Origin of the sequence: Bradyrhizobium sp. CCBAU 45389 (assembly GCF_028128625.1) — a bacterium.
GTDB lineage: Bacteria > Pseudomonadota > Alphaproteobacteria > Rhizobiales > Xanthobacteraceae > Bradyrhizobium > Bradyrhizobium liaoningense_B.
Genome location: NZ_LBIY01000090.1, coordinates 171947 through 229617, shown reverse-complemented (window position 1 = coordinate 229617; position 57671 = coordinate 171947). Strand labels below are relative to the sequence as shown.

48 protein-coding genes, 1 tRNA gene and 3 pseudogenes (1 of these 52 cut by a window edge) are annotated in these 57671 nt (G+C 59.3%); 31 read left to right on the top strand and 21 right to left on the bottom strand.

All coding sequences use genetic code 11. From position 1 onward, the window contains the following. The 4 genes from XH79_RS21115 to XH79_RS21100 all read right to left on the bottom strand — a co-directional run. Window positions 1-193, bottom strand: the 5' portion of a protein-coding gene (locus tag XH79_RS21115) for a hypothetical protein (protein WP_018648760.1). 74 nt of this gene lie to the left of the window's left edge; only the first 193 of its 267 coding nucleotides appear in the window; it begins with the start codon at window positions 191-193; its stop codon lies beyond the left edge, outside the window. 206 nt (window positions 194-399) lie between these two features. Beyond that, window positions 400-777, bottom strand: coding sequence for a TIGR02301 family protein (locus XH79_RS21110; protein ID WP_271582810.1), 378 nt, complete (start codon window positions 775-777; stop codon window positions 400-402). A gap of 45 nt (window positions 778-822) precedes the next feature. Continuing rightward, complete coding sequence (locus XH79_RS21105; RefSeq protein ID WP_271582784.1) at window positions 823-1257, bottom strand: NUDIX hydrolase; 435 nt, start codon at window positions 1255-1257, stop codon at window positions 823-825. Window positions 1258-1261: 4 nt separating this feature from the next. After that, window positions 1262-1762: a hypothetical protein gene (locus XH79_RS21100; protein WP_212347888.1), complete on the bottom strand. Its 501-nt coding sequence runs from the start codon at window positions 1760-1762 to the stop codon at window positions 1262-1264. Window positions 1763-1825: 63 nt separating this feature from the next. Between XH79_RS21100 and XH79_RS21095 the strand changes: the two genes are divergently transcribed. After that, on the top strand, window positions 1826-2587 hold the full coding sequence (locus XH79_RS21095; RefSeq protein WP_271582783.1) for an SOS response-associated peptidase: 762 nt from the start codon (window positions 1826-1828) through the stop codon (window positions 2585-2587). Window positions 2588-2697: 110 nt separating this feature from the next. Here XH79_RS21095 and XH79_RS21090 read toward each other — a convergent pair whose 3' ends face one another. The 6 genes from XH79_RS21090 to XH79_RS21065 form a co-directional block, all read right to left on the bottom strand. Then, on the bottom strand, window positions 2698-3891 hold the full coding sequence (locus tag XH79_RS21090) for a CaiB/BaiF CoA transferase family protein (RefSeq protein WP_271582782.1): 1194 nt from the start codon (window positions 3889-3891) through the stop codon (window positions 2698-2700). A gap of 35 nt (window positions 3892-3926) precedes the next feature. Continuing rightward, a complete protein-coding gene (locus XH79_RS21085) occupies window positions 3927-4856 on the bottom strand; it encodes a glycine/sarcosine/betaine reductase selenoprotein B family protein (protein ID WP_271582781.1) in 930 nt (309 codons plus the stop codon). A 155-nt stretch (window positions 4857-5011) separates the two neighbouring features. Further along, window positions 5012-5593, bottom strand: a complete 582-nt coding sequence (locus XH79_RS21080) for an NUDIX domain-containing protein (protein WP_271582780.1) — start codon at window positions 5591-5593, stop codon at window positions 5012-5014. A gap of 9 nt (window positions 5594-5602) precedes the next feature. Then, entirely contained in the window at window positions 5603-6037 is a 435-nt protein-coding gene (locus XH79_RS21075) for a GNAT family acetyltransferase (protein WP_271582779.1), read from the bottom strand. Window positions 6038-6045: 8 nt separating this feature from the next. Further along, entirely contained in the window at window positions 6046-7473 is a 1428-nt protein-coding gene (locus XH79_RS21070; protein ID WP_271582809.1) for an FAD-binding oxidoreductase, read from the bottom strand. A gap of 23 nt (window positions 7474-7496) precedes the next feature. Beyond that, the gene (locus tag XH79_RS21065) at window positions 7497-8486 is read right to left on the bottom strand and encodes an L-threonylcarbamoyladenylate synthase (RefSeq protein ID WP_271582778.1); all 990 of its coding nucleotides are present in this window, start codon (window positions 8484-8486) and stop codon (window positions 7497-7499) included. Window positions 8487-8554: 68 nt separating this feature from the next. Here XH79_RS21065 and XH79_RS21060 point away from each other — a divergent pair. Beyond that, window positions 8555-8631, top strand: a tRNA-Pro gene (locus XH79_RS21060). A gap of 73 nt (window positions 8632-8704) precedes the next feature. Then, entirely contained in the window at window positions 8705-8932 is a 228-nt protein-coding gene (locus XH79_RS21055; protein WP_271526577.1) for a hypothetical protein, read from the top strand. Between the two features lie 8 nt (window positions 8933-8940). Here XH79_RS21055 and XH79_RS21050 read toward each other — a convergent pair whose 3' ends face one another. Together XH79_RS21050 and XH79_RS21045 are read right to left on the bottom strand one after the other, a co-directional pair. Next, window positions 8941-10197 (bottom strand): hypothetical protein, encoded by a 1257-nt coding sequence (locus XH79_RS21050; protein ID WP_271582777.1) that lies wholly within the window; start codon window positions 10195-10197, stop codon window positions 8941-8943. Between the two features lie 879 nt (window positions 10198-11076). After that, on the bottom strand, window positions 11077-11517 hold the full coding sequence (locus XH79_RS21045) for an Lrp/AsnC family transcriptional regulator (RefSeq protein ID WP_271526575.1): 441 nt from the start codon (window positions 11515-11517) through the stop codon (window positions 11077-11079). Between the two features lie 1590 nt (window positions 11518-13107). Here XH79_RS21045 and XH79_RS21040 point away from each other — a divergent pair. From XH79_RS21040 to XH79_RS21015, 6 genes and pseudogenes are all read left to right on the top strand, one after another. Beyond that, window positions 13108-13380, top strand: coding sequence for a hypothetical protein (locus XH79_RS21040; RefSeq protein ID WP_271582776.1), 273 nt, complete (start codon window positions 13108-13110; stop codon window positions 13378-13380). A 358-nt stretch (window positions 13381-13738) separates the two neighbouring features. Next, window positions 13739-13912 (top strand): annotated as a pseudogene (locus tag XH79_RS21035) (3-methyl-2-oxobutanoate hydroxymethyltransferase); the annotation flags it as partial. A 33-nt stretch (window positions 13913-13945) separates the two neighbouring features. After that, a pseudogene (locus XH79_RS21030) lies at window positions 13946-14622 on the top strand (4-phosphopantoate--beta-alanine ligase). A gap of 583 nt (window positions 14623-15205) precedes the next feature. Next, window positions 15206-18310: an efflux RND transporter permease subunit gene (locus XH79_RS21025; protein ID WP_271526574.1), complete on the top strand. Its 3105-nt coding sequence runs from the start codon at window positions 15206-15208 to the stop codon at window positions 18308-18310. A 688-nt stretch (window positions 18311-18998) separates the two neighbouring features. Continuing rightward, on the top strand, window positions 18999-19505 hold the full coding sequence (locus tag XH79_RS21020; protein WP_271526573.1) for a hypothetical protein: 507 nt from the start codon (window positions 18999-19001) through the stop codon (window positions 19503-19505). A 995-nt stretch (window positions 19506-20500) separates the two neighbouring features. Next, complete coding sequence (locus tag XH79_RS21015; RefSeq protein ID WP_333921028.1) at window positions 20501-21622, top strand: MFS transporter; 1122 nt, start codon at window positions 20501-20503, stop codon at window positions 21620-21622. 273 nt (window positions 21623-21895) lie between these two features. Here XH79_RS21015 and XH79_RS21010 read toward each other — a convergent pair whose 3' ends face one another. Both XH79_RS21010 and gmd read right to left on the bottom strand, forming a co-directional pair. After that, a complete protein-coding gene (locus tag XH79_RS21010) occupies window positions 21896-22873 on the bottom strand; it encodes a GDP-L-fucose synthase family protein (protein WP_208757030.1) in 978 nt (325 codons plus the stop codon). After that, window positions 22854-23939, bottom strand: a complete 1086-nt coding sequence (gene gmd / locus XH79_RS21005) for a GDP-mannose 4,6-dehydratase (RefSeq protein ID WP_271526572.1) — start codon at window positions 23937-23939, stop codon at window positions 22854-22856. Before gmd ends, XH79_RS21010 begins: the two co-directional genes overlap by 20 nt. Window positions 23940-24980: 1041 nt before the next feature. Here gmd and glmS point away from each other — a divergent pair. Then, entirely contained in the window at window positions 24981-26807 is a 1827-nt protein-coding gene (gene glmS, locus XH79_RS21000; RefSeq protein WP_271526947.1) for a glutamine--fructose-6-phosphate transaminase (isomerizing), read from the top strand. Window positions 26808-26856: 49 nt separating this feature from the next. Here the strand turns inward: glmS and XH79_RS20995 are convergent, their stop codons facing one another. After that, the gene (locus tag XH79_RS20995) at window positions 26857-27015 is read right to left on the bottom strand and encodes a hypothetical protein (RefSeq protein WP_271526571.1); all 159 of its coding nucleotides are present in this window, start codon (window positions 27013-27015) and stop codon (window positions 26857-26859) included. A gap of 194 nt (window positions 27016-27209) precedes the next feature. On the opposite strand from XH79_RS20995, the gene XH79_RS43330 reads away from it, so the two are divergent. After that, the gene (locus tag XH79_RS43330) at window positions 27210-27386 is read left to right on the top strand and encodes a beta-L-arabinofuranosidase domain-containing protein (RefSeq protein WP_442868888.1); all 177 of its coding nucleotides are present in this window, start codon (window positions 27210-27212) and stop codon (window positions 27384-27386) included. A 308-nt stretch (window positions 27387-27694) separates the two neighbouring features. Here the strand turns inward: XH79_RS43330 and XH79_RS20990 are convergent, their stop codons facing one another. The 4 genes from XH79_RS20990 to dctA form a co-directional block, all read right to left on the bottom strand. Next, complete coding sequence (locus tag XH79_RS20990) at window positions 27695-28081, bottom strand: response regulator transcription factor (protein WP_271526570.1); 387 nt, start codon at window positions 28079-28081, stop codon at window positions 27695-27697. 86 nt (window positions 28082-28167) lie between these two features. After that, window positions 28168-28851 (bottom strand): response regulator transcription factor, encoded by a 684-nt coding sequence (locus XH79_RS20985; protein ID WP_271526569.1) that lies wholly within the window; start codon window positions 28849-28851, stop codon window positions 28168-28170. After that, window positions 28848-31520 carry a PAS domain S-box protein gene (locus XH79_RS20980; protein WP_271526568.1) on the bottom strand — a complete coding sequence of 891 codons (2673 nt, stop codon included), beginning with the start codon at window positions 31518-31520 and terminating at the stop codon, window positions 28848-28850. Before XH79_RS20980 ends, XH79_RS20985 begins: the two co-directional genes overlap by 4 nt. 946 nt (window positions 31521-32466) lie before the next feature. Further along, window positions 32467-33789 (bottom strand): C4-dicarboxylate transporter DctA, encoded by a 1323-nt coding sequence (dctA, locus tag XH79_RS20975; protein ID WP_271526567.1) that lies wholly within the window; start codon window positions 33787-33789, stop codon window positions 32467-32469. Between the two features lie 1005 nt (window positions 33790-34794). Here dctA and XH79_RS20970 point away from each other — a divergent pair. Next, window positions 34795-35577 (top strand): molybdate ABC transporter permease subunit, encoded by a 783-nt coding sequence (locus tag XH79_RS20970; protein WP_442869964.1) that lies wholly within the window; start codon window positions 34795-34797, stop codon window positions 35575-35577. 72 nt (window positions 35578-35649) lie between these two features. After that, a complete protein-coding gene (locus XH79_RS20965; protein WP_271526566.1) occupies window positions 35650-36912 on the top strand; it encodes a serine hydrolase domain-containing protein in 1263 nt (420 codons plus the stop codon). Window positions 36913-37451: 539 nt separating this feature from the next. Here XH79_RS20965 and XH79_RS20960 read toward each other — a convergent pair. Beyond that, window positions 37452-37721: a hypothetical protein gene (locus XH79_RS20960; protein WP_271526565.1), complete on the bottom strand. Its 270-nt coding sequence runs from the start codon at window positions 37719-37721 to the stop codon at window positions 37452-37454. Between the two features lie 10 nt (window positions 37722-37731). On the opposite strand from XH79_RS20960, the gene XH79_RS20955 reads away from it, so the two are divergent. The 13 genes from XH79_RS20955 (at window position 37732) to hypE (ending at window position 50859) form a co-directional block, all read left to right on the top strand. Further along, a complete protein-coding gene (locus tag XH79_RS20955) occupies window positions 37732-38832 on the top strand; it encodes a hydrogenase small subunit (RefSeq protein ID WP_271526564.1) in 1101 nt (366 codons plus the stop codon). A 13-nt stretch (window positions 38833-38845) separates the two neighbouring features. Beyond that, entirely contained in the window at window positions 38846-40636 is a 1791-nt protein-coding gene (locus tag XH79_RS20950; protein WP_271526563.1) for a nickel-dependent hydrogenase large subunit, read from the top strand. Between the two features lie 4 nt (window positions 40637-40640). Beyond that, entirely contained in the window at window positions 40641-41333 is a 693-nt protein-coding gene (gene cybH, locus XH79_RS20945) for a Ni/Fe-hydrogenase, b-type cytochrome subunit (protein ID WP_271526562.1), read from the top strand. Between the two features lie 34 nt (window positions 41334-41367). Beyond that, a complete protein-coding gene (locus XH79_RS20940; RefSeq protein WP_271526561.1) occupies window positions 41368-41967 on the top strand; it encodes a HyaD/HybD family hydrogenase maturation endopeptidase in 600 nt (199 codons plus the stop codon). A 2-nt stretch (window positions 41968-41969) separates the two neighbouring features. Next, on the top strand, window positions 41970-42260 hold the full coding sequence (locus XH79_RS20935) for a HypC/HybG/HupF family hydrogenase formation chaperone (RefSeq protein ID WP_128947980.1): 291 nt from the start codon (window positions 41970-41972) through the stop codon (window positions 42258-42260). Window positions 42261-42868: 608 nt separating this feature from the next. Next, window positions 42869-43726: a hydrogenase expression/formation protein gene (locus XH79_RS20930; RefSeq protein ID WP_442868894.1), complete on the top strand. Its 858-nt coding sequence runs from the start codon at window positions 42869-42871 to the stop codon at window positions 43724-43726. Window positions 43727-43817: 91 nt separating this feature from the next. Further along, window positions 43818-44912, top strand: a complete 1095-nt coding sequence (locus tag XH79_RS20925) for a hypothetical protein (protein WP_271526559.1) — start codon at window positions 43818-43820, stop codon at window positions 44910-44912. Then, the gene (gene hypA / locus XH79_RS20920; protein ID WP_271526558.1) at window positions 44905-45246 is read left to right on the top strand and encodes a hydrogenase maturation nickel metallochaperone HypA; all 342 of its coding nucleotides are present in this window, start codon (window positions 44905-44907) and stop codon (window positions 45244-45246) included. The genes XH79_RS20925 and hypA overlap by 8 nt, the downstream gene beginning before the upstream one ends. After that, the gene (hypB, locus tag XH79_RS20915; protein WP_271526557.1) at window positions 45246-46187 is read left to right on the top strand and encodes a hydrogenase nickel incorporation protein HypB; all 942 of its coding nucleotides are present in this window, start codon (window positions 45246-45248) and stop codon (window positions 46185-46187) included. Before hypA ends, hypB begins: the two co-directional genes overlap by 1 nt. Beyond that, window positions 46184-48439 carry a carbamoyltransferase HypF gene (gene hypF, locus XH79_RS20910; RefSeq protein WP_271526556.1) on the top strand — a complete coding sequence of 752 codons (2256 nt, stop codon included), beginning with the start codon at window positions 46184-46186 and terminating at the stop codon, window positions 48437-48439. Before hypB ends, hypF begins: the two co-directional genes overlap by 4 nt. A gap of 1 nt (window position 48440) precedes the next feature. Beyond that, entirely contained in the window at window positions 48441-48677 is a 237-nt protein-coding gene (locus tag XH79_RS20905; protein ID WP_128947974.1) for a HypC/HybG/HupF family hydrogenase formation chaperone, read from the top strand. Then, window positions 48674-49816 (top strand): hydrogenase formation protein HypD, encoded by a 1143-nt coding sequence (hypD, locus tag XH79_RS20900; protein WP_271526555.1) that lies wholly within the window; start codon window positions 48674-48676, stop codon window positions 49814-49816. The genes XH79_RS20905 and hypD overlap by 4 nt, the downstream gene beginning before the upstream one ends. Beyond that, complete coding sequence (gene hypE / locus XH79_RS20895) at window positions 49813-50859, top strand: hydrogenase expression/formation protein HypE (RefSeq protein WP_271526554.1); 1047 nt, start codon at window positions 49813-49815, stop codon at window positions 50857-50859. The genes hypD and hypE overlap by 4 nt, the downstream gene beginning before the upstream one ends. A 69-nt stretch (window positions 50860-50928) precedes the next feature. Here hypE and XH79_RS20890 read toward each other — a convergent pair whose 3' ends face one another. Continuing rightward, window positions 50929-51165, bottom strand: a complete 237-nt coding sequence (locus XH79_RS20890) for a hypothetical protein (RefSeq protein ID WP_271526553.1) — start codon at window positions 51163-51165, stop codon at window positions 50929-50931. A 70-nt stretch (window positions 51166-51235) separates the two neighbouring features. Here XH79_RS20890 and ald point away from each other — a divergent pair, with 70 nt between their 5' ends. The 5 genes and pseudogenes from ald (at window position 51236) to nifK (ending at window position 57595) form a co-directional block, all read left to right on the top strand. Further along, window positions 51236-52348 carry an alanine dehydrogenase gene (ald, locus tag XH79_RS20885; RefSeq protein ID WP_271526552.1) on the top strand — a complete coding sequence of 371 codons (1113 nt, stop codon included), beginning with the start codon at window positions 51236-51238 and terminating at the stop codon, window positions 52346-52348. 398 nt (window positions 52349-52746) lie between these two features. After that, window positions 52747-53052 (top strand): 4Fe-4S binding protein, encoded by a 306-nt coding sequence (locus XH79_RS20880; RefSeq protein ID WP_271526551.1) that lies wholly within the window; start codon window positions 52747-52749, stop codon window positions 53050-53052. A gap of 309 nt (window positions 53053-53361) precedes the next feature. Then, window positions 53362-54069: pseudogene (locus XH79_RS43325) on the top strand (aminotransferase class V-fold PLP-dependent enzyme); the annotation flags it as partial. 400 nt (window positions 54070-54469) lie between these two features. Beyond that, a complete protein-coding gene (gene nifD, locus XH79_RS20870) occupies window positions 54470-55972 on the top strand; it encodes a nitrogenase molybdenum-iron protein alpha chain (RefSeq protein ID WP_271526550.1) in 1503 nt (500 codons plus the stop codon). Between the two features lie 66 nt (window positions 55973-56038). Next, a complete protein-coding gene (gene nifK, locus XH79_RS20865) occupies window positions 56039-57595 on the top strand; it encodes a nitrogenase molybdenum-iron protein subunit beta (protein WP_271526549.1) in 1557 nt (518 codons plus the stop codon). Window positions 57596-57671 lie beyond the last annotated feature (76 nt).

Genomic DNA, 57671 nt, shown 5'->3' with positions numbered 1-57671 from the left:
CCGCATCCTCGCCATAGGTGCCGACGAGTTCGGCGAATGCGGCGAACAGGCTCGCCTGCGCCAGGCAATCACCATCGACGCCGTCATGGCGCGCCTCGGCCCAGGCCTCGTTGAGATAGCTCAGGGCTGCCTGCTTCTGCTCGTGATCGGGCAGCGGCGCACGGTCGGGGGCGTATGAAATCGGCTGGCTCATGAAACTCGATCAGGGCTGGGGCGCGTCCACGGCGATGCGCTGCACGAGAGGTGTAGCACGGGTGTTAATGCCCGCTAGGCTACATCTTTAGGAACGGTTAACGGCTGTGAACAAACTCGATGACAGGGTTCCGGGCGGGCCGTTACGTCGATCCTCCCTCGTCATTCCGGGGCGCGCGCAGCGCGAGCCCGGAATGACGAGGGAAGCTAGTTCGCGTAGCGCGCCGTCAGATCGCGCGAGATCTTCGAGCCTTCCTCGATATAGCGGCGGATCGCCACCGTCGCGGCCGGCGTGCAGCTCCGGTAGGTCTGCTGGAAGCCGTTATAGCCGCGGTTGAAGCCGGCGATCATGCGGGTGCGGCGCTCTCCGGACGGGGTTTCGGCATCGATCAGCGCCTGCATCTCGCTGCGCCATTTGTTGCCTTCGTTGGATCCGCAGATGCCGCGCAGATAATGCAGCCCGCCGAGGATCTCGGCCAGCCGCTGCAGTTCGCCGTCAAACGGCGCCGCCACGTCCTGGGCCCGGGCGGGGCCGCAGGCGCAGGCGACAATCAGGGCAAAAATGGCCAGAAATCGCGTCGACATCGGCGGCTGTATGCCCCCTCGGGACGGCGGGCGCAAGGCGGGCCGTCAGGCCCGGATCAGCCGGTGGGCGGACAGGATGACCTCCTCGAGCCCCCCGGTCAGCTTGAGGTCGCCGAGGCTCGCCAGGGCGTCCGGGGCGATCCAGCGGTAATCGTCCAGCTCGTCGTTCAGGACCGGCTCCCGGGCGGCCCAGCGGGCGGCAAAGGACATGATCAGATAGTGGCCGGCGCCGGGCGCGGCCGGCAGCACCTCGCGCCAGCCGGCGAGGCTGACGATCTCGATGTCGAGCCCCGTCTCCTCGTCGACCTCGCGCTTGAGCGCCTGGTGCAGCGATTCGCCGAACTCGACCCGGCCGCCGGGCAGCGAATAGAACCCTTTGGCCGGCGAGCGGGCGCGGCGGGTCAGCAGCACCTTGTCGTTGCGGAAAATTGCGGCGCTGACCGCGATCTGGGGATGGCTGGGCTGGACGACCGCGGACATGGCGCTAGTTCGCCATGATGGTGTCGACGTCGGCCTCGGCGCCGCCATTGATGATGCCGCCGCAGGCCGCGATCAGCGGCTTGACCCAGAGCGTGGCCTGCTCGGCGAGGCGAACGCGGGTGGTGTCCTTCTCGACCTCGCGCATGGCCGATCCGACCGCGGTCAGGATCGAGGTCATGGTGTCCGTGATGTGGTCGAACTGGGCGCGCACGTTCGGATCGGCCTTCTCATAGGCCTCGATGGCGAGATCCCGCGCCTTGAAGTTCGACGCCGTGAAATGCTCGGCATAGGACAGCGGCGTCCAGGTCAGGAAGTCTTCGGCGCATTCCGGCATATCGGGGACCATTTCGAGCAGCATCACGGCTTCATTGAAATGGTTGAGATAGTCAGTGGCAAGCCCAGTCCGCGGGTTGATGTTGGCCACGCGCAGCCGTTCGGCCCAGGCCGCAGCCTCGGGGCCCGTCTGTGCTTGCGTCCGCGCGGGTTGGGAGGCCATTGAGCTCATCTGCCGCAGTGTTAACGTTCGGGGTTAAAAGGACCTGAACGGACCCTATATAGACGCCCAAGGATGTGTGGACGCTTCGTCATAACTTCGGCCCCCGCGGCTTTGCGGCAACTGTTCGGCTATGTCGAGCAGCCGAATTTCCCGCCCCGGTACAATGTCGCCCCGACGCAACCGATTCCGGTCGTGCTGATCGAGAACGGCACGCGCCATTTTCGCCTGATGCGCTGGGGCCTGTTGCCGAGCTGGGTCAAGGACCCCCGCGGATTTACCTTGCTGATCAACGCCCGCTCGGAGACGGTGCTGGAGAAGCCCGCCTTCAAGAAAGCTATACGCCGTCGGCGCGGCCTGATCCCGGCCGACGGCTATTACGAGTGGAAGTCGGAAGGCGGCCGCAAGCAGCCCTTCTTCATCCACCGTGCCGATGGCGAGCCGCTCGGCTTTGCCGCGGTGTTCGAGACCTGGGTCGGACCGAACGGCGAGGAGCTCGACACGGTCGCGATCGTCACCGCGGCGGCGGGCGAGGACCTCGCCGCGCTGCATGACCGCGTGCCCGTCACCATCAGCTCGCGCGATTTCGAGCGCTGGCTCGATCATCGCGGCGACGAGGTCGATGCGATCCTGCCGCTGATGAGGCCCCCGCGCATCGGCGAGTTCGCCTGGCATCCCGTCTCCACTCGCGTCAACCGCGTCGCCAATGACGACGAGCAACTGCTCTTGCCGATCAGTGCGGAGGAGATGGAGGCGGAGGCAGAGGCGGCGAAGCCGAAGAGGGTGCGGAAGGTTGCGGCTAGCCCGGCGGATGACGGGCAGGGATCGTTATTCTAGGCGCGCTTCCGTAGGGTGGGCAAAGGCGCAACGCGCCGTGCCCACGATCTCTCTCCGTAACGCGCAAGGGTGGGCACGCTTCGCTTTGCCCACCCTACGGCGGCGGAGTCTTAAACGATCTCCCTCGCCCTCAGCGCCGTAATCTCCTCCGCATCGAACCCCAACTCGCCAAGCACCGCATCCGTATCCGCCCCCAGCTCCGGCGCCATGCGATCCAGCCTGCCGCCGCCATGGGCCAGCTTGAACCCGCTGCCGGCAAAGCGCAGTCGGCCATAGGGCGTGTCGAGCTCCTGGATCGCGCCGCGGGCCTTCACTTGCGGATGGTCGATGACCTCCTCGACCTTCCAGATGCTGGCACAGGGGGCGCCGGCGTCTTCCAAAATCGTCTCCCATTCGCGCGCGGGCCGTTTCGCCAGCGCCGCCTCGATGATGGCGCGCAGCGCCGGCTCGTTCTCGTTGCGCGAAAACCAGTCGGCAAAGCGCGGATCGCTCAGCGTGTCCTCGCGGCCGAGCGTGGACATCAGCGCGCGGTACTGCTTCTCGTTGTTGACGGCGAGCAGGATGTGACCGTCGCCGCATTTGAACAGGTTCGCGGTGGTCCTGCGGCTCACCGCCTGGTTGCCCGAGAGCTGCTGACGATGGCCGGCGACCGACCAGTCCGCTATCTGGCCCGAGAGGAACGCCATCGTGGCCTCCAGCATGGAGACGTCGATGAGCTGTCCCTTGCCGGTGCGGTCGCGCTGGTACAGCGCGCTCGACACGCCGAATGCGGCGGTGGCGCCCGAGAGCACGTCGCACACCGCAAAGCCGGCGCGCGTCGGCCCGGTCTCGGGATGGCCGGTGATCGCCATGATGCCTGACAGCGCCTGCATCTTGCCGTCATAGCCGGGCCGCAGGCGGTCCGGGCCGGTCTGGCCGAAGCCTGATACCGCGCAATAGATCAGCTTTGGATTGATCGCGGACAGCGCCTCATAGCCGATGCCGAGCTTGTCCATCACGCCCGGACGGAAGTTTTCCATGACGACGTCGACCGTCTCGGCGAGCTTCTTCACGATCGCGATCGCATCTGGCTTCTGCAGGTCGAGCGTCAGGCTGCGCTTGTTGCCGTTGATGGCCTGGAATGCCGGCGCCAGCCCGCGCTCGGCCCATTCGCGGGAGAGCGGCGTGCGGCGCATGTCCTCGCCCTCGCGCCGCTCGACCTTGATGACGTCGGCACCGAGCAGCGCGAGCTGGTAGCTCGCATAGGGGCCGGCCAGCACTTGCGTGAAGTCCAGGACCTTCACGCCCTCGAACGGTCGCGTCACGTCTCTCTCCCGATGATTATTGTTATTGGAGGACGTCAGGCGGCGCGGTTGCCGCGCGCGATCTCCTTCTGCTTGTCGAATTCGGCGCGGCGGCGCGCCAGCTCTTCGGCTGAGAGCTGCGCGACGTTGTTGTAGTCGAGCTTCCAGGAGGCGTCCTCGCTCCAGCGCAGCGGCGATTGCATCGTGGTCTGCGGGCCGCTCGCGGTCTCCAGCAGCCTCAAGGCCAGCTCCAGCGTCTGCGCCTGCGAGGCGACGTCGTGCGGCTTGCCGGCGGAATTGCCGAGCGGGAAGTCGCTGAATAAAAACCGCGGCACGGCGGCGTGCTCGATGATGTCCTTGGCGCAGCCCATGATCACGGTCGGAATGCCGTTCCGCTCGAGGTGCCGCGCCACCAGCGCGGTGGTCTGGTGGCAGACCGGGCAGTTCGGCACCAGCATGGCGACATCGACCTTGTCTGCCAGGCAGCGCGTCAGAATCTCCGGTGCGTCGGTATCGATGGTGACGCGGTGGCTGCGATTGGTCGGCGCGCCGAAGAAGCGCGGGGCCACCTCGCCGATGCGTCCGGCTGCCGACGCCTTCAACAGCTGCGGCAGCGGAAACCAGGTGCCGCTGTCGGTCGCCGAGGTGTGCTTGCGGTCGTAGCCGATGTGGGAGATGCGCAGGTCGTGCTCTTGCGACGTGTCGCCGTCATAGACCTGGTAGAATTTCGCGCTGCCGTTATAGGCCGCGCCCGGCCCCTGGTCGCCCTTGGTGGGATCGAAGGGTGCAGCGGTGGTGATGATGGTGACACGCGAGTTTGCCAGCGGCTTCTTCAGCGGCTGGAACGGTACCTCGGTGTAATGCGCCCAGCGATACGGCGTGGTGTAGCCGATCGCCGCGTAATAATCGCGCGTGCGCTGCATGTAGGGGACGGGGGAGTCATAGTCGGCCGCAAAGCCGAATTCGTCGTCGCGCGGAGCGGACATGGGCGCGTCTCCTGGTTCTTGGTTGGCGACAGACTAGAGCTAGTTTCGGGGTTGCTCAACGGGGAGAGCGGCGACGCGGGACAGAATTGCAGAATGAGGATGATGCGGCGCCGACGGTGCCTCTTACCCTCGCCCTCCAGGGGAGGGTAAGCGCGTCACCTGAAAATATGCAGCGCCACGTATTGGAGCAGCATGATCGCCTTGGCGTCGATGATGCGGCCGTCGGCGATCATCGCAAGTGCCTCGTCAATCCCGAGCTCCAGCACCTCGATGTCCTCGCCCTCGTGTTCCAGGCCGCCGCCGTCGCTCACCCGCATCTCCGGCTCGTATTCGGCGACGAAGAAATGCAGCTTCTCGGTGACGGCGCCGGGGCTCATGAAGGCCTCGAACACCTTGTGGACGTGATGCAGGCGATAGCCGGTTTCCTCCTCCGCCTCGGCGCGGATGCGCTCCTCTGGCGAAGCATTGTCCAGCACGCCGGCGGCGGCCTCGATCAGGAGATCGTCGTAGCCGCGGATGAAGGCCGGCAGGCGGAATTGGCGCACCAGGATCACGGTGCGGCTGGCAAGGTTGTAGGGCAGCACGGCGGCGGCGTTGTCGCGCTCATAGGTCTCGCGGTGCTGCGTCTGCCACGCACCATCCGCGCGCCGGTACTCGAACGTCGTGGTCTTGAGCGGCGTCCAGTTGTCCGAGAGCACGCGGACCTCCTTGATGCGGACGCGGTCGGAAATGGTCATGGCTGGATCTCAGTTGCTTGGCATGGACTCGCGGCCGTCGAGCCACTTCTGGAACATCACCGAGGTGGACAGCTCGAAACCCAGCGAGCCATAGAACGCATTGGCTGGCGCGTTCTCGCGCCGGACCAGGAGCTGGAGCTTCGAAATTCCGGCCGCGCGCAGCCAGTCCTCCGCCGCCGCCATGATGATGCGGCCATAGCCGCGCTTCCGGCTGTCAGGATCGACCGCGACGTAATAGACCCAGCCGCGGTGGCCGTCATGGCCGACCATGACGGACGCGACGACCGCGCTGCCATCGCGGCCGACCAGCACGGTGGAGTTCTCCCGCCGCCGCGCCAGCGCGATGTCGGCATGCGGGTCGTTCCAGGGACGCGTCAGGCCGCAGCGCTGCCACAGCGCGACGACCTTCTCGACATCGGCATCCTTGATTGCATCGATGGTCATAGACACGCTCACAGCACCTTCCCCGGATTCATGATGCCGAGCGGATCGAGCATCGCCTTGATCGACCGCATCAGCTCGATCGCGGTCTTGTCCTTCACCTCGGGCAGCTCGTCGCGCTTGAGCACGCCGATGCCGTGCTCGGCCGAGATCGAGCCGCCCATGCGCAGCACGATCTCGAACACCACGGCGTTCATCTCGTGCCAGCGCGCCAGGTAATCCGCGGTGTTGGCGCCGATCGGCTGGCTGATATTGTAGTGCAGATTGCCGTCGCCGAGATGGCCGAACGGCACCGGCCGCGCGCCCGGGATCAGCTTCACCACCGCGGCGTTGGCTTCCTCGATGAAGGCGGGCACTGCAGCGACCGGCACGGAGATGTCGTGCTTGATCGAGCCGCCCTCCGGCTTCTGCGCCGCCGACATTTCCTCGCGCAGCTTCCAGAAATTGTTGCGCTGGGCGAGGCTGGCCGCGATCACGGCGTCGTCGACGATTTCTTCTTCCATGGCACGGGTCAGGATCGTCTCCAGCGGCGTGCGGGCGTCGTCGCCGGGCGATGACAATTCCATCAGCACGTACCAGGGATGCTTTTCGGCCAACGGATCGCGCACGTCGATGCCGTGGCGGACCGAGAAATCGACCGCCATCTCCGACAGCAATTCAAAACTCGTCAGCGCGTTGGCGGCTTCGCCCTGCGCGACCGTCAGCAGCTTCAAGGCGGCCGCGGGCGACTTCAGCCCGACATAGGCGGTCTCGACCGCCCGCGGCTTCGGAAACAGTTTGAGCGTGGCCGCCGTGATGATGCCGAGCGTGCCTTCCGCGCCGATGAAGAGGTTGTGCAGATTGTAGCCGGTGTTGTCCTTCTTCAGCTTCGACAGCACGTTGAGCACGCGCCCGTCGGCGAGCACGACCTCGAGCCCCAGCGCCATCTCGCGCGCGACGCCATAGGCGAGCGCGGCGGTGCCGCCGGCATTGGTCGAGAGGTTGCCGCCGATGGTGCAGCTGCCTTCGGCGCCGAGCGACAGCGGAAACAGCCGGTCTACGTCGGACGCCTTCGCTTGCGCGACCTGCAGCACCACGCCGGCTTCGACCGTCATGGTGTTGGAGGCGGTGTCGACCTCGCGGATCTTGTCGAGCCGGCGTAGCGACACCACGACTTCGCCATTGTGCGGCGTCTGGCCGCCGACGAGCCCGGTGTTGCCGCCCTGCGGCACCAGCGCGATTCTGTGTTCGGACGCGAGCTTGCAGATTGCGGAGACTTCCGCCGTCGAGCCCGGGCGCAGCACCAGCGGCGAGCGGCCGTGGAACAGATTGCGCTCCTCGGTGACGTAAGGCTCGATGTCGGTCGCATCGGTGATCCCGTGGCGCTCGCCGACGATCTTGCGGAATTGTTCGATCAGCTCGGGCGCAAGCGGAGGCGTGGCAGATTTATTGATGTTCATCTCGTCTTCTTTCATTCCGCCTTCTAGCGCGCCACGGCCGCCCGGCGCAGCCGGTCATTGATCGCCTCGCCCAAGCCTTCCTCGGGAATCGGCATCACCGCGATCGCCGTCGGCGCCTTCGCATCCAGGCTGCGAAGATAGCCGAACAGGTTGGCGGCGGCTTCATCGAGATCACCGGCGGGCGACAAATTCATGACGACTGAGGCAGCATCAACGCCGGGCAGGCGCGAAGGCCCGAATGCCAGCAGCGCTTCGCCCGGCGCAACGTCCTGCGCGCGGAGCCGCACATTGGCGCGCGGCGCGTAATGCGAGGCCAGCATGCCCGGCGCCAGCGGCTGGCTGTCGTCGCTGCCGGCCTCCACAGGCGGCCGCGCCAGAGGAGCGCCGAGCACGGCCTCGATTCGCTCGCGCGACAACCCGCCGGGGCGGAGCAGCATCGGCGCCTCGAAGCAGCCGACGATCGTCGATTCGACGCCGACGTCGACCGGCCCGCCGTCGACGATCAGGTCAATCCGCCCGGCAAGATCGCTTTCGACATGCGCGGCCAGCGTCGGCGAGACGTGGCCCGAGATGTTGGCCGACGGCGCCACCACCGCCCCGCCAAAGGCGCGCAGGATCGCCTGCGCCACCGGGTGGGCGGGGATGCGGATCGCGACGGTGTCGAGGCCTGCAGTGGCGAGGTCTGCGACCGGGCAGTCCTCCGTCTTCGGCACCACCAGGGTCAGCGGCCCCGGCCAGAATGCCTCCGCAAGCTTCAAGGCGCGCGCGTCGAACCGGCCGATCCGGCGCGCAGCGGCGATGTCCGCGACATGCGCGATCAGCGGATTGAAGGCGGGCCGTCCCTTGGCGCTGTAGATATGGGCGACCGCACTGGCGTTGGCGGCGTCCGCGCCGAGCCCGTAGACCGTCTCGGTCGGGAACGCGACCAGCCCGCCGGCCGCAAGCGTCCGGGCGGCGGCCCCGGCGGCGGCCTCGCCGGCCGGTAAAATCAGCGTTTCAAGACCCGTTTTCACAGGGACAAAATTCCTCATCTCGGCCGCTTGCGGTGCGCCAAACCCGACGCTATAAGCCGCCTTCTTGTCGGAGTGTGGCTCAGCCCGGTAGAGCACTGCGTTCGGGACGCAGGGGTCGCAGGTTCGAATCCTGCCACTCCGACCATCATTTCAAGTACTTATAGTTTCTGTGTTTTTCGGGCGCAATGAAATGCGCAATGATTTGAGGCACGGCAGCCATGCCCGTCGATCTCAAGGCTTTCGCCAAGGGCGTCGAGGAGCAGATAAAGCAGATCCGGGACGATCTTGCGCCGCTGGAAGCCGGGAAAATGACAATCGGGGAACGCGAAGGAAACGGGCCTTGGCGGGACGTCACGCAGGACATGGTCAAGCACCACAAGTCCTCCCTCCGGACCTACGAGCTTATTCTGGCTGACCTCCGGGCACGAATAGCCCGCGGCGAATAGGGTTCAGCTCAGCGCTTTCCCCCAAACGCCTCTGCGGCCTCTTCCTGGAAATCTGGATGGTGATGGCCGTAGTTGGCCTCGAGCTGCTCCACGGTCATACCGAGCCAGCCAGCGGCTTCCCACATATCGACACCTGCCTGCATCAGCCAGGTGGCCGCGGTGTGGCGCAAGGAGTGGCGAACCACGTCATCGCCTAGCCCGGCATCCTCCAGGATCCCCTCCCAAGCCGATCTGATCTTGCCAGCAAGCGGCTGGCCATCGTGCATGCGGTTGACGACGAAGCGAATCTGATCGCCATCCTTCAAAAGGCCCGCCGCTCGCAGCTCGGACGAGCGCGTCTGGTCGATCTTCCGCCAACGGACCAAGTGAGGGCGTAGCCGGCTGGCAATCTTTGCGGGCGGGCGTCGCTTCTTGGTTGACCGTTCCAAAGCCCCCTTGCCCTGGTACACCATCGCGTCCAGATTCATCCAGGGATGGGTCGTTGTCGGCAGCCACTGTGTTCGGCGGATCGTCTCTTCGCGGCGGGCGCTGTACATGCCAACCAGAGTGAAGCGCGCAGCCGGATAGCGCCGACGGATAATCCATCGCTCACGTCTCATGAGCTTGCCATCTTCCCTGCGTTTCCAGGTGCCCCGCTCGTTGTCCCACACGTAGCCAATCGCAGCGCCGAGCAAGCGGGCGGCTTCATTGCGTGTCAACCATCGGTGACGCCCCTCCGCCTTTGTTGGCAGAGTGATCTTTGGCACCACCCTAAGCGTGTGTTCCGCGTGATACGCGTTAATTGCAGCCCGCAAGTCCTCAAGTCGACGTCGCGCGGTCTGGTCCGAGACCGTACCGTGGCGGGGCTTGATGCCGGCTTTCCTGTTGTTGTCGTTCGGCGTGCCCGTAGACCAGTCTACGAAATCGCGGCAAAGCCGAGCCTTGAGTTCGCCGACCGTCTTGTCGCCAAAGAAGTTATTGAGATCTAGCAAACGAATGAGCAGCAGGTCGTGCTGGGCCCATGCCCGCTGGTCACTTTTGTCCTTAGGACGCTTTGAAATTTCGTAAGCGGTGAGGACGTCAGCTATGGCGAGTACGCCGGGGTCGGTCGCGCCGATTGTGCTGGTATGCCGCTCGCCGATGTAGTTTTCGAGCGCCTTCGCAGCGCCGTCAATGTCGTCGCGGCCGCAGCCTGTGCGGATTTGCCGGCCACGGTCGAGGATGATCCAGATTTCATCATCCTCTCGGAACCAGAGGCGTGGGGGCTTGGCTTTACGGCCCGGCATGATGGCTTGACCAATTTGCGGATGGCGCGAGGTGTGGTCAAATCTTTGCCTGCCACTTTGGCGATTTCAAGAGTCCCAGCGGCTGCGGCCCTGCGCAACGAAGACAAAGTCAATGGACCGTGGGGAAAGAATACGACAGCGGCCTCGACGAGAGTCATCACTTCGTCCTCGTCCCATTGGGCAGGATCGGGCCGTGCTTTCGCGCGAGCGAGTTTGTCGATCTTGCGCTTTGGCATATCTTGAACGCGGTGCTCGTGAGTGCTCCAGGCCTTTGGATCGGCCGATGGGTTTCAAGGTGTATGCGAAATCTGCTCTTCGAGAAGCGCTGCATCTCGTTGATGCGGCAATCGGTGGCTTCCGAGTGCAAATCGGACAATTTCGGACTCTTAATCAGCGGGTCCCAGGTTCGGGCCCTGGTGCGCCCACCATAAAAGCCCTTCTCGATCAATCGCTTGGGCGAGCCGCTTTTCGAGAACAAAACGGGTCTCGTGCGAAATTATTTGGAATCGGACGTTACACGACCGGACCGGGTGTCGACCTTATCCTTTGTTTCTGTACCTTCACCCATTCAATACAGCGCGGAAATCCGATGGTACAGGCCGATCACGTGCTCGTCGTAGATTAGGATACAAGAGCGAGCAAAACGGGCAATCTGTTATGCCCGTCGCCGCAGGCTATTGATTTGCTCCAGTGTCCACCTGGCTATCAAAGGTCTGTCGTTCCGCCTCCGGCCGCAGCATGGCGGTGAGGTCGCAGAGGCGGGCAGTCGCGGCGAGCAAATGAATCCACCCTCCGAGGGCACCATAAGCCCGCAATGTGCGTGGCGATCGGTTGCCACAGTCCGGGCCGTAAATTGTACGACGATCCTGTGGTCGCTTGTCAGGCGAGGGCTTGTAGGTGGCGATGTAGGGATGGGCGATGTCGTTCCGAGTCGGCCGACGGCGACTTTACCTGGATCGGCCTGGATACATCGAGCGGCAGTGCTCGCCGGCTGGAGACGTTGCGCACCGCGAGACCAGAGCGGATGCTCGCGACGCCGGCGATCCGGGATATGCGTGCAATCAGATTTTCGAGGTCGGAGACGTCGGACACAATGGCACGCAACAGATAATCCTGATCTCCGACCTTGAGATAGCAGTCCATGATTTCGGCGATGCGGCCGACTTCAGTCGCAAAGCCGTCGCGGACACTCTGCACGTGTTTTTCCAACGTCACCTGGATGAATGCCATGACGCGCAGGCCGACAATCTGCCGACGGTCTTCAAGTTTGACCAACAGTTTCTCGATTGGTGTGTATGACCACCAATGCTGGTAGGTCACTCGAGCCCGCACTCTCGCTAAAGTGCCCAGTACCCAGAGGCGAGGGGCCTCACGGGAAAGCCGGGTGGGTAGCCTTGTGATCCCCGAGGCTGACTACTGAGCCAGCGGCACGTGATAGGGACAGCGCCTTCCTTGCTCCAATGAGGGTGCCGAGTCACGTCGCCCCTGGCTGTCCGGCGAAGCGGATGCGGCAGAGATAGCGCATTTGTCGATCCTCCCCGGGTGGACATAGGCGCCGAGTCGCATCCGCGCTGCTTTCTGGTTGAATTCCACGAATCGGGTCCAGTTTTTACGCCTTACCGGCTGATGCGCCTGATGGAGCTTGGTAACGCATTTGACGCAACGGACACAATCGTCTTGGATACGAGAAACTTGCGTGGAGCGCGACCCGGTAAGCGGCGCGACGGTTCGAAAGCAACTGATGCGCGATCCGAATGGCCAGTCCCACACGGTCCACGAGCCGGGGAGCCCGTGAGGTCAATCAGTCATAAATGTCCAGTGGATTGGCTGCGCGCCAATCCGGCGCGTAGCCCCGAGCGGCTGCCGCTGATCGCAAGCGCGCCGAATGGCTATTGTCTGAGACGTAAACGTCGATATTGCTCTCGACGGCAAGCGGCCACATGGGCCGCTTTCCGTTTTGTAAATTGCCGCGCAGGTCCGTCAGCTTTCGGTAAGCCAGCCCCGATAAAGAATCGTTTGTTTAACGGGGGCGTGGCAGGGACAGCGCATGAGCTGAAGGACCACCATGTGCCGAGTTACGCTTCCGTTAAGCATTGCCGTTCGGATGCGGCAGGGATAGTGCCTCATGATGCCGCCCAGGCCGTCAGGCGCCGAGCGGCGTTCGCACAGCTTCCGACTCACGGGTTAGTTCTCATTCTGGCGATTTCGCTCGTCTTGCGAGCGATAAGCTCCTGATCAGTTTCTTGCCACCGTTAAAGGTGAGCTTGGGGCAGCTAGCTGGGCGGCAGGGACAGTGCGCTGCCCCTGCGTATCCGTGGGGTATAAGCGCCGAGTCAAGTTTTGCTAAGTTCGGGCGGGGTAGGGACAGCGTCTGCTCCAGCGCAACAAACGACGTCGAGTCGCGCCCGCACTGCTTCCGATCAACATCGCCAACACTCTGAAACGGAAGGAGATTGCCTAGCTGAATCCCGTCCCCTGTTGCCTTGTTGCAATTGTGTGCGCCATCCGTGGCGACGACCACGCCGACAGCGTCGCCGATTCTTCAACGAGGTACTCCTTCGCGGTCGCAATGGGGTGCTTTCTATTACGCTCCGTCTGGATTTACTCCGCCAACATTCTTGCGTCTCTCATGTGCGTTTGGCTTGTGATTCTTGTTTATGCGAGGCACGCGTGTCTGGTCACCTGTGTCTTCAATTGTTTACGGCAAAGACTCAGCTTAGAGAGTCGCCGACGAGGATGGGACCGACCGATTTTGGTAGGTGCCCTGGGTACTTCTTCGAAGATACAACATTGTAGCCCTTGAGAATTTGAGCCTCATGGGAGCAAAGGTGGCCAGCCCCAGTCTTCGTGACCGGGGTTGGCCACCAGCGCTTGCGACGCCATGCACACAGAGTAGCTCCAGGCCAACGAATGCATATGTTCGAGCGGCATATCACGTCCCTGCGATCGCAAGCGCTTGCGGTGCTTGCAGCCAATCAGGCCCGTGCCGCCGATCAGTCGCTGGGACTATCAGATCGCAAGGCCGCCACATTTAACATTGAGGAAGTTCAGGCAATGCTAGCCATACTCGATTGCATGAATCCAAACATGCAGCCGAAGGAAGCACAGCAGATCGCTGCGCGCATACGCGCGGTTCTAGAGGCGCCACATGGGGTGGAGCCCGTTCGGGTAGCATGTTTTTGAGACCACAAGATGTGAGCTTCAGTAGGTGCCCGTCCGATCTTGAACGAGGAAGCTGAACTTGTCGAAACTTTAGCCTACCCCTTGAGGATCGAATGGACACCCATAAGAATGAGCCACTGACGCCGAAACGCCGTGGTGCCAAGCTTGATCGTAGGTGACCTGACGAAGGCTGCAGCGCGCTCCAGTTCAATATTTTCGGCGAAGGCCATCGCCAAGAGGTCAAGTGTTCCGCCAGGAAGGCGTGGATGGAACGAGATCGCTCCACAAGACCTCTTTCATTTAAGCCAAATCTTGCCTGTCCCCTGCGCAGAAGTCGGAGCGTTGCGACGACAGCGCAGCACAGGTAAACAGATCGCAGCTGGGCCTAACTGAAGGTCATCGCCCCAAATTCGTCCGCGCCTGTACGGAAGGCTTTCAGCAGTTGCATGATGCGCTTTCGCGCTGAGCAGCGGATGTCCGCCGTGGTGCATTCCCGCAACCGCAGGAGTCCTATCGGCTTTCCAAAGGCGTCGGCGAGGCTATTGCAAACTGGCCCCGTCCAACTCAATTTAATATTGAGCTCGACATGCAAACAATCACGAGCGTCGCTGAACTTCGCCGCACTCTCACAAAATCCCGCAGTGCGATCAACGGGTCGGATTCGTGCCGACGATGGGCTATCCCCACGATGGCCACCTGGCGCTGATTGCGGCAAGCCAGGCGAAATGCGATGTGAGCGTCGTCACAGGAAGTCTATCCGAGCAATTTCGAAACCTTTGTTGAACCTGGCGACCTCGCGAGACCTCTGTGCGGAGCCTTGAGGCCTGGACATTTTGACGGTGTCGCGACTGTCGTATGCAAGTTGTTCAACATGGTGCAGCCTGACGTCGTCTTTTGGCCCGAAGGATTGTCAGCATTGCACAGTCGTGAGTCGTATGGTGGTTGATCTCAATCTCCCTATCGAGATCATCACCGTACCAAACGGTTCGCGAAAGGATGGGCTCGCCATGAGTAGTCGCAACCGCTATCTCAGTAAGAGAGAACGTCAGCAGGCTCTAGCGATCAACCAGGGACTATCCGCAGCGCTCGATGATTTTCGGTCGGGACAGCGCAACGTAGAAAAGCTGATTTGCGGCCGCATGGCGCATTTAGAGGGGGGTGACAGACTGCAGTATCGACGGTGACACGCCCAAAGCCGCCGACAGTCCACTGCGGCTCCCCGCGATGCTATGTGCGGCCGCCTACGTTGGCTCAACGCGCTGATCGACAAGTAATCCTGGCGTTGCAAACTCGGTAGCGCAAGGCGTGGCCAAGCCGCGCACAGCTTAGTCAGCTGACAGAAACGTTCAGGCACTATTCTGAGAGGTGTATCGAGCTGGCAGCAGAGGGCGAGCTCCGAGAGGACTTTGTTCGGCGAGTAGCGAAGCGATATCGCGTGCCCACGGAATATGTAGGGCCGTGAACTGTGTGTCCGGCAACCCGCAAGTCTTGCGACGGAGATCACCGGCCAATTCGACAAACCTTGGTATAGTGCTTTGCAGCCGATGCTATATCACCCACTTACCTTTGTAGAGTTGAGCACCGGTCAGATCGTTTGTACTTTCGATGTCGAACCTGGATCGTTCGGTCTGCGGGACAGTGCGAAGCCTGAACTAACGCCTTGCTAGAAGTCGTTGCGTTCCAATCAGTTGTTAAGACGAACATCTTGGTTCGAATCTTTGGCCGAGTGCACGCAAAAAGGGCAGGGACTTCGTAGCTGGGGCTCTAGCACAGTCGCCGCGTTGCCGATCATTGCCATAGTAAGTTGCTGGCAAATTTACATCCCACTCCGGAAATACGAGTCGACATGGCATTTACCGCGCTTTTCATCAAACGTCCGGTATTGTCAATCGTCGTCAGTCTTCTGATCTTGCTGATCGGCTTGCGCGCCGCCACCCTACTGCCGATCCGGCAATATCCGAAGCTATCCAATACGGTCATCAATATCACGACTGTCTATCCTGGCGCCTCTGCCGACACGATCCAGGGGTTCATCACCACTCCCCTGGAGCAAGCAGTCGCGTCCGCCGAAGGCGTCGACTACATCAGTTCCTCGTCTGTGCTTGGTGCCTCGACGATCCAAGTCTACATCAAACTGAATTTCGATCCCAACGAAGCGCTCACGGAGGTGCTCTCGAAGGTCAACTCAGTCAAATACCTGATCCCGAAGGAATCAAACGATCCGGTGGTCACGAAGTCGAGCGGTCAGACCACTGCTGTCATGTATATCGCTTTCTCCAGCGAGGAGCTGGCGGCCAGCGCGATAACCGACTACCTCTCGCGGGTCGTGCAACCGGTTATCTCAACCGTCGACGGGGTTGCAGCGGCAGACATCCTGGGCGCCCAGAGTTTTGCAATGCGGTTGTGGCTCGATCCTGCGAAAATGGCTGGGCATGGCGTGTCGCCGGCTGAGGTTTCGGCTGCAATCGCCGCCAACAACTTCCAGGCCGCGGCCGGCCAGGCCAAGGGCTATTTCACTATCTCCGATGTTACGGCAAATACGGATCTGCGGAGTGTGGATGATTTCAAGCGGATGATCGTCAAAGCCAATGACGGTGGCTTTGTGCGCATGGAAGACATTGCGGTAATCGAGCTTGCCGCGCAGACGACAGACACTAGCGTCGCGATGAACGGCGAGCACGCGGTCTTCATCGGCGTGCAGGCGAGCCCGCAAGGCAATCCGCTAAACATAGTGCGAGGCGTCCGAGCGCTGTTTCCAGAAATGGAGCGTAACCTGCCGCCGTCGCTGAGAATGAAAGTGGCCTACGACTCCACCCAGTTTATTCAATCATCGATCGATGAAGTGGAGAAGACGCTCATTGAGGCTGTCGCGGTCGTGGTGATCGTGATCTTTCTGTTCCTGGCCTCACTGCGGTCGGTCATCATTCCTGTAGTCACTATTCCGTTGTCGCTCGTGGGTGTCTGCAGCATGATGCTCGCGCTGGGGTTTTCATTCAATCTCCTGACTCTCCTTGCGATGGTTCTCGCGATCGGTCTCGTGGTCGACGACGCGATCGTGGTGGTGGAGAACATTCATCGCCATTTAGAAGAAGGTGCGACGCCTCTACTGGCTGCTACAAGGGGGGCGCGCGAGATCGTCGGTCCCGTTATCTCCATGACGATCACCTTGGCTGCGGTATATGCCCCGATCGGGTTTCTCGGCGGCCTCACCGGTGCGCTGTTCCGCGAATTCGCGTTTACGCTGGCGGGAGCTGTGATCGTGTCGGGCGTGATCGCTTTGACGCTGTCGCCCATGATGTGCTCGCTCTTCCTGAGGCGCGCCGAGGGGGGCCGATTTGCAAGGCTTGTGAACCGCGGGTTCGGCGCCATAACACGATGGTACGGCCGCAAGCTCGACCGCTCGCTCGACTATCGCCCAATTACCGGCCTCTTTGCGCTGACCATGTTAGGCCTTGTCGGTTTTCTATATATGAATATTTCCAAGGAGCTCGCGCCGGAGGAGGATCAAGGTATCGTATTCGCGCTAACGAAGGCCCCGAAATACGCCAATATCGACTACCTCGACTATTACGGCACCAAACTTGAAAACGCGTTCAAGAAATTTCCAGAGAGTGACTTGAGCTTCGTGCTCAATGGCATCAGCGGCCAGCAGAGTGGCATGGCCGGCATGTTGCTCAAGCCGTGGGACGAGCGCAAGCGATCATCGATTGTACTAAAATCACTTGTTCAGGCCGAGCTATCTAAAATCGAAGGCATTAACGCGTTTGCCTTTAGCTTGCCTCCGCTTCCGGGCGGTTCGGGTGGCCTACCAGTGCAGATGGTGATTAATTCGACGGCTGGCTTCCAATCCGTTTACGAGCAGATGTCGAAACTGAAGGATGTCGCGCGCAAGAGCGGTCTGTTCATGGTGAGCGACTCCGACCTCGAGTTCAACCAGCCGGTGGTACGAATCAAGGTTGATCGGTCCAAGGCCAACGAGCTTGGCATCACCATGCAGACTATCGGTAGCGCGCTCGCCACCTTACTTGGCGGAAACTACGTCAATCGCTTCAATTTGCAGGGTCGTTCCTACCAGGTGATCCCGCAGGTCCCACGTGAGGAACGCCTGGCGCCGCAAGCAATCGGGAGCTATTATGTGAAGACTGCGACGGGCTCGATGCTCCCGCTGTCTACCATAGTCTCCATCGAGACTGCGACCGATCCGAACGCTCTCACCCACTACAATCAGCTCAACTGCGCGACCTTTCAGGCCGTGCCGATGCCTGGCGTCACGATCGGTCAGGCTGTGGACTTCCTGGAAGCCGAGGCAAAGAAACTGCCCGCAGGCTTCAGCCACGACTTTCTGGCCGACGCCCGCCAATACGTGTACGAGGGTAACCAACTGGCGATTACCTTTGCATTTGCAATCATCATCATATTCTTGGTGCTTGCGGCGCAGTTTGAAAGTCTGCGCGATCCTCTCATCATCATGATCAGCGTACCGATGGCAATCGTGGGCGCCTTGATCCCGCCATTTTTGGGCTGGGCAACTATGAACATCTACACCGAGGTCGGACTGTTGACACTGGTTGGGTTGATTTCCAAGCACGGCATCCTAATGGTTGGGTTCGCCAATGAGCTGCAGCTCAAGGAGAGACTTGACCGTCGCTCGGCTATAGAGATGGCGGCGCGCGTCCGACTGCGTCCAATCTTGATGACTACGGCGGCAATGGTCACGGGCTTCATACCCTTGTTGACTGCAACGGGAGCTGGCGCCGCGAGCCGCTTCTCGATTGGGCTTGTGCTCGTCGCTGGCATGACTGTCGGCACGCTGTTCACGCTTTTCGTGCTGCCGGCGGTCTATGTCGTGTTCGCGTCCGACCACCGCGCCGATGCGAGCTCCGGCCGCGCGAAGAACGCCGCCGAGCTCGGCCTCACCGTCGCTGCTGATTCCCAGCTGGCCAAGCAATGACGATAAATTCAACCCAGGTTCGCTCAGTGGCGAGCGAGGGAGCCTGCGATCGCTTCACGCTCCGTTACGCATTGAGATCTTCACGCCCGTGGTGCCGAGCTTGGCGGCTATCGGGGGCTCGGAAGAACACATCGGTGATCCCCGGCCGCTCCGCTAAGGTGAATTGCACTGTACATTTCAAGGTAGCGGAATCCCCAAGCTCGACATCGCCGGGGGAGAAGGGAATTGATCCTCGCCTGACAAAATGTGCGTTGCTATTTATCACAGGGCTTTTGAAGGAGAATTGTTTGCTTCCGTCTAACCGCGTTGCGTTGCTAGCTGAAAAATGATGGCGCTGAACCGCTTAGGGGGCGACACGAGTTCAATTCCGTGGGAACGGCCCCGTATCCATGACCGACGCACTTACGGCTTTCGATACGAGGACCATTGATCGACAAGCCGAGAAACAAGCCGACGCGTTTTGGCTGAATGATCGTTGCCGGGTACCGGGAAGTGCAGCACAGCTTGCGTTGCACGATCGAAGTCGAGAACAAGAGCAACTGCTGAACGCAAAAAGGGCCGCTGCCATTGTGAAGACGGGCGGAGCTGCTAAGCGAATGACCAGAATCTGCCGCAACCCGATGACCAATGGCCGCGCTGGCTCCCCGACGTGTGACCCGACGCCCTCCGGAGTGGGAAAATTAAGGAAATGCCTGAGTTTGATGCTGCTATCTGGTTTCTGGCCGCAACGACGTGTTTTGCTGCCTTTGTAAATGGAGCCATTGGCTACGGCTTTTCGTCGCTGACTGTACCCTTTGCGCTAGTTTTCTACACCAATCGCATTCTCAACCCCGCCATTGTCATCATCGAGGTCTTCGTCAACGGGTTGGCGCCGCCCTATCGGAGCAAGCTGGCTGATCGGCCTGCCGTTCGGGTGGATGCTGGGCGTTCTCTATTCGCTACAATCTACGGGTCTCCCATAGCGATGCTGTTTAACAACCAGGGCTTGGTCAAACACGAATTTCGCGCCGGCCTAGCGCTGGTTCGCGTGGTGGAATCGAGCGTTACCGCCTTCGTCTACTATCAGCTCGGCTTGTTCATTTACGAAAGCGGCAGCTTGCTCTATATTTTTGTACCGGTGTCATGCTTGGCGTCCCGCTGGGGTCCTACGTCATTCGCCGGCTTGATCCGGAGATATTCCGACGCATCTGTATGAGCTTTGATGCTTGGATCGTGGGCTTCGGTTTGTCACGGGTGCTGATTGAGGTCGATCTAGTGCAGAGCGCCTGGGCTTCTAGCGTGATGGCGGCGGCGATACTGATCGATCTCTGCCTGCTATACTTGTTCTTTACAACGCACAATCCAATCTGGTCAAAGCGACGGCCTCGGCGAACTGCGGATATAGGCGCTTGAACGATGCCGGCGGGCAACTCGGTATCGAATGAGCGCGCGTCCTGGACCTGATCGACGCCGCCCTCTTCGGCGGCGATAATGATGGCATGCAAATCTGGTTGATTGCTCCAGACTTCCCAGCCCACCGGTGCCAGGAACCCGGGATCGCAGGACACCCCTGAACTGTTGGAGGCTGATGTTGCCGCCATGCCACTCGAAATGGCTGTTCCCGGCGGGCGACACGCTGGCCCAGAACAAACGAACTTAGGCCCAATGGCGGGAACCATCTGGCGGCCGGAAACCAGGACGAACGAATATCAAAAGCATCGGGGCCGACATTGGCCGCTTGCGCGTGGTAGCGGGGCTCGTTGTAGTGATCTCGCGAGACAGCGCCGCCACTCGTGATGAGAGCTTCCGATTGTGCAAAGTTGTCGGAAAAACTACGGCCGTGTTAGCCCCAACTACATAGAGGCGTGGGGCGCCGTCGGCTTTGTAGGCGTTGCGACAAGCCATACTGAGTGTTGCGATCCAGCTGTCGCAGACAAGCAAAAACTATCGCCCTCGTATGGCCAGCTCATCCGGGAGAGATTGGCCGAAACACCGCCATCCCCAGGGGCTCGAGGATCACCCCCTTGTCGCTCTCCGTGTGACGACGCAGTTCAGTATTCGTGACGGCATCGCATTTGCAGGGATGAAGGACGTCAACTTGAGGCCATCATCGTCGAGCCGCGCGTCGCTCGCAGGCGACGCACGTAGGATGAGGGGCGCCGCGCCCGCGAGTCCGTTCTCTCAGGAGCGTCCGTGATACCATGTGCCAATTTGTCTGCCGGCCTGCTTGGGACACGCCTGACATTTTTTGTGGCCGGATTCGGCCTCGCGGCCTGGGCGCCTTTGGTGCCACTCGCCAAGGAGCGGCTCGCGGCGGATGACCGCATGCTTGGTCTACTGCTGCTCTGTCTCGGAACGGGATCCGTCGTCGCGATGCTTTTGACCAGCGTGTTGAATTCGCGTTACGGCAGCAAGCCCATTATCCTCGCGGGTGGACTTGGACTCGCGATCATCCTGCCGTGCCTTGCAATTTCCGACACACCTGTAAGGCTCGGTGCCACGCTATTTGCTTTCGGCGTTTCACTCGGCTCGATCGATGTAGCCATGAACATCCATGCGATTGAACTGGAGCGCGCCACGGGCCGTCTATTGATGTCCGGCTTCCACGCCCGGTACAGCATTGGGGAAGTCACCGGCTCTGCCGCGGTCACGTTGTTCGTCTCGCTGCAGTGTGGCTCGCTTCTCTCGACGCTGGTCTGTTCGGCGTTAGTAACGATCGCGATTGTGACGGCCTGGCCGAGGTTGCTGGCGACGGGTTCGAGACAGCAGGGGCCATTATTTGTCTTGCCCCACCGCAGTGTGTTGCTCATAGCGGTGCTCGCGGGTATCACCTTTCTTGTAGAAGGTGCAATGCTCGATTGGAGCGCTTTGCTTCTCGTTGAACGAGATCTTCTCGCGGAGGCGCACGGGGGCATTGGTTATATGCTCTTCTCAATCGCCATGGCCGCAGGGCGTCTCAGCGGAGATGCCGTGGTGGCGCGAATCGGCGACCGTGCCACATTGATGCTCGGGACTGTGCTAATGGTAACAGGCTTCTTGGCCGTGGTGGCCGCGCGCGTTGCGTTGATTGCTATGGCAGGGTTCCTGCTTATCGGATTGGGTATTTCAAATGTTGTCCCCGTACTGTGCCGACGTGCCGGCAAACAGAACGTGATGCCAGCAGGCATAGCGATCGCGGTCATCACCACAGGCGGCTACGCGGGTATACTCGTCGGGCCGGCCGGCATCGGGCTCATCGCACACATCTTTGGCTTGCCCATGGCGTTCGGGATGTTAGGCGCGCTCATGTCGATCGTGATGCTGTCGGCGAGGATGATGACCGACCATCGCTAAGGCATTGGTCAAGAGGAAGGGAGCGCAGCTTCCGGCTAGTGATCGTCCGTCGGCGTTTGAGATTTAAAGTCGATGAGCTCTCAAGTGCTGGCAGCACGTCTTGATCATGATCATTCTCCTTTTCCTGCAAGTCGGCGGGGGTTCTTGGCGGCGAGCTGAGGGCAGTTGTTGACAATGAAGGTTCGTCAACTTGCGAAGCAAGATTGATCGTTACGAGAGCGGCGAGTCTGCTAGGCCGGACGTTCACCGCCGGTTGATCGTAGGATCGCCCCCTTATCTGGGAACAAGCGAATCACTCTGGTGCCGTCCGTCGCTGTCAGCCCGATAGGCCCGGTATGCCAGCTGAATGCCATCCTTTAGCGAAGTCGTAGCGCGCCAGCCGAGCCCGGACAGCCGACGCACGTCGAGCAGCTTGCGCGGCGTGCCGTCCGGGCGCGACGTATCGAAGCTGATCTCACCTCGAAAGCCGACGGCGGCCGCCACCATGAGTGCGAAGTCGGCGATGCTGATGTCCTCGCCGCTACCGATATTGACCAGTTCCGACGAGGAATAGGTCTTCATCAGATGGATGCAGGCATCGGCGAGATCATCGACATAGAGGAATTCGCGGCGCGGCGTGCCGGTGCCCCACACCACGACGTTGCGGCTGCCCGAAATCTTGGCCTCGTGGAAGCGGCGGATCAGCGCGGCGACGACGTGGCTGTATTCGGGGTGATAATTGTCCCCGGGGCCGTAGAGATTAGTCGGCATCACGCTGATGAAATCGGCGCCGTACTGACTGCGATAGGCCTCGGCCATCTTGATGCCGGCGATCTTGGCGATGGCATAGGGTTCGTTGGTCGGTTCCAGCGGGCCGGTCAATATCAAATCCTCTCGCAGCGGCTGCGGCGCCAAGCGCGGATAGATGCAGGAGGAGCCGAAGAACATCAGCTTCTCGCACCCATTGGCATGCGCCGCCTGGATCACGTTGCTCGATATCGCCAGATTGTCGTGGAGAAACTCGGCGCGCAGCGCGTTGTTAGCGACGATGCCGCCGACCTTGGCGGCGGCGAGGAACACGGCTTGCGGCCGCTTCGCGGCAAACCAGGCGTTCACCGCGGCCTGGTCGCGCAAGTCGAGCTCGCTGCGCGGCACCGTCAAGAGATCGGCCTGTTCGCGTGCTAGCCGGCGCATCAGCGCCGCGCCGACCATGCCGCGATGGCCCGCAACGAAAACCGTCTTACCCTTCAGTTCAAACGCTGTGCTTGCCATTGGTCGCATCCTGCATGGCTTCGACGAGATCGCTGGCGACCATTTCCTTCACCAGTTGCGAGAACGGCGTCTTCGGAACCCAGCCGAGCTGCGCGTGCGCCTTGCTGGCGTCACCGATCAAGAGATCAACCTCGGTCGGACGGAAATAGGTGGGATCGATCTGCACCAGCGTCTTGCCGGAGGCCTTGTCCACGCCGACCTCCTCGACCCCCCTGCCGCGCCATTCGATGCTGCGCCCGACCTCGGCAAACGCCACCTCGACGAACTCGCGGACCGACCGCGTCTCGCCGGTCGCGAGCACGAAGTCGCCGGGCTCGTCGACCTGCAGGATCCTGTGCATGCCATCGACATAGTCGCGGGCATGACCCCAGTCGCGCTTGGCGTCGAGATTGCCGAGATAGAGCGTGTTATCGAGGCCGACCTCGATGCGGGCGGCGGCGCGCGTGATCTTGCGCGACACGAAGGTCTCGCCGCGGGTCGGGCTCTCATGGTTGAAAAGGATGCCGTTGCTGGCGAAGATGCCATAGGCCTCACGGTAGTTCACCGTGATCCAGTAGCCATAAAGCTTGGCGACGCCATAGGGCGAGCGCGGATAGAATGGCGTGGTTTCCTTCTGCGGCACCTCTTGCACGAGCCCGTAAAGCTCCGAGGTAGAGGCCTGGTAGAACCGCGTCTCCTTTTCCATGCCGAGGATGCGGATCGCTTCCAAAAGGCGCAGAACGCCGATTGCGTCGGCGTTGGCGGTGTATTCCGGGCTCTCGAAACTGACCTGGACGTGGCTCTGGGCGGCCAGGTTATAGATCTCGGTCGGCCGGATCTGCTGCACCAGCCGGATCAGATTGGTCGAATCCGTCATGTCGCCATAGTGCATCAGGAACGGCACGCTGCCGGCATGCGGATCCTGGTAGAGATGATCGACGCGCGCGGTGTTGAACGAGGACGACCGGCGCTTGATCCCGTGCACGTCGTAGCCGAGACCGAGCAAATACTCGGCGAGATATGCTCCGTCCTGCCCGGTGACGCCGGTGATCAGCGCAACGCGCCGCTTTGAGTCTTGAGCCGTCATGGTCTCTCGTAGTTGCGCCGGAGAGAAAGCCCTGTGAAACGCTAGTGGGAGCCGTTTCTCGGCAACGCCTAGATGCGCAAGCCCGCGCCACCCGCAATTTGAGGAAAGCGATCGTTAGGTCCAGTCATACACATCATGTAGGAAAGCACACTATATACATAGATTTAGATTGGACTGGAGTGTGCCCACGCATTGATATTCAAAACACCGAAGTCAACTAACGCTCGCATCTTGGCTTATATCCGCGGTGATCCTAAGCAGGCGAGATGGATGCGATCGTCGTTTCGAGCGCAAGGACGCGCTTGTCCGGGCTATATCTCCAACAGGATAGAAGCCGACGATCTGTGTTCCTATCTATCCTCAGGCGCAAGTACGCATACGCCTGGTCTCGTCACGTCTTGGGAGACGACGATCTGAGGCCGCAGTCTTCGATGCATTTGCCGGATGACGAGATGCAAGCAAGCGCACGGTCAAGCCTCACGCCAATTCTTAGTCTAGAAAGCACCCCTACCGTTAACTTCCGGACAGAACACCCGGTCTTGACGGTCGATTCATCGCCTGTGATCAGCGCTCTTGCCAATATCAAGCTCGCGGCAGGCAGTGGAGCGAAGGAAACGCAAGACAAGATGAGCAAGAGTAGTAAACGTTGGTATAGATGCTCCAACGTTTTGATATCGAAAGTTTACGCTCGTACAATAGAGCTTCGCTGCCAGTCGTCTAATCTCGATGAGGTAACTTGCTTCGGTACGAGTATGATGGGCCTCTTAAACCGGCGTCGGCAAAATGTTTCCGGTAGCACACAACAATTCAAGCTAGAGCTGCTGCGCAGTTTGTACTCGATCGGCAGCCAAAAGCGGAATGTAGCCGGGCGAAGCGATGATGGCTGAAGGAGGTCTAACTCACGCTTGCGAATGCGGCGGCGATACAGGCGGCCGCGAAAGAGCCCGAACTTGAAACCTGTTACCATCGGGCAAGCGAATTCATGATCGGATTCCTGCAGGGGGACCTCGGACTCCTTGAACTTGGGCTGCATTGATCGATATGTGTGGAATTGTTGGCATTTTGGGGCGTGGTCCGGTCGTTGGCCAGTTGGTCGCGTCGCTCAAGCGATTGGAATATCGTGGCTATGACTCCGCAGGCCTCGCGACTCTCGAAGGTCTCCGTATCGAGCGCCGGCGCGCTGAAGGTAAGCTGAGAAACCTTGAAGAGCAGCTGCGCTATTATCCGCCGTTGGGTCATACCGGCATCGGTCATACCCGCTGGGCGACTCATGGAAAACCGACCGAGAGCAATGCTCACCCGCATGCGACGGAAAATGTCGCGGTCGTTCATAACGGCATCATCGAGAATTTTCGCGAGCTGCGAGCCGAACTGGAGCGGAATGGAGCCCATTTTCACTCAGAGACAGACACGGAGGTGGTGGCGCATCTCGTCGACTCTTATCTCAAGAGGGGCTACTCGCCGCAGGATGCGGTACAAGCGTCGCTGCCACGGCTGCGCGGTGCCTTCGCGCTCGCGTTCCTTTTCAAAGCCCACGATGATCTTTTGATCGGTGCGCGTAAGGGGTCGCCCCTTGCGATCGGACATGGTGATGGCGAACTGTATCTAGGATCGGACGCCATCGCGCTCGCGCCTTTGACCGACACCATCACCTATCTCGAAGACGGCGATTGGGCCGTGCTTACGCGCACGATGTACGTGATTTATAGCGCCGACGGATTTGTCGTCCAGCGGGAAACATCAAAGTCTGGCGTATCGTCACTCCTTGTGGACAAAGCGAATTATCGCCACTTCATGGCCAAGGAAATCCACGAGCAGCCGACAGTAGCCGGCAAGACATTGGCGCATTATGTCGACATGGCGGCCAAGCGAGTCGCCCTGCCGGTCACATTGCCGTTCGACTTTAAATCCATTCAGCGCATCTCTATTACCGCGTGCGGCACTGCAAGCTATGCCGGGCACATCGCCAAATACTGGTTCGAGCGGCTGGCGCGCTTGCCTGTCGAGATCGATGTAGCGTCCGAGTTCCGCTACAGGGAGGCGCCTTTGCGCCGTGGCGATCTCGCGATTGTCATCTCGCAGTCGGGCGAAACCGCTGACACGCTAGCTGCGTTGCGATACGCCAAGGACCAGGGCGTGCACACGATATCTGTGGTCAACGTCGCGACGTCGACGATTGCGCGCGAGAGCGAATCCGTTCTGCCGACGCTGGCGGGGCCGGAAATCGGCGTCGCTTCCACCAAGGCATTCATCTGCCAGCTGATGGTATTGGCGGCGCTTGCCGTCGCAGCAGGCAAACAGCGCGGTAAGCTGTCCGAGATCGATGAAACAAGGCTCGTGCGTGAGCTTATCGAAGTGCCGCGGTTGATTGCTGCGGCGCTGTTAATCGAGCCGCAGATCGAGAAACTCGCGCGTTATATCGCCGATTCAAGGGACGTGCTCTATCTCGGTCGTGGCACATCGGCTCCCCTGGCGTTGGAGGGCGCACTCAAGCTGAAGGAAATTGCCTATATCCATTCAGAAGGTTATGCCGCCGGCGAGCTCAAGCACGGACCGATCGCACTGATCGATGAGGCCGTGCCTGTGGTGGTGATCGCGCCTTATGACGATGTGTTCGAGAAGACCGTCTCGAATATGCAAGAAGTTGCGGCTCGGGGCGGCAAGATCATCCTGATCACCGATTCGAAGGGGGCTTTGGAAGCGACGGTGGACACACTCATGACCATTGTGCTGCCTGAGATGGTCGCAAGCTTTACGCCGATGCTCTATGCCATTCCGGTTCAGCTCTTGGCTTACCATACCGCCGTCGCAAGGGGCGCGGACGTGGATCAGCCGCGTAATCTGGCAAAATCGGTGACTGTGGAATGAGGCTACAGTGATATATCTGAGCATTGAGGCCACTAATGGCGTGGCGACCTCAGAATGAGAACGATCCGGCCGTTTGATTGAAGCAGGTCTCGCGTTCTTTCACGCAACTGGAAAACGGCGATTGCTGGAGGTCGTTTGCAGGCTCGCAGACCACCTGGGCACAGTTATCGGCCCAGAGCGCGATCAGTTGCACGGCTAGCGTGGCCATCCGGAAATCGAACTTGCGTTGGCACGCCTCTAGGAAGCGACAAAGGAGCGGCGATATCTCACGCTAGCCAATTAATTCGTGGAGCAACGCGGCATGGAGCCGCACTTCTACGACATCGAGTAAGAGAAGCGCCAGCAATCCCGCGTCGCCAATCCGAAGGCACGCATTGGATTATAAGCGTATAGCAAGCGCACTTGCCGCTTTCGGAGCAGCGGACTGCAATAGGTCATGCGGTTCGTTTTCTATACCTCATAGCTGCAATAGCTCATCTCGCGCGTCTGCGCCAGAACGAGCAGCAGCGCCAAACTTGCCTACGGCTATGGCGAAACATGGTCCAGCGCCTCCTTTATTGGGAATTGGACGCTGATTGACCTGCTGACCCACGCAGGCGATATCGTTGGTCAGCGCCGCAGGCGAGCCTGTGCCGGCAAGGTGGCCATCCAGCCGCTGCGGTTGCTCATAACCGGACCGCCGTGTCGTTCAAAAGGAAGCCGTATGACAAGCCAACTTGAGGGGCCCACCGGATCGTACTCTTTTAAGAGTTCCGCCGCGCCGCTGATGTTCGCGCGCCGTATGCTGGGCGGGCAAGTCGCGGTTCCGAGTGCGAAGACGTTGCTCAGTGCGTGATCGTCGTTCCGACGAGCATTTAGATCGGACAAGAACTCGCAGGTTGATCAAATCAGATGTCACCTCGCTCGCCATATGCCTTCAATGCGATGTCGAGGCACTTGAGTAGCTCTTGCCTGCCAAATGGCTTGGCGAGGAAGCCAATCGCCCCGGCCTCCAAGGCTGACGCGCGCGCGCGCTCGTTGGGGAAAGCTGTAATGAAAATGAAAGGTGTGTCGTAACCACGCGTCCGCATCTCTGCCAGCAGCTCCAGCCCGCTCATAGTCGACATCTGCACATCGGTAATGACACAGGATGTCTCATTCAAGTACGGCGACCGCAGGAGTGCCTCGGCCGACGCAAATATCTGCACGACGTAGCCACGCGATTTCAAAAGGTTTTCTGTCGACGCACGGACGGAGACGTCGTCGTCAACGACGGAAATCAAAGGCGTGGACAAGATGAGCCCTCCCGACGCAGTACAGCGGCAGCCAAAGCGCTAGCCACTTTCGGCGAAAAGTGGGCTTAAGTGATGGAATTGTAAAATCATACTTGCGTTTGTTCGGAACGATTGACGCGAATTCCCAGCGTCTCGCTCATTCTGATCAGGTCGGCCAGCGACCGGGCACGCATCTTTTTCATTACGTGACCCCGGTAGATCTTCACCGTAATCTCGGCGAGCCCAAGTTCGGCGGCTACCTGCTTATTCATCAGGCCGGCCGCGACCAGTTTCATCACTCCCTGCTCGCGCGGGCTTAAGGTCTCAAATAGAGACTGCAGGTTCGCGACCGTTCGCTGAGCTTCCCGTCTTTTGCGATCTCGTTCGGTCGCCGCAACCACGGCATCAAGCAGTTCCTGATCGCGGAACGGCTTGCTGAGAAAATCCACCGCACCTCCCTTCATGGCCTTGACGGTCATGGGAATGTCGCCATGGCCCGTAATGAAAATGATCGGGATGTGTATGTTCAACCTGGCCAGCTCGGTCTGGTAGTCAAGGCCGCTCAGGCCCGGCAGCCGGACATCAAGAACTAGACAGCTTGTGACGTCCGGAATTGTGCTCTGCAGCATTTCACGGGCCGATCCAAACGCAACGACCTCCAACCCTACCTGTTGAAAAAGATTCGTAAGTGAGCGGCGCACGGAGATGTCATCCTCAACGACAAAGACGATCGGCTTCGTCGAGGCCTCGGCATTGCTACCCTCACCTGGCGAGTCAAATCGTCCTGTCACTGGAGGGCCTCCTTGTGCACGGGCAGGGCAAACTGGAAGGTCGCGCCCGGTTCATTTTTCTGGAGAAGCAATAGCCGGCCTCCATGAGCTTCCACGATAGAACGGCAGATCGAAAGGCCCATTCCAAGGCCACTCGACTTGGTGGTGAAGAAGGGATCCAAGACGTGGTCAGCGTCCTTCTCGGCGATCCCGACGCCGCAATCGGCCACGGCAAGCTGCACGTGCCCCAGATCGTCCTTGGATGATTGAATCAGAAGTTCGCGCGGCCGGTCTGTAACTGCGTCCATCGCCTCGATTCCGTTCATTACCAGATTGATGATCACCTGTTGTAGCTGAATTCGGTCACCGAGGATCCTAGGCAGCGCGGCCGCCAACTCGGTTCGCAACGTCACTCGGTGGCTCACCAGTTCTCGTGTTACCAGCGCAATGACGTCCCTAACGACCTCATTAATGTCGAGTGGCACCATCTCAATCTCGCCCTTCTTCGCGAGCGCGCGAACACTGCGGATCACCTCGCTTGCCCGGATTGCGTCCTCGATGATCCATTCCACCGAAGAGCGCGCGGCGGCAAGATCAGGAGCTTCCCGTGCCATCCAGCCGAGGCACGCATCGGCGTTGTTGAGAATAGCGGCGAGTGGTTGGTTTATCTCGTGAGCGATGGAAGTCGTCAGTTCTCCTAGCGTCGTTACACGCGTCACATGTGCAAGCTCCGCTTGTGCCTTTCGCAGCTCTTGTTCGGCCTGATCAGCGCGAATAAGAGCCGTTATGTCAGTGCTGACGCCCCGATAGCCCAGAAAAGTTCCGTTTCCGTCGAAGAAAGGCTTGCCACTCGTGCGGACATAGATCGGAGATTTCGTCCGATTCACGGTGCGGTAGACGAGATCCCGAAACGGCAGATGCGCCTGCAACGTCGCCCGATGCTGACGCCACTTCTCGGGTTCCTCTTCCGTGTCGCACGCAATGTCCCAGCGAAGCAGGCCCATCACTCCTGTCGCCAAAATTCCCGCTGCGCTGGTGTGCTCGGACAAGTGAGTGACCCGATGATCTGGCCCGGTCTCCCAGAGCCAGTCGGAAGCTGTCTCGGCATAGTCGCGAAAGCGCTGCTCGCTTTCGCGCAGCGCGACAAGTGTGTTTTCCAGGCGTTCCCTAGCTGCGTGCTGCTCGGTGACATCCATATGTGTTCCGATGAGCTCGCTGACATTACCATCGCTGCCGAGGACAACGTGTGCAACGGAGTGTATGCGCCTTATCCCGCCATCTGGCAGAAGAATACGAAAATCATACTCGAACCGTTCTTCCACGTGTTCAATCGCCTGCCGCTGCACCTCCTGTAGCCGCGGCAAGTCGTCCGGATGGATGCGCGATCGAATGGTCTCGATCGATACCGGCTCTTGTGGGCTAAAGCCAAACAGACGATCGACCTCGGCGGAGCGATACACGAAATCTAGACCGTAGACGTCCCAGGACCAGCTGCCTGTGTGAGTGAGATGCTGGGCCTCGGCCAGATAGGCCTCGCTGCGGCGCAGCTGCTGCTCTGCTCGCCTCGCCGCCGTAATATCCGTGGCTGCCCCAACAAACTCGATGTCACCAGAGGCTGTCCTCGTGGCTCGTGCCTGCGCATGAATGTGCTTTACCGAGCCGTCCGGTAGCAGAAGCCGGTATTCGTGCTCGAAATCGCTCGGGTCTCGCATCGCGCGATCGATAATTTCTCTAACCGAAGCCCTATCATCTGGATGAGTGCGCTCAACGACGAGTTCCGGCCCCGGTGGCACTGTCTGAGGGTCTAATTGGAAAATCCGAAATGTTTCTTTGGACCAGAAGGCCTCACCCGTAGTGGGGTTCCAGCTGAAGCTGCCTGTATGACTCAGCTCCTGCGCCTGGGCCAAATGCGCTTCGCTCCGCTGCAGTGCAAGCTCGGTCTGCTTGCGCTGCGTGATATCTTCGCAGGCTATAAGGGCGACGGGGCGCTCGTCGGCCCAAAGCATGGCCTTGGCGTGTTCACGTACCCACAAAACAGAGCCGTCCTTCCTCACTTTCCGGACGTCCCAAGTGCGGGATTGTCCAACATCATCAAAGCACGCCCGAATGCATTTGCGGACGAATCCACGATCCTCCTCAAGGAATATGCCGAGCACTGATTGGTTGATCAGTTCTGCACAAGCGTATCCCACTTGTGTCGCGCCGAACGTATTGACGTTGAGGACAATGCCGGCTTCATCGACCATGAAGTACATGGCCGGATTGTGCTCGAAGATTGCGCGCCACCGTTTTTCACGATCCTCCAAATCCGTCGCACTTCGCTGAAGCTTGGCCGCAGCCACGCGCGCAGCCTCTCGTTCCTGGCGGAGTTTTCCGATCAGGTGCGTTCCCACAATTGAGACAACAAAGAATGCAACAACCACAGAAACATCGCGCGGATCATCGATTCGCAGACTGAACGCCGGCGGCGCAAAGTAGTAAGCGAGAGCAGCGATTGCCACGATGCAAAGCGCGGATGACGCGATGAAGCTGCCCATCAACGAAAATAGTAAGACTACTAACAAATAGGCGAACGCCGTGGCGGCGAAATGCGCGTGAAAGTACAAGCAAGTCAGTGTGACCGCGGCTAGCGTTATGCTGCCCAAGGTCAACTGAGGGGCTGAAAGTTTAAGTCTGCTGATACTATACATTTTGAGACCGTCCGGCCTGTTCTCCGGCGGGAGAGCTATCGCATTTTAGGCAAAAATGAGGCAATCTTAGACGCTTGAGTCCGCCTTAGACGCTTGGGTCCGCGGGTGAGCGTGTCCGAGATTGATCACCGCTGCCGAACTCAGCACGAGCGGGGAAAAAACGCATCATAAACATACGTATAGTTGTCCTAAACTTATCAATAGGTGTCGCAGACGCGGCCCCTGTCGAAGCTGAAATGTCTGCTTTGCGCCGCTGCCGGTAGGGGCCAGTCTCTTGAGCCTACAGCCGATGCATCCCCTTACACCCCTGGAATGAGGACAGCGGTTTCAGTTCAGCCGGGAGGTAGAATCGAAAGGAATCAGGCGCGCCTCCAAACCGGCAAAGAGCAGAAACAAGCTGCCGAATCACTGGTCTCGCCGGCACGAAGAACGCGCAAGTGCCATCCCGCCTAGCTGCGAAAGACTCGTTTCCATCTGGTTTCGCTGGAATCGAGCGGCGACATCGACGTCGAACCGAAGCCAGCTTTGCAACGACTCGCCACGCCTCCGTCGAGCGCCATCTAATCCACGCTGATCACACCCACCATGATCTGATGACGCAGCGCGCATAGTAACGACGGATGACGAGTTGCGTCCGCAGGATCCCTCCCGCGCTCTTACTCGTGTGAGGCAAGGGGAGCGACGCCATGTGAGTATTCTAGGCGGATTAATACCTGGTGCGTCACGCCGGACGTGTTCTGTCGCAGTCTTGTGGCTTGGCAAAAATGTTGCACAAGCGCTCAGGTGGCCGGTAGCCTGACCGCGAAAGAGAAGCCCTGAAGAAAGGCCTACTTCTTTGCAGGCCTGCCTCTCAGGAGAGGCGTCTGGCCGCCGCGCAAGGGCTGCGCACCGGAGAGCGCATGAGATAGTCATTCGCGCCCGAATGGCGGCGGCTAAGATGCCGGACCTACCTCATTGTGCTTGTAGTGTCGATAGTGGTGGAAACGGTGGGCTGGCTGAGCCGAGCCTGCAGGGTCACGTGATCGAGCTCGCCTTCCCACCAGGATACGAACACAGCCGCGATGCCATTACCGATGATGTTGGTAAGGGCGCGCACCTCGCTCATGAACTTGTCGATCGAAAACACGATTGCCATACCCGGCACTAGAGTTGGGTTTACCACCGATAATGTCGCAGCGAGCGTGATGAAGCCTGCGCCGGTGACGCCGCTTGCTCCCTTCGACGTTAGCATTGCGACGAGCAGGATCGTGAGCTGCTGGCCAAAGGTGAGATCGACGCCGAGTGCCTGGGCAATGAACAATGTTGCAAGTGTCATATAGATGTTGGTGCCGTCAAGGTTGAAGGAGTAGCCAGTTGGCACCACCAGTCCGACTACCGGCTTGGAGCAGCCCAGCCGCTCGAGCTTCTCCATCAATTGCGGCAGCGCGCTTTCGGAGGACGACGTACCGAGCACGATCAGAAGCTCGTCCTTGATAAAGACAAGGAACTTGAAGATTGAAAAGCCGACGAGGCGGGCGATCAGACCAAGCACCACCACCACAAACAGCGCAGCCGTCACGTAGAACAGCGCGATGAGACCGATCAGATTGCCGAGTGCTGCGGGCCCGAACTTGCCCACCGTGAAAGCCATGGCGCCGAAGGCGCCGATCGGGGCCGCTTTCATTACAATAGCGATTACTCCGAACACCGCGTGCGCGACGTCGTCAATCATCCCGCGCAAACGCTCCCCACGCTTTCCCAGCGCCATCAGCGAGAAGCCGAAAAGGATCGCGAACAAGAGAACCTGCAGAACGTCGCCGCGAGCGAAGGCGCCGATCACGCTATCGGGAATGATGTTGAGAACAAAGTCGACGGTTTTCGAGGCTTCCGCCTGCTTGACGTAATTGGCAACCGCCGCAGCATCCGGCTTAACCGCAAGGCCATGGCCGATTTGGACCAGATTGCCCATAACGAGGCCCAACAGCAAGGCAAAGCTGGAGACGATCTCGAAATAGAACAGCGCCTTGACGCCGACGCACCCGACTTTCTTGGCATCCTGAATATGCGCAATACCAGATGTAACAGTGCAGAAAATAATCGGCGCAATCACCATCTTGATGAGCTTGATGAACCCGTCACCAAGCGCCTTGATCCAGTCGTTTGTGGCGATAGACGGCCATAGGCAGCCAACCATGACGCCAATTAAGATCGCGATTAGCACCTGGACGTAGAGTATCTTATACCAAGCTTGCGACGCGCGTACAGGCAACGCAGTTGCCATGGTGGTCATGACGCTTCCTTCCCGAATATACTCGAATGTGAGCCGCCGCTTTGTTGAGAGACGACAGCGTCATACGAGACCAATCATTTTTGCCTTGCCCTGATTGAAGACGGTTCCGAGAGCCGGCGCGTCCTTCAAAAGGCAGACGTTTAGTTACGTTGTCCTTTCTCCCTAAGCAAGATATGCACCAGATCCCAAACTGCGGCCGATTAACAAGTCGCGGACAACTAGCCTGTGTTCGGCGGCATCGGCTTGAGTACTCGTACCGCGTTCGCGCAAGGTCGAACAAAAACCGTAGCGCGCATTAGCGCCGATACGTCTCGGTTGGAGTCACTGAGATCGATGCAACAGTATGTGGCATTCGTAAAATTGATATTTTGGATTGTACGCATTTACCGGATGGAAGCCTGGTTTATGACTCCATTGCGCGGACAAGATCTTTGATGGATGAACTGCGTTGCCGCTAGCGGCGAAGCTCGTTGGTGCCGGAGCGTGTGTCTCCACGCCTGTGCTGACCCTGCGCATGAGCTGGGGCGGTCGAGAGGCGGCCTTCGCTCGCGGCCCCTCGCGCCTTTGGCACGTCGCAGAAGCAGCGTACGATGATTTCTCAGCTAAATCTTTCGCGTTGCTGCCGAGCGTTCAGCTACCGGCCCCGGCGAGGGCGGCGTTTGAGCCGCCGACAAGCGAAACAGGCATCTGTCGAGGTTTTAGAAGTCTGCCGTTTTCGTTGCGCGGCTGTCACTGTCTGCTCGGGAACAAAGATGCTTGAAATCTGACAGAGCGTTAGGTCCCCTCCACAGTGACGTTAGCGTCTGCGTGGCTTTTTTCACATTGGGCATAGAGCCGCCACAGTTCGCACGCGGCACAGGAATTGCTGATGACACAAGGAGAGGCTGCCGCCGTCGGTTGGATCGAGGCGTACTTGTCACAGGAGTTGTCGATTGTGATGCTGTTCTTGCTCGCAGAAGCGACGCGCGTGAATTCGGCGGCCGCAACGAGCTGCCGCGCTACCAAATGGCTATTCGCGCCACATCGCTGGATGAGCCGGACATGCAGGCGATCACTGTCAGGATACGGCGACCTGGGCTCACTGGCGGGCTGACGCACGTGAATGTCGATTCGTCAGAGATTTCGCAATCCGTTGCGCTCACAATCGAGCTCGCTAGCGTGACGACCGTGATCCTCCTCGTGATTGGTGTGCCCCTCGCCTGGTGGCTATCCCGCTCAAAGACTTTTCTGAGCGAGGCGGTGGCCGCGATGATCGCACTTCCACTGGTGCTACCTCCAGCGGCTCTCGGCTTCTGCGTACTCGTTTTGCTCGGCCCCGACGGACCGGGTGGCGTTCTCGCCTCTTTCTGGGGCGGGCGAACGCTCGCTTTTACCTTCGGGGGTATCGTGGTCGGATCGGTGCTCTCGGCCCTGCCATTGGTCGTGCAGCCTATACGTAACGCCTTTGTTGCGGTTGGCGGTCACCCGTTGGAAATGAAAGGGCGTGTTTCGCCATTGTATGCCTTCATTGCCATCAGTGCGCCGCTGGCGCGACTGGAGCTTGTTAAAGCAGCCGTGCTCGGATTTTCTCATACGATCGGCACATTCGGCGTCGTGATGATGATCGGCGGCAATATTCCTGGACGCACCAAGGTGTTGTCGGCCTACGTCGTAGACTACGTGCAAGCGTCGCGTTGGCACGAGGCAAGTGTGGTTGCCGCTGGTATGGTGATGTTCGCCCTTGCGACAATCTTCACCTTAGCCATCATCGACAGACATTGTGCTAGGCGAGGCACCGAACCATCCTAGCCTTGCCACATATCCGACAGCGGCCGAGCCGCAGTATTACAAACTGGATCCATCCGCCCCTTCGAGGCTACAATGAACAACCTTGTTATGGTCGCAGCGGCAGCCGCAATCGGCTTCAATTCAGTGCAGTCCGCGCCTCTGCCCGAAGCGAAGGCCGATGACGTCGGCGTTTCTCAGCAGCGCCTTGCAAAGCTAGACCAGTTCTTCGCTCGGGAGATCGCGAGTAAACGCGTGCCGGGCGCGGTGGTTGCAATCGCCAGAGACGGCAAGCTGATTCACTACAAGGCGTACGGACAACTCGATCCGGCAAAGGGAAGGTCGATGCGGCTCGACGCGATATTCGCGCTTGCTTCTATGACCAAGCCGATGGTGGCCGTTGCGGGTCTTATCCTCATGGAACAAGGTCGCCTGCCTCTACAGGCCAGACTTACGGATTACTATCCGGAATTCGCAGGCATGAAGGTGGGAGTGCCACAGCATGACGGTTCACTGAAGTTTCAAACGCAGAATTCTCCGATCTTGATCCACGATCTTTACCGCCACACATCCGGGCTCACCTATGGCGCGCCCCCCAACAGCTCAGACCAAGTGGCGCGTCTCTACCCCGATTTCGCTGCTCCGGCACTAAGGGGTGATAAGCAGGCTTTCATCGAAGCCATTACCAAGCTGCCGCTAGCGCATCAACCGGGGACAGAATTCGAATACGGCTTCTCGAGCGATGTGCTGGGAGCTGTCGTGGAACAAGTCAGCGGACAGCGATTGGGCGACTATCTTGCCAGCAACTTGTGGAAGCCAATCGAAATGCAAGATGCCACTTTCCATTTGTCGGAATCGCAACGCAAGCGCCTGGCGCATCCATTTCCAGACGACCCGCTGACGGGAAAACCACAAGAGATCGAGCTCCTCGAAACTCCGACGAATTTTGACTGCGGGGGAGCCTGCGCATTTGCGACAGTCGGTGACTACGTGCGCTTTGGACAAATGCTCCTGAACGGCGGGGAGCTCAATGGCCAGCGCATTCTTGGTCCGAGGACGGTGCGTCACATGATTTCCGATCACCTCGGACCAGGGATTAAGAATAAGGTTGCCAATGTGGAGGCGCACCGTGCCGGCTTCGGCTTCGGGCTTGGAGTGGCTGTACGCATCAACGAGGGGCTCTCGGCGGTTCCGGGCAATCCAGGTGAGTTCACATGGACTGGCGCCTACGGGACACAATTTTTCTGCGACCCAAAAGAGCGTCTGGTCGCGGTGGTCGGGACGGCGGCGCCCGGAGAAATCCGGAAGTATTACCGCGAACAAGTCCAGTATATCGTCTATGCTGCGATAATCCGATAATTCGCTTTCCGCCGAAAGGCGCGATGAGCCGTTTGGTGTAGTAGGCGGACAGTATTGCTAGGACGGATCGATGCCGACTGAAAGTAGGCGCCGCCGTTTTCTATCGGCGTCAGACGAATCGCAGCATGCTTCAAAAGCGCAATCGCCTCCGCCATTGCGAAGAATCTCCTTCAAGCAAGGTGCGTGTCGCGATGCGCCAACGATGTCGCACGTTGCTAACGATTGGCTTGCGCGATGAAGGCTCCGAGGTGATAGCTGTAAACGTCCGGTCTGTCGCCACCCACGGCACCGTAGAAAAGCCGCGCGGCGAGCCGCTTTGAAACCAAGGGCAGATCGGATCGAAGCAGACCTAAAAAGGCGACTTAGTGTGCGCACCACAGCTCAGCCCATTGCGGATTCTCTTCCTCGCTCGACAGCCGCTTTGGTACGTGCTGCCTGCATAGTTGCGACTATGAGCGCTTCAACGCATCCTTGTCAGTAATCGGCAAGTCTGATTGAGGCGGGGGCAGTGCGGTGCCCGTCAACTGAACCAATTCTATTCAACGATCGGCATGACGAGTGTCGCGGTTGTGCAGGAGCGTAGTCCCCTGCATGGCTGAACCATAGTGCTGATTTGTTGAAGTGCTCACATCGACTCTCAAAAACTGGACAACATGAGCGTGACAGATCAATGCTCCAGCTTCTGGCGCGTCGGGTTCGACAATCCGCAGACCTCGAAGTGGCGCCTTGATATCTTTCGAGTGTTTCGCTTCGCTGGCCTGTTTCTTGCTGAACGTCACCAATTCGTAACGGCTGGCGACAATTCGCAAGGACGGTTTCATGGGTGATGGAAGGGAAACGTTCTACAGCGTGATCAGACGCCAGGGTATCACGCGTCGTAGTTTCCACAAATTCTGCAGTTTGACCGCCGCGAGCTTGGGACTTGGTCCGCTCACCGCAAGCAGAATTGCGCACGCCCTGGAAACCAAACCGCGTGTGCCCGTCATCTGGCTGCACGGGCTCGAGTGTACCTGCTGCTCGGAAAGCTTTATCCGCTCGGCCCATCCCTTGATCAAAGACGCGCTGCTGTCGATGATTTCGCTCGACTATGACCATATGATCATGGCGGCGGCAGGACACCAGGCTGAGGCCATCCTGGAGGAAACGCGTGCCAAGTACCAAGGTGGGTATGTGCTCGCCGTTGAAGGCAATCCCCCGTTGAACGAAGGTGGCATGTTTTGCATTGACGGCGGCAAGCCGTTCGTTGAAAAGCTCACGTCGATGGCGGAAGAGGCAATGGCCATCGTCGCTTGGGGTACGTGTGCGTCCTGGGGATGCGTGCAAGCGGCCAAGCCAAATCCGACTGGCGCGGTGCCGATCGATAAGGTGGTCACCAATAGGCAGATCATCAAGGTGCCTGGGTGCCCTCCTGTCGCAGAGGTCATGAGTGGCCTCGTGACTTTCATCACCACGTTCGGAAAGCTTCCCGAGCTTGATCGCCAAGGGCGCCCAAGTATGTTTTATTCCGAGCGCATTCACGATAAGTGCTATCGGCGGTCCCATTTCGACGCAGGCCAATTCGTCGAAGAGTGGGACGACACCAATGCACGCAAGGGCTATTGCCTGTACAAGATGGGCTGCAAGGGGCCAACCACCTACAACGCCTGTTCGGCACTTCGATGGAACGGCGGCGTTTCATTTCCGATTCAATCCGGCCACGGCTGCCTCGGCTGCTCCGAAGACAGCTTCTGGGATAAAGGGCCATTTTACGACCGACTCACAACCATCAAGCAGTTCGGCATTGAGGAGAACGCCGACGAGATCGGCATGGCCGCTGCCGGCGTGGTGGGGCTAACCGTCGCTGCCCACGCGGCGGTCACCGCCGTGAAGCGGTTGACCCATCGGCCGGATCGCCCAGCCGACAAAGGCAAACCGAGTTGAGGAGGGGACGACAGTGGCCGTCCAGACGCCGAATGGGTTTAATCTCGATCGTTCCGGCAGGCGAATCGTTATCGATCCGCTGACGCGCATCGAAGGCCACCTCCGCATCGAAGCCAATCTCGATTCCGAGAATGTGATCCGCAATGCGGTCTCAAGCGGGACGATGTGGCGTGGCATCGAAGTCATCCTGCGCGGGCGCGATCCGCGCGACGCCTGGGCGTTCACCGAGCGGATTTGCGGGGTCTGCACCGGCACCCATGCGCTCACCTCCGTGCGCGCAGTTGAAAATGCACTAGGTATTACGATTCCGGAGAATGCCAATTCGATCCGCAACATCATGCAGCTGTGCCTGCTCGTGCATGATCACCTCGTACATTTCTATCACCTCCATGCGTTGGATTGGGTCGACGTGGTCTCCGCGCTCAAGGCCGATCCCAACTCGACCTCTACACTGGCGCAGTCTATCTCGCCCTGGCCACTGTCATCCCCTGGCTATTTTAAGGATTTGCAGATCCGGCTGACCAAATTCTTCGGATCAGGGCAGCTCGGTCCGTTCAAGAATGGCTATTGGGGGCATCCGGCCTACAAACTGCCACCGGAAGCGAACCTGATGGCGGTCGCTCATTATCTGGAAGCGCTCGACTTTCAGAAGGAGATCGTCAAGATTCAAGCTATTTATGGTGGCAAGAACCCGCATCCAAACTGGCTCGTGGGCGGCGTGCCGTGCGCGATCAACATCGAGGGAATCGGTGCGGTGGGCGCGATCAACATGGAGCGACTGAACATTGTGTCCTCCATCGTCGACCGCTCGATCGAGTTTGTCGAGCAGGTCTACCTGCCCGACGTTACCGCGATCTGCTCGTTCTATAGGGACTGGCTCCACGGCGGTGGTCTTTCGAGCAAAAGCGTAATGTCCTATGGCGACATCCCGGAAAAGGCCAATGACTGTTCCGCCGAGAGTTTTAAGCTGCCGCGCGGGGTCATTCTTGATGGCAATCTCAAGGAGATACTGCCGATCGACCATGGTGACCCCGAACAGATCCAGGAGTTCGTCGAGCATTCATGGTATAAATACCCCAGCGATTGCTGTGGACTGCATCCCTGGGATGGTATTACCGAGCCGAGTTTTGAACTTGGGCCAAAACTCAAAGGCAGCAAGACAGATATTAAGGAACTCGACGAGGGCGGCAAATATTCCTGGATCAAAGCGCCGCGCTGGCGCGGCCGTGCCGTGGAGGTCGGGCCGTTGGCCCGATACATCGTCGGTTATGCGCAAGGCAAAGCCGAGTTCAAGGAGCCAGCCGAGAGACTGCTCAAGGAGCTCAATCTTCCTTTGACTGCGCTGTTCTCGACGCTTGGCCGTACTGCGGCGCGGGCGCTCGAATGCCAATGGGCGGCCCATCAGATGCGCTATTTCCAGGATAAGCTCGTAATCCACATCAAGGCGGGCAATACGGCAACTGCCAATATCAGCAAGTGGAGCCCGGAAAGCTGGCGCAAGGAAGCCAAAGGCTACGGTTTCACTGAAGCGCCTCGCGGTGCGCTCGGGCACTGGATTAAGATCAAGGACGGTAAGATCGACAATTATCAATGTGTCGTGCCGACGACGTGGAACGCATCTCCTCGCGATTCGAAGGGCAATATTGGCGCTTTTGAAGCTTCCCTGATCGGTACCCCGATGGCCGATCCGCAGCGGCCTCTGGAGATCTTGCGCACCATCCATTCCTTTGATCCGTGCTTGGCTTGCTCGACGCACGTGATGAGTGCTGAGGGCCAAGAAATGGCTTCAGTTAAAGTTCGTTAGGTCCATGCAGGACACGGCTCAGAAGCTTCTTGCCGCCGTCGATGCGGCACCGACTGCTCGCAGGAGGGGCGGCGGCGTCGCCTACATTTATGCGCCGGTGCGACTCTGGCATTGGGTTAATGCGGCTGCGATTCTGGTGCTGAGTTTAACCGGCTATTTTATTGGAACCGGGACACCAGCGACGTGGGGAAAGGCAAGCGGCAGTTTCCTGTTCGGCTATATCCGCTTCGCTCATTTCTCGGCGGGATATGTGCTCAGCGTCGGCTTTCTTCTACGCATCTACTGGGCTTTGATGGGAAACGCGAATGCCATACAAATCTTTTGCGTGCCGCTCTGGCGCGGCTGCTTTTGGCGGGAATTGTACCACGAGATTCGCAGGTATGCCTTCCTTACGGTTGAGCCTGAGACGGGCCTCGGGCACAACCGCCTTGCTCAGCTCGCAATGTTCTTCATGTTTACGCAGACGATCACATTCATGGTCGTCACAGGCTTTGCACTTTATGGGCAAGGTGCTGGTACTGACAGCTGGCAGTACAAGGTGTTCGGCTGGGTGTTTTCACTCTGGCCGAACAGTCAGGACGTCCACACCTGGCATCATCTCGGCCTATGGGTGATCGTGATGTTCGCGCTGGTCCACATCTACGCGGTGCTCCGGGACGACATCATGTCGCGCCGCAGCTTCCCTTCTATGAAGTAGGTGAGCGCGGGTTTGACGATTGACTGGGAAGCGCATGCTCAATCCGAAAGACAAAAAGCGGATTCTGGTGCTCGGCATTGGCAACATCCTGTGGGCCGATGAGGGATTTGGTGTGCGTGCGGTCGAGGAGTTTCATCGCCTCTACGCCGTCGCTGACAACGTCACCGTTCTCGATGGCGGCACCCAGGGGCTCTACCTCGTCAGTTTTCTTGAAGGGGCCGATTGCCTGATCGTGTTCGATGCTATCGACTATGGATTGCTGCCCGGGCAGTTGAAGCTTGTACGAGATGACGAAGTGCCAAAATTCACGGGCGCCAAGAAAGTGAGCCTGCATCAGACCGGCTTCCAGGAGGTCTTGAGCGCGGCCGATTTGCTTGGCAGACGGCCGCGAGAGCTCGCTCTTATCGGCTGTCAGCCGTTGGATCTGGAGAATTGGGGCGGACCGCTGACCGCACCGGTGCGCTTTCAGATTGCCCCTGCGATTAAACTCGCTTGTAGACTCCTAGAGCAGTGGGAGTCGCCGGCAAAACCGCGGAGCGCGCCGCTGGCTGCATCTGAACGGCTCTTGGCGAACAATATTGACCATGCGAATTATGAAAATGAGGGCGCAGCCGATCTAGAAGCCTGCGACTGACCATGTGCCTTGGCTTGCCAATGACGATTGTCGAGACTGACGGTATTACCGCGCTGTGCGAATATGGCAGTGAACAACGGCGCATCTCCGTCATGCTGCTCGCTGATGTATCGGTCGGCGCCAAGGTGCTCGTTCATATCGACAGCGCAGTGCGGCTCTTAGACGAAAATGAAGCAAGGCAGATCTCCGAAGCACTTGACGGGCTTGAGGCCAGCCTCAACGGTCAGAACTACGATCGCTTCTTTGCGGACTTGATCGGTCACGAGCCGCAATTGCCGGAGCACCTACGCTAACGGTTCCGCTCCCTTGCGCGGACTGGGGTTCTTCACAGACCGAATTCCAGTCGCAGGAACATCGGCCTGGATAATATCAGGCGCTATGCCGTTGGTTCGAATGCGAGCCGCGGCTGAAGGTGATTGGCATGCGCCTTGCTAACCGCCTGCTAGCAGAACCGAACATTATCAGAAAGAAGTGCGATGAAGTTGCAGCCGGCGCAGCATGGTCTGACACGACCCACTCAGTCGGACGTGGAGGGCGTCAGCGCCGATGCGCGCCTGGCCGTGCACGCTCCCGGGAAGGAGACCGTGATGCCGCTGTCGGCGGCCGATCCCCTACATATGCTCCGGATCATCCAGCTCGCATTCTTTCTTTCTGAGTTTGTTTGGCCAGGCATGCAAGGTGCAGTACACTCGTGCGGGGCTAGTGGCACACCAGTCGGCCGGCGTAGACCGTCGACGCCGAGCCTATGCCAAAGGCACGATATACTCTGCCTAATCGGCAAGATACCGGCCCGTTCGCTCACGATCAATCGCATCTCCGGGCCGATCATTCGGGCACACGCCGGCAGCATCGGCGTCGGCAAGTGCAATGCCCGTGGATACAGACAATGGAACATCGCATCGTGAAAACAGCGATCCCCGTTGTATCCGGCGCCGCCGACCGGGCGGCGAGCGACGTTACCACTAGATCTGGATGTCTCGATGTATTCTATCGCCCCGCGACGAGTGCGCTCGTCAAGCGCGCCTGGCGCGATTGCGACGAACGTGCAAGGAAGCACCCGAACGCCACCTTGCTGTTGTCAAATGCCGCTGCTGCCGTTGGGGGGCAGAGAAGCGGTTCTCCGACACAATTGTACGATCTCGCATATCTCAGCGATGCCGAGCACAAGCTGATCGACGAATTGCTCGGAGAAGGCGAGGTGACCGGCGTGGTTGCGCTGCCCGATGGCTGTTTGGCGCAAATCCGTGAATCCGTGCTTGCGGGAATCTGGCGCGTGCGCATCGGGACCGAACCGGCAAACGAATATGTTGAGGTCGGAGGGATTCCGCAGATTGTCCGGCGTGCCGCAACTGACCTGACGTCCGCCGATCTTGTGATTGGCACGCCGCCGCATGGCGCGATGAACGTTCAACCGGTGCTGGCCGAAATACGCGAGCGGGCTAGCGTGTGGCGATTTGGCATGAATGCGCACATCATCAATCTCACATTGCTACCAATGAGCATTGTCGACTTGACATTCCTGCAGCAAAGCTTGGGCAACGGACCGGTCCAACTCATGTTGCGGGGCTACGGCGCCTGCCGAGTGCAGGCGACCGGGACTAGGAATGTTTGGTCCGTGCAGTTCTTCAATTCCACGGACAACATCATCCTTGATACGCTGGAGATTGGGGGCGTGCCGATTGTTGCGTTGGCTGCCGACGAGGATTTCCAGGACTCTGCCGAACGCTTGCAGGAAATCATTAAGGCGTACTTCACATGAAGCGCTCGGGCATTTGGCATCAGATAGGATCCCGCAGATGGGGCGTGCGCATGGGCCATAGCTTGCGCGCGATGATGGGGCCGCGTTGCGCATGATCGTCGCTGCCCGCAACAAAATCCATGTCCGCGTATTGCTAGCTGCCGACGTAGTCGCCTCGGTCGAGATCCTGCCACGAGTCCGGCCACCGCTGGCGCGGATATTCGCCGGAAAGCCGGCCTCGTCACTACTCAATGTCGTCCCGCGGCTCTTCGCGTTATGTGCCACTGCGCAGCAAATCGCACTGTTGTCCGCGATCGAAACCGCGCGCGACGAAGTGATCACCCTCACAACAAAACAGCGTCGTATTGCGCTTATCATTACCGAGCGCATCGTGGATTTGGTACGGGGGCTGTTTGTCGGACATCTTACGCCGGACGTCGGCAGTGCGGCGGCAATCGGCTCCCTGATGTCGGAATTGTCAGCGCTTGTCCGCTCCGAACAGCTAGCCTGGGGCTCCCCTCAACGGGAAGCAACAGCACGGATTGTCGCTGCGATGGGCACGCTGGGCGTACCGAATGAGGGGGGCGCGCTCAGGTCCGGTAGCCCACTGGCGCGTCGCGTTCTGGCGCTTAATGAGGTCGGCCTGAAGTCTGCCCCGACGGAACACTCGTTCCTGTCCGCTGCTGACGACCTCAAAATTACGGAGCGGTTGCTCGGAGATGACTCGACGTTTTGCTGTTGCCCCGATCTCGAAGGACATGTGCCCGAGACGGGTCCATGGGCGCGCCAAATGACCCGAGATCGGCTGTTGCTGAGACCCTTCGGTGCGGCCGAGCGGCTGACGGCCAGAATTGTTGAAATCGTCCGGCTATGTGCCTGGCTTGAGGCCGGCGCTCAGATTGACGCCGCGGAGCATGGGATTATCGAAAGATATAAGCTAGGGCCCGGCCGTGCAGCGGCCGCGGTCGAATGCGCCAGGGGCCGTCTCTACCACGCGGTTGAGCTTGATGCTCAGGGCCGGATATCCCGCTTCGAATTCCTTGCGCCGACGGAGTGGAACTTCCACCGGCGCGGACCGCTTGTACGGAACCTGCAGGGGGCGGCGCTGACGGCTCGACGACGCTGTGATGAAGTGCGCGCATTGATTGCATCGCTCGATCCATGCGTCGGGTTCACCTTCAATTTTCGCGAAGTTCGCGATGCATGAAATGGCGATTTGTCTTGGGATCATTCAGATCGTCGAGGAGAAGGTACGGGAGCGATCCTCTTCGCGGGTGCGGAGCGTCTGTTTAGAGATGGGAGCGCTGAGTCATGCCGCGCCGGAAGCGATCAGGTTCTGCTTTGCTGTCGCTGCAACGCGAACCGTTGCCGAGGGCGCCGCTCTTAATATCGTCGAACTACCAGGCGTTGCCTGGTGCATGAGCTGCTCGAAAAGTGTCGAAATTTCACGACGCGGTGAGTGCTGTCCTTGCTGCGGCAGCTATCAATTGCAGGTAATTGCGGGCGAACAGATGCGAGTAAAAGAGCTGGAGATCGATTGATGTGTACCGTTTGCGGCTGCACGGAAGGGACGCCGTCGACCAAACACTTGGAGGCGAATGATGCGGAGAGCCATGAACGATACGCCGACCATGTGCAGGATGATTGCGATAGCCATTCTGCCCTTCAGCCGCCCGACCAAGGTCCCCCGCTCTCAAACCACGGTGGCGATAGTTATAACCGTCGTCGGTCGGCCCATCATCACGCCCTTCCGAGCGGCGGCGCCGGCTCGGCTGGTTTAAGGGTCGCGGGCATGAGCAGAAAGAAGATCATTGAGATCGAGCGCGATATTCTGGGCAAGAATAATGGGATTGCGGCCGTCAACCGCGCGCTCTTCGTTGCCGATGACCTGCTTGTATTTAATCTATTGTCCAGTCCCGGAGCAGGTAAAACGACACTGCTGGTCCGCGCCGTGTCCGAGCTGAAACGTAGGCGGCCGGTTGGGGTTATTGAAGGCGACCAGCAGACCTCGAACGATGCCGAACGTATTCGGGCGGCCGGCGTGCCAGCCGTTCAAGTCAATACCGGCAAGAATTGCCATCTCGATGCTGCAATGATTGGCGAGGCTTATCGCCACTTGCCGCCGCTCACAGGCGGTATTCTCTTCATCGAGAACGTCGGTAATCTGATCTGTCCCGCTGCCTTCGATCTTGGCGAGGCCCGCAAGATCGTAGTTTTTTCGATTACGGAAGGTGAAGACAAGCCGCTCAAATATCCTGATATGTTTGCCGCTTCGTCGCTCATGCTGATTAACAAGATTGATCTGGCGTCGCTGCTTGATTTCGATTTGGGAAAGACCATCGAATACGCCAGACGCGTCAATCCGAAGATCGACGTGCTTGTCGTTTCGGCTCGTACTGGAGAGGGCTTTGGCGCGCTCTACGCCTGGATCGATAAGCAGGCGGGCGATCAGAGGCGCATCGTAGAGGACACAAGGCTATGAGCGCCGCAGCCACCTGCGACCGAACACGGCTGCGCGTGCGCGTGAGCGGGGCAGTGCAAGGGGTCGGCTTTCGTCCTTACGTTTATGGACTCGCCATGCGGTACGGATTGGCCGGGTTTGTCATCAATGGCCCCGAGGGCGTCATCATCGAGGTCGAGGGCCACCGTGCGTCGGAGTTTGTTGCCACGTTACCGCTTGAGGCGCCTCCATTGGCACGCATCGACCACATCTGCGTTCGGGAGACTGTGGCGCTCGCGGCGAAGGACTTTTCCATCGGCACGAGCGAAGTCGGAAAATTGTCAACGCAGATCGTTGCCGACGCCGCGGTCTGCCCGCAATGCCTCAGCGAGCTATTCGATCCAGAAAATCGGCATTACCTTTACCCGTTTATCAGTTGCTGCCATTGCGGCCCACGCTACACCATCGCCGAACGGCTTCCATACGATCGCCGTAACACCGTGATGAGCGCTTTTAACTTGTGCGCCGCCTGCGCGGCCGACTATGCCGATCCGGCGAGCCGCAGGTTTCACGCAGAGGCGATCGCGTGTCCGGCATGCGGTCCTCGGCTCAGCCATGGGATCAGCGTCATTGTCGCGGCAATCGCGGGGGGACAGATCGTGGCGATAAAGGGGCTGGGCGGATATCAGCTTCTTTGCGATGCGCGTAATCAGGAGGCCGTGCAGCGTTTGCGCAGGAGAAAGCTCCGCCTTCAGAAGCCACTCGCAGTTATGGTCGATTCCATAGAGGGCGTTGGCGAAATCGCGGAGGCGAACGCGGCCGAGCTTACGCTGCTCGAATCCATCGCACGTCCTATCGTCCTCCTGCCAACGCGCAACAATCTGGCGCCCGCCATAGCTCCTGGTTTATCACGAATGGGTGTCATGCTGCCCGTAGCGCCGCTGCATCACCTCATCTTGCATGCGTTTCGCTCGCCGCAGGCGCGTGCGGGGTCTGGCCCGGTCATCGTCGTCACCAGTGCAAATCTCTGCGGCGAACCGCTCCTGATCGATAACGCGCAGGCGCTGCGGCGACTCAAGGGGGTCGCCGACCTTGTCGTGACCCATGATCGCGATATCTTGACGCCTGCTGATGATTCCGTGGTTTCAGTGGTGGCCGGCCGGGCCCAATTCATTCGCCGTGCTCGCGGCTATGTTCCCGAACCGATACGGCTTGCAAGGTCCGTCCCGCCCGTGCTCGCCGTAGGCGGGGCACTGAAATCGACCGTCACCATCACGCGGGACGACCAAGCGTTCGTCTCTCAGCATATTGGCGATCTAAATACAGCCGAAGGCATCCGTGCGTTTGAAAAGACGATCCGACACCTCACATCGAGCCTTGACGTGGAGCCCGTCGCCGTCGCCCATGATTTGCATCCCGATATGGCTTCTACCCGGTTTGCGGAGGCAAATGCCCGCGCGCTGGTCGCGGTTCAGCATCACCACGCACACGCTGCCGCAGTAATCGCCGAGCACGGCCATGCGGGACCTGCGCTTGCCCTGGTGCTCGACGGACATGGCTTTGGCTCCGAAGGCGGTAACTGGGGTGGCGAACTATTGTTGTGCGAAGGGACGTGGTCCCGACGCATCGGGCACTTAGCGCCCCTGCAGATGCCTGGTGGAGATCGTGCAGCCCGCGAGCCGTGGCGCATGGCGAGCGCAGTATTACACGGGCTCGGCCGGGGTAACGAAATCGGGCAGCGCTTTGCGGCGCAGCGCCAAGCCGGGGGGCTGTCGGACTTGCTCGACCAGCCGGGCGGGACCACCACGACCAGTGCGGGACGGTTGTTCGATGCGGCAGCGGCGCTGCTGGGGATTGCGAATTTGCAGAGCTATGACGGCGAAGCAGCGATGAAGCTCGAAGCGCTGGTGCGGCAGACTGCGATTCTGGAAGCCGGCTGGACCATCGATGGCGGCGTGCTGTCGCTTGGTCCGCTATTCTCGCGGTTGATTGCTGATGACATTGACGTCGCCGGCGGAGCCGGGCTGTTTCATGGCACTTTCGCCGCCGCCTGCGTTGACTGGGTCACGCGCTCTGCGCGGACAACGGGCGTTAATACCGTGGTTCTGAGCGGCGGCTGCTTCCTGAACGCTGTGCTGGCGGACAAAATCCCGCGCGGTTGCAGCGATGCCGGTCTTACCCCGCTGGTGCCGCAGCGGCTGCCGCCCAATGATGGCGGTTTGAGCCTTGGCCAGGCCTGGATTGCCGCTCTACAGATGGCTCAACAGTCGCCCGCCAGCGGAGGAACTGCCTGATATGTGTCTTTCGGTTCCGGCAAAGATCGCCAAGATTCTTCCCAACCAAATGGCCCTCGTGTCCATCGATGGCATCAGCCTGGAGATATCGATTGCCCTCATCGACGAGCTTGAGGTCGGCGATTGCGTCCTAGTCCATGTCGGCTATGCGCTCGCTAAGATCGATCCGACAGAAGCCAAGCGCACGCTAGAGCTCCTGCAGGAGCTAGGCAGCGCAGCGCAGGAATGCCGATCGTGAAATATTTTGACGAATTTCGCGACAAGACCACCGCGCACGGACTTGCGCGTGCGATTGACGCTGCGGTCAGTTCACAAAGAGCCTACCGGTTCATGGAATTTTGCGGTGGACACACTCATGCCATCTCCCGCTACGGTTTGGAGGATCTGCTGCCCGCGAACGTCCGGATGATCCACGGGCCCGGTTGTCCCGTCTGCGTTCTGCCGGCGAGCCGTATCGACATGGCGATCCGGCTCGCCGAGCGACCAGAGGTCACTCTGTGCGTCTACGGCGACCTGATGCGCGCGCCCGGGTCGCAAGGACAGTCCCTGTTGCGAGCTAAAGCGCTCGGGGCCGACATTCGGATGGTCTACTCGACCCTCGACGCTATCCGGCTGGCCGAACAGACGCCGGGCCGTGAAGTGGTTTTCTTTGCCATCGGATTTGAGACCACGACACCCCCGTCGGCGGTCATGATTCGCATTGCCGAGAACAAACGGTTGGAGGGCCTTAGCGTGTTCTGCAATCACGTGCTTACACCCTCGGCGATGCACAGCATTCTCGAGAACCCGAAGATCCGCAACACAGGTGGCGTCCCCATTGACGGCTTCATCGGGCCTGCACATGTCAGCACCATTATCGGTACGCGGCCTTACGAGCCCCTGGCGGAACAGTTCGAGAAGCCGATCGTGGTCGCCGGATTTGAACCACTCGACGTGCTGCAGGCTATCCTGATGCTGGTGCGGCAGGTGAACCAAGACCGCTACGAGGTAGAAAACCAATACAGCCGTGCAGTGACACGCGATGGCAATCGGCGCGCCAAGGAGGAGGTGTCGCAGGTATTCGAACTGCGTGAGCAGTTTGAATGGCGTGGGCTTGGACTTGTACCCAACAGCGGACTGAAGCTTAAGCGGTCTTACGCAAAGTTCGACGCGGAGACGCGTTTTGCGATCCACGACATGCGTGTCGCAGACAATCCGGCCTGTGAGTGCTGCGCGATCCTGCGTGGCGCCAAACGGCCGGTCGATTGCAAGTTGTTTGGAAATGCGTGCACGCCGGAAACGCCCATAGGGGCCTGCATGGTGTCATCAGAAGGGGCTTGTGCGGCGTATTGGACCTATGGCCGAGTTCGTGATGAGCAGATGAGGCAGACGTCATGAGCGTGAAAGCCGATCAACGCAACCTCGACCTGGAGAACGGACGCGTTGAACTTGCCCACGGCTCTGGAGGCCGTGCCATGGCACAGCTGATCTCCGGCCTTTTTCACCAGGCCTTCGGTAATGAATGGCTCGCCCGGTGCAATGATCAGTCGGCGTTTGATGTTTCGGGAGGCAGGATGGTGATGACGACTGACGGCTATGTGGTTTCGCCACTGTTCTTTCCCGGCGGCAATATCGGGTCCTTGGCTGTGCACGGCACGATCAATGATGTCGCGATGTCCGGCGCACGTCCACTCTATTTGTCAGCCAGCTTCATCATCGAGGAGGGCTTCCGGTTTTCCGATCTCAAGGCGATTGCGGATTCGATGGGCGCGGCGGCGCGAGGGGCCGGCGTTTACATCATTGCCGGGGACACCAAGGTCGTAGAGCGGGGCAAGGCGGATGGTCTGTTCATCTCTACGGCCGGGATCGGGCTTGTGGCCGGGGGGCTCGATCTCTCCGCCGACAAGGCAAGGGTCGGGGATCGTGTGCTGCTGTCAGGTAGCCTCGGCGATCATGGGGTGGCGATCATGTCAAAACGTCAGAACGTCGCTTTTCAAACCGAAATCGTCTCGGACTCAGCAGCGTTGCATAATCTCGTAGCGGCCATGCTTGCCGCAGGTGGGGGAGGCATCCGGGTGATGCGCGACCCCACGCGCGGTGGGCTCGCTGCTGCTCTCAACGAGATTGCGCAGCAATCCGACCTCGGGTTTCATCTGCGGGAATCAACCATTCCGGTGAAGCCCGCTGTTGCGGCTAGCTGCGAACTCTTTGGACTCGATCCGATCCATGTCGCCAACGAAGGCAAGCTCGTTGCGATCGTGGCGCCTGATTCGGCCGATGCCGTTCTTGCAGCCATGAAGGCGCACCCGCTCGGGTCCAATGCGGCTGATATTGGCGAGGCGGTGGCTGACGATCACAAATTTGTTCAGATGACGACCGATTTCGGCGGCCGACGAATCGTCGACTGGCTGTGGGGCGAACAATTGCCTCGGATCTGTTGAACAGGCTGCGCAACGTCCTTTTTTGGCGGCCATTTACTATCAATGGTGATTAGCTCCTATCGATGGTGATTAGCCACCAGCTCCACAAGGCTTCGCTTGATAGGCAATCCTGCCCATTGGCAAATTGCCGTCTTTGCGGCCTGAGAAGTTCGGCGAGGCTGGATCGGTTGTTAGCTTTTCTGCGGGGCGAGACTGCAATTCGGAACGATTCATCGGTATCGCGCGAAACAGGATCGCACGATCTGGGCACCCCGTCGGTTTGAAATCCTGCGAAGCCTGTAAAATATCGCTGAATTCCTGCGCCATCTTGGTGGGCTGCGTCGCGATATCGCTGCACGCTTCAGATAAGAAGGGCGGATCAGGCAGGGAGTTTCAAATGAAGGTCGGAGTTCCGAAGGAAATCAAGGCGCACGAATATCGCGTCGGCCTTACCCCTGGAGCTGCCCGAGAATACGTGGCAGCGGGCCACCGCGTGATGATCGAGACTGATGCCGGCGCTGGCATTGGTGCAACCGATGACGATTATCGCAATGCTGGCGCAACGATTCTAACTTCGGCGGCTGAGGTATTCGCATCGAGCGAGATGATCGTAAAGGTTAAGGAGCCTCAGCCGGCCGAATGGTCCCAGCTGCGCGAGGATCACATCCTATTCACTTATTTGCATCTGGCCCCGGACCCGGATCAGGCTACCGCCCTCTTGAAATCTGGATGCACCGCGATCGCCTATGAGACCGTAACTGATGCGCATGGTGGTCTTCCACTGCTGGCGCCGATGAGCGAGGTCGCGGGTCGGCTTGCGATCGAAGCGGCGGGTAGCGCTCTAAAGCGGAGTACAGGCGGGCGAGGGCTGCTGATCGGTGGGGTGCCCGGCGTTCAGCCTGCTCGAATCGTCGTGATTGGAGGTGGCGTCGTCGGTACGCACGCGGCGCGCATGGCGGTCGGTCTGGGAGCAGAAGTGACCATCATCGATCGTTCGATAATCCGCCTCCGTGAGCTGGACGAGCTATTCGAAGGACGCGTTCGCACCAGGTTTTCGACCATCGAGTCGGTGGAGGAAGAGGTATTTGCGGCGGACGTGGTGATTGGTGCGGTGCTCGTCCCAGGTGCGAGCGCCCCGAAGTTGGTTCGCCGGAGCATGCTGAGCTCGATGCGCAAGAGGGCGGTACTCGTGGACGTCGCTATCGATCAGGGCGGGTGCTTTGAGACGTCGCACCCAACCACTCACGCTGATCCAACTTACGAAGTGGATGGAGTCATTCATTATTGCGTAGCCAATATGCCCGGTGCCGTACCGCTGACCTCGAGCCAGGCACTGAATAACGCGACCCTGCCGTTTGGTCTGGCTCTGGCCAACAACGGTTTTTCCGCCGTACTCGAAAATCCACATCTGCGGGCGGGCCTCAACGTCCATCGGGGCCGGCTAACTTACAAAGCGGTGGCCGAGAGCCTCGGGCTGCCCTTCTCACCGATCGAACAGGCTGCGGCCTGATCCCAGAGGCCCTCATGGGCGTTTCCTCCCGGACTTAGGCCACCCTTCGGGGTGGCTTTTTTTTGGCTCCATCGATCTGCTGACGCCGGCATTTTTCTAGCGTGGGGCGAAGCGGAGGATCACCAGACGAACGCCTGGCTTTAGTCGCCCGCACGATGGGAAGACAATGTACTTTCACTCATACAGCGCCTATGAATGCCGCTGTTGCCGGATAATCCAAGGCAATTGAGAATGCGTCCCGGGGGTCCCAGGAGGACGCGCATTTCCGGAGCGACTTTATCTGGAGCGATCGCCGCGGGCTTTCCGACTGCCTGTGAGGCGCGGACCGGCGATGACTCCCGCTATGCGCTGCTGTCAGGCCCCTTGTAGGATTTGCGACACCGTGTCGAGGCGGCGACTTGCGTTATGGAAAATACTGCAGACGAACCAAGCTCAAACTGTCTGGCACAAGACTTGATAGCAAGAAACCGTCCCGCACTTTTGCTTACGGAATCGCAGTGATGGCCTACAAGATAATCGCATCCCAGTGCACCGTCTGCGGTGCGTGTGAGTTCGAGTGTCCCAATGCGGCGATCAGCCTGAAGAACGACATATATGTGATCAATGCGTCCCAGTGTACCCAATGTGAGGGCCATTTTGACGCACCGCAATGTGCCGTCGTTTGCCCGGTGCCCGATACATGCGTGCCGGCAAAGGTGGGGTAGCCGATGAGAGGAGCTCCCGCACGAATTTACGAGGATACTCGACAGCCGCCGCCCTTTCAATCCATCTCCTGTTTTACTCAGTCGCTGGCCCGAGTTCGCGGTGGCTTGCGCAATCCGCTCGGATTGCCGCCGCTTCGATGATCGGTCCGTTCGAGGATTGAGAAGCAATCGTAGATTTCCGCCAGTCCTTAAAGAAGGCAAACGCGAACTTATTAAGGTTCTCCCGCGAACCCAAGCTCCGCTCGCTGTCGTCAGGTGGATATTTGTCTGTTAGGCGTATGAGTTCTTCCACGTTGGTCGATGCTTCCTGGCGCAGTGATCAAATGGGCCCCGGCGGTCGGTGACGGCAATTTCTTGCTCGATGATGTTGAGCGACTCCTGAGCCCGCGCACCACGATGGTTGCGATCACACAAATGTCGTGTGCTCTGCGCCGTGTTGCCGGTGAAAGACGCGGTGGGGATGCGCATGCCCGCGGTATCCGGTGCTGGTCGACGGCTGGCAAGGATACGTCCATCCGACCGCCGAAGTCTGCGATATCGATTGCGATTTCTACGTCATGACCGGCCACAAACAGTGCGGTCCGATGGGATTGGTGTGCTTACGGCAAGTCTGCGCATCCGGCATCGATGACGCCCTTTAATGGCCGTGGGGACATGATCCGCGAGGTTTTCGCGTTGCGGTGCCATTTATGGCGATCCGCCACGCCGGTTCGAAGCTCGTACGCCGCCGATCGCCGAAGCCATCGCTTTAAGCGCGGCTATCGATTACATTGCAGATCCGCAGGCAATCGCTTCCGCGCAGGAGAGGCTGGCTTCCACCTTCATGGACCGCGCCGGTGTAGCGGGGCGGCGCACTGTGCGATGCCGCTGCTCAACCAATTCGGCGTGCTGGCGACGTGCCGTGGGTCCATTGGACTTTACAATGCACACGGAGAGATCGATGTGCTCGTGCGTGCCCTGATCGAGCGGGGCAGCTGCTCTGGGCGAGCCTACGACGTTCACGCGGCGAGGCCATAGATCTCTGGGAGGATGCGATCGCGCACCTCATCAGCATTGCAGCAGGCGAGCACCTGTAGGTCTCAGCAAGCATAGATAGCATTGGCAAGCCTGTGTCGGTCAGCCGGCGTTGCAGCCGCCTTCCGCCTTCGATCCCAGAGTACTGCGGTGCCGGATACGCTCGAGAGCTGCGCAGGTTTTCACGCACAGCCCACCTTGTTCCATTTCGAACAGGCCCAAACGAAGAGTTCTCTGCGCAAAGCGCGATGTCGGATTCGCAACAACACATCTTTTCCCGCACGAGGCACGCTAAGCAACTTTGATTGTTCGGTTTTTTGTGCTGACCAGACGCTGGCATGCTGGTTGCAAAACTTGGGTCAAGAAGCCGCCCTCGCAACAGCTAACCTTTGAAGGATATCAGATGAGTCTCGCCACGACCCAGAGCATCGCAGAAATCAGGGCTCGCAACAAAGAGCTGATCGAGGAGGTGCTTAAGGTCTATCCGGAAAAAACCGCGAAACGGCGTGCCAAGCACCTCAACGTCCACCAAGCCGGCAAGTCAGACTGCGGGGTGAAGTCCAACATCAAATCCATACCTGGCGTGATGACGATCAGAGGCTGCGCCTATGCAGGGTCAAAGGGAGTGGTCTGGGGACCAATCAAGGACATGGTTCATATCAGCCATGGCCCGGTCGGCTGCGGTCAGTATTCGTGGGGCTCGCGACGCAACTATTACGTCGGCACGACGGGCATCGATAGCTTCGTGACTCTGCAGTTCACCTCCGACTTCCAGGAAAAGGATATCGTATTCGGCGGAGACAAAAAACTGGACAAAATCCTTGATGAAATCCAAGAGCTGTTTCCACTTAACAACGGCATCACAATCCAATCGGAATGCCCGATAGGGCTGATCGGCGACGATATTGAGGCCGTGTCAAGAGCGAAATCCAAGGAATATGGCGGCAAAACCATCGTGCCGGTCCGTTGTGAGGGCTTCCGGGGCGTGTCGCAGTCATTAGGCCATCACATCGCTAACGATGCGGTGCGCGATTGGATTTTCGGCCACCTCGAGGGCGACGGCAAACCAAAGTTCGAGCCGACGCCGTACGATGTTGCGATCATCGGAGACTACAATATCGGCGGCGATGCGTGGTCATCAAGAATTCTGCTGGAGGAGATGGGCCTGCGCGTGATCGCGCAGTGGTCCGGCGACGGCTCGCTGGCAGAGCTCGAAGCAACGCCGAAGGCAAAGCTCAACATTCTGCATTGCTATCGCTCAATGAACTACATCTCCCGCCACATGGAAGAAAAGTTCGGTATCCCCTGGTGCGAGTACAATTTCTTCGGACCTTCAAAGATCGCAGAGTCGCTGCGCAGGATTGCGGGTTATTTCGACGACAAGATCAAGGAAGGCGCCGAGCGGGTGATCGAGAAGTACGAGCCGCTCGTGAACGCGGTGATCGCTAAATATCGCCCGCGCCTGGAGGGCAAGACGGTGATGCTGTACGTCGGCGGGCTCCGTCCGCGCCATGTTATTGGCGCATATGAGGACCTGGGGATGGAAGTAATTGGCACCGGATACGAGTTCGGTCACAACGACGACTATCAGCGCACAGCTCAGCACTACGTGAAGGACAGCACGCTCATCTATGATGACGTCAATGGCTATGAGTTCGAGCGCTTCGTCGAGAAGCTCCAGCCTGACCTTGTCGGCTCGGGCATCAAGGAAAAGTACGTTTTCCAAAAGATGGGTGTGCCGTTCCGGCAGATGCATTCGTGGGACTACTCGGGTCCATATCACGGTTATGACGGCTTTGCGATCTTTGCGCGCGACATGGACATGGCCGTCAACTCGCCGGTTTGGAAGAAAACGAAGGCTCCCTGGAAGGAAGCTTCGAACGCCAAGCTCCAGGCTGCAGAGTAAAGCAATTCATCTCGCTCTCTGGGAAAGCCGGGGCGATACAAATCTCGATAGTGAAGGATTTCACCAATGGCGCAGAGTGCTGAACACGTGCTCGATCATGTCGAACTGTTCCGCGATCCAGAATACCAGCAGATGCTGGCCAAGAAGAAGATATTCGAGAATCCTCGCGATCCTGCCGAGGTCGAACGTATCAAGGAATGGACGAAAACCGCCGAGTATCGCGAAAAGAACTTTGCGCGGGAGGCGCTAGCGGTAAATCCGGCCAAGGCTTGCCAGCCGCTTGGCGCCGTATTCGCCTCTGTTGGGTTTGAGCGCACGTTGCCCTTTGTCCACGGCTCGCAAGGCTGTGTGGCCTACTACCGCAGTCATTTGTCGCGGCACTTCAAGGAGCCTAGCTCCTGTGTCTCTTCATCAATGACGGAAGACGCTGCCGTATTCGGCGGTCTGAACAACATGACCGACGGGCTCGCGAACAGCTACAACATGTACAAGCCCAAGATGATTGCGGTTTCCACAACCTGCATGGCAGAGGTGATCGGAGACGACCTCAACGCCTTCATCAAGACGTCGAAAGAAAAGGGCTCGGTTCCGGCGGACTTCGACGTGCCGTTCGCTCACACGCCGGCGTTCGTGGGCAGCCACGTCACTGGTTATGACAATGCGCTCAAGGGCATTCTGGAGCATTTTTGGGACGGAAAGGCCGGAACAGCTCCGAAGCTGGAGCGCAAACCGAATGGGGCGATCAACATCATTGGTGGGTTCGATGGCTATACCGTCGGGAACCTTCGAGAGATCAAGCGCATCTTAGAATTGATGGGCATCGACCACACGGTTCTCGCCGACAATTCTGAAGTGTTCGATACCCCGACAGACGGCGAATTCCGGATGTATGAAGGTGGTACGACGCTGGAGGATGCGGCGAACGCGATTCACGCCAAGGCGACTATTTCCATGCAGCAGTGGTGCACGGAAAAAACGCTGACATTCGTGGCGGAACACGGCCAGGACATCGTATCCTTCAACTATCCGGTGGGCTTATCTGCAACGGATGACTTTATCGTCGCGCTGTCACGCATCAGCGGCAAGGAGATTCCCGAGCAACTCGCGCGAGAACGTGGTCGCCTGGTTGATGCCATCGCCGACTCCAGCGCTCATGTTCACGGCAAGAAGTTCGCCATCTATGGCGACCCGGATCTTTGCTATGGATTGGCTGCGTTTCTGCTCGAACTCGGCGCCGAACCGATTCATGTGCTTTCCACCAACGGCAACAAAGCGTGGCAGGAAAAAATGCAGGCGCTGCTTGCAAGCTCGCCATTTGGGCAGGGCTGCCAAGTCTATCCGGGTCGAGACCTCTGGCACATGCGCTCACTCTTGTTCACCGAGCCGGTCGATTTTCTGATTGGAAACACCTACGGGAAGTACCTGGAGCGTGATACCGGAACGCCACTGATCCGCATTGGCTTTCCGATCTTTGATCGGCATCACCATCACCGCTCCCCCGTATGGGGCTATCAGGGCGGTCTGAATGTATTGGTGAAGATCCTGGACAAGATCTTCGACGAGATCGACAAGAAGACCAACGTTCTTGGCAAGACGGACTACAGCTTCGACATCATTCGTTGATGAACGATTACAAGTGCCATCGCCCAAGCACAGGACGATGGCACGAGCACGTGAAGGTGGAATTTGCGATTCATTT

Bases quoted from the DNA above. Each gene is read 5' to 3' on its own strand.
- XH79_RS21110 (WP_271582810.1), bottom strand. From the start codon at position 777: ATGTCGACGCGATTTCTGGCCATTTTTGCCCTGATTGTCGCCTGCGCC.
- XH79_RS21105 (WP_271582784.1), bottom strand. From the start codon at position 1,257: ATGTCCGCGGTCGTCCAGCCCAGCCATCCCCAGATCGCGGTCAGCGCC.
- XH79_RS21100 (WP_212347888.1), bottom strand. From the start codon at position 1,762: ATGAGCTCAATGGCCTCCCAACCCGCGCGGACGCAAGCACAGACGGGC.
- XH79_RS21095 (WP_271582783.1), top strand. From the start codon at position 1,826: ATGTGTGGACGCTTCGTCATAACTTCGGCCCCCGCGGCTTTGCGGCAA.
- XH79_RS21085 (WP_271582781.1), bottom strand. From the start codon at position 4,856: ATGTCCGCTCCGCGCGACGACGAATTCGGCTTTGCGGCCGACTATGAC.
- XH79_RS21080 (WP_271582780.1), bottom strand. From the start codon at position 5,593: ATGACCATTTCCGACCGCGTCCGCATCAAGGAGGTCCGCGTGCTCTCG.
- XH79_RS21075 (WP_271582779.1), bottom strand. From the start codon at position 6,037: ATGACCATCGATGCAATCAAGGATGCCGATGTCGAGAAGGTCGTCGCG.
- XH79_RS21070 (WP_271582809.1), bottom strand. From the start codon at position 7,473: ATGAACATCAATAAATCTGCCACGCCTCCGCTTGCGCCCGAGCTGATC.
- XH79_RS21055 (WP_271526577.1), top strand. From the start codon at position 8,705: ATGCCCGTCGATCTCAAGGCTTTCGCCAAGGGCGTCGAGGAGCAGATA.
- XH79_RS21050 (WP_271582777.1), bottom strand. From the start codon at position 10,197: ATGCCGGGCCGTAAAGCCAAGCCCCCACGCCTCTGGTTCCGAGAGGAT.
- XH79_RS21040 (WP_271582776.1), top strand. From the start codon at position 13,108: ATGCATATGTTCGAGCGGCATATCACGTCCCTGCGATCGCAAGCGCTT.
- XH79_RS21025 (WP_271526574.1), top strand. From the start codon at position 15,206: ATGGCATTTACCGCGCTTTTCATCAAACGTCCGGTATTGTCAATCGTC.
- XH79_RS21020 (WP_271526573.1), top strand. From the start codon at position 18,999: ATGCCTGAGTTTGATGCTGCTATCTGGTTTCTGGCCGCAACGACGTGT.
- XH79_RS21010 (WP_208757030.1), bottom strand. From the start codon at position 22,873: ATGGCAAGCACAGCGTTTGAACTGAAGGGTAAGACGGTTTTCGTTGCG.
- gmd (WP_271526572.1), bottom strand. From the start codon at position 23,939: ATGACGGCTCAAGACTCAAAGCGGCGCGTTGCGCTGATCACCGGCGTC.
- glmS (WP_271526947.1), top strand. From the start codon at position 24,981: ATGTGTGGAATTGTTGGCATTTTGGGGCGTGGTCCGGTCGTTGGCCAG.
- XH79_RS20995 (WP_271526571.1), bottom strand. From the start codon at position 27,015: ATGGCCACGCTAGCCGTGCAACTGATCGCGCTCTGGGCCGATAACTGT.
- XH79_RS20980 (WP_271526568.1), bottom strand. From the start codon at position 31,520: ATGTATAGTATCAGCAGACTTAAACTTTCAGCCCCTCAGTTGACCTTG.
- dctA (WP_271526567.1), bottom strand. From the start codon at position 33,789: ATGACCACCATGGCAACTGCGTTGCCTGTACGCGCGTCGCAAGCTTGG.
- XH79_RS20970 (WP_442869964.1), top strand. From the start codon at position 34,795: ATGGCTATTCGCGCCACATCGCTGGATGAGCCGGACATGCAGGCGATC.
- XH79_RS20965 (WP_271526566.1), top strand. From the start codon at position 35,650: ATGAACAACCTTGTTATGGTCGCAGCGGCAGCCGCAATCGGCTTCAAT.
- XH79_RS20955 (WP_271526564.1), top strand. From the start codon at position 37,732: ATGGGTGATGGAAGGGAAACGTTCTACAGCGTGATCAGACGCCAGGGT.
- cybH (WP_271526562.1), top strand. From the start codon at position 40,641: ATGCAGGACACGGCTCAGAAGCTTCTTGCCGCCGTCGATGCGGCACCG.
- XH79_RS20940 (WP_271526561.1), top strand. From the start codon at position 41,368: ATGCTCAATCCGAAAGACAAAAAGCGGATTCTGGTGCTCGGCATTGGC.
- XH79_RS20935 (WP_128947980.1), top strand. From the start codon at position 41,970: ATGTGCCTTGGCTTGCCAATGACGATTGTCGAGACTGACGGTATTACC.
- XH79_RS20925 (WP_271526559.1), top strand. From the start codon at position 43,818: ATGATCGTCGCTGCCCGCAACAAAATCCATGTCCGCGTATTGCTAGCT.
- hypA (WP_271526558.1), top strand. From the start codon at position 44,905: ATGCATGAAATGGCGATTTGTCTTGGGATCATTCAGATCGTCGAGGAG.
- hypB (WP_271526557.1), top strand. From the start codon at position 45,246: ATGTGTACCGTTTGCGGCTGCACGGAAGGGACGCCGTCGACCAAACAC.
- hypF (WP_271526556.1), top strand. From the start codon at position 46,184: ATGAGCGCCGCAGCCACCTGCGACCGAACACGGCTGCGCGTGCGCGTG.
- XH79_RS20905 (WP_128947974.1), top strand. From the start codon at position 48,441: ATGTGTCTTTCGGTTCCGGCAAAGATCGCCAAGATTCTTCCCAACCAA.
- hypE (WP_271526554.1), top strand. From the start codon at position 49,813: ATGAGCGTGAAAGCCGATCAACGCAACCTCGACCTGGAGAACGGACGC.
- XH79_RS20890 (WP_271526553.1), bottom strand. From the start codon at position 51,165: ATGGCGCAGGAATTCAGCGATATTTTACAGGCTTCGCAGGATTTCAAA.
- ald (WP_271526552.1), top strand. From the start codon at position 51,236: ATGAAGGTCGGAGTTCCGAAGGAAATCAAGGCGCACGAATATCGCGTC.
- nifD (WP_271526550.1), top strand. From the start codon at position 54,470: ATGAGTCTCGCCACGACCCAGAGCATCGCAGAAATCAGGGCTCGCAAC.
- nifK (WP_271526549.1), top strand. From the start codon at position 56,039: ATGGCGCAGAGTGCTGAACACGTGCTCGATCATGTCGAACTGTTCCGC.